Here is a 57,671-nt window from a genome sequence, read left to right on the forward strand (position 1 = left end):
CGCAACGTGAAAAGAACATAACTGCGGTTTGCCGTAAGCAGTTCAAAAAAAGTAAAAAAGAAAGAGAGCATTTTTTCCTTATTGGGATAATTTACATATCCCTTATCCTTGTTTAGAACCAGAATTGTATTCTCATAAAAGGCAACCCATATATGTTCCCGCAACCCTTCAAAGCTTCCAAAGAAGTTATAGAAATCAGCTTCTTCCATTCCATTTTCCTTCGCAAACTTATAGACGCTTTTAGGACGTTCCCCGTTCTCGAGAACATAGTCCATATAAGTAGAAATTATGATTTCTGCTGTAGGCTCTATTTTAGTAGTAGTCTGTGAAGTAACCTGTTTCTTAATTTTAGCTGCCATAACAAATCTGTTGTTCCGTAAAAGTAATTCTGTTTAACGCTAATAAAAAACCCTTGAACAAAATTTTGAGTTAAAGTTCTTTCATGAGAAATGAAAGCTGTTTGCTAGGTCTTTAGCGTGCAAATCCTACGATTCTAATATCAGGGATGATTTCAATATTCGTTTCAGAATTGTCGTGCTTTTTACTATTTACTTACAAACCAATGCCACTTTGTCACGGCATCCTTCACTGGTATTTTTTTTGACATACTTAAAAAAGAGAACACTAATTGTAGAACACATCGCCACCGGGCGATCTTAAATAACATAACGTATGTCAACAGGTAAAATAAATGTTGCTGTAGAAAACATCTTTCCACTTATTAAGAAGTTTTTGTACAGCGATCACGAGATCTTTTTGAGGGAACTTGTGTCTAATGCAACTGATGCAACTTTAAAATTGAAGCATCTTACTAATATAGGGGAAGCCAAAGTAGAATATGGTAGTCCCTATGTTGAAGTTAAGATAGATGAAGAAGGTAAAAAACTTCATATTATAGATCAGGGTGTGGGTATGACCGAAGAGGAAGTACGCAAATACATCAATGACATTGCCTTTTCTGGTGCAGAAGAATTTCTTGATAAGTACAAAGAAGCTGGTAAAGAAAGCGGAATTATAGGTCATTTTGGTCTTGGTTTCTATTCGGCTTTTATGGTTGCTAAAAAAGTGGAGATCATTACAAAATCTGCCATTGATCAGGATGCTCCTGCCATGCACTGGGAATGTGATGGTTCTCCGGAGTTTACCCTTACGGAAACTGAAAAAAACACACATGGTTCTGAAATCATTTTGCACATTGCAGATGATAGCGAAGAATTCTTGAAAAAATCAAGGATTCAGGAACTTTTGAGCAAGTACAACAAGTTCATGCCTATCCCAATTAAATTTGGTACCACAGAGGAGGAAATTCCTTTGCCGGAAGATGCCGCGGAAGACGCAGAACCTGAAACTAAAACCGTTGATAATATAATCAACAATCCCAACCCGGCGTGGACCAAGCAGCCAACAGAACTTGAGGAAAAAGACTATAAAGGTTTTTACCGTGAGCTGTATCCCATGCAATTTGAGGAGCCGCTTTTCCACATTCACCTGAATGTTGATTATCCTTTCAACCTTACAGGGATTCTTTATTTCCCCAGGTTAAACCAGGACATGAATGCACAACGTGACCGCATTCAGTTATATCAAAATCAGGTATTTGTAACGGATAACGTTGAAGGTATCGTTCCAGAATTTTTGACCATGTTACGTGGTGTGATTGATTCTCCTGATATTCCGCTTAACGTTTCCCGTTCCTATTTGCAGGCTGATGGCGCCGTAAAGAAAATAAGCAGCTACATTACCAGAAAAGTTGCTGATAAGCTTAACCAACTCTTTAATGATGATCGTGCCGATTTTGAGAAAAAGTGGAACGATATTAAAATCGTTATTGAATATGGTATGTTGAGCGAAGATAAGTTCTTTGAAAAAGCCCAGAAATTTGCACTTTACCCTACCGTAGATGGAAGCTTCCATACTTTTGATGAATTACAGGAAAAAATAAAGGAAAAGCAAACCGATAAAGATGGCAAACTGGTCGTGCTTTATGCTTCTGAACAGGATAAGCAACACCAATATATTAAAGCTGCAAAAGCAAAAGGTTACGATGTATTGCTTCTTGATTCTCCAATAGTTCCGCACTTGATTCAAAAGATTGAAGGTGAGAAGGAAAATATAAGTTTTGTACGTGTAGATGGTGACCACGTTGACAATCTGATCAAAAAAGATGAAGACCAGATTTCTAAACTTTCTGATGAGGAAAAGGAAACTTTAAAAACAACGCTTGAGGAAACTATCGCAAATAAGTCCTATAATGTGCAATTACAGCCTATGGATAGCGGTTCTGCTCCCTTTATCATCACGCAGCCAGAATTTATGCGTCGTATGAAAGAAATGCAACAGACCGGCGGCGGTGGTGGCATGTTTGGTATGGGCAATATGCCAGATATGTACAACCTTGTGGTAAATACTAACCATGAACTGGTTTCCGAAATTCTAAATACCAAGACCAAGAAAAAGCAGGAACGTTTGATCAAACAATCCCTTGATCTTGCTCGTCTTTCTCAAGGTCTATTAAAAGGCGCAGAGCTTACTGATTTTGTAAAGCGCTCCTATGATATGATCAAATAAATTAGTTTTTATTTATTTCTCAAAGCAGCCCCGAAAATTCGGGGCTGCTTTTTTTTGCCTACTCTCCAAACAAAACAGGTTTTTCAGATTCTAAGATCAGAAAAGTTCTTGTAGCGTTCTCTATTTCATAAAACCTGTGATCATACGTATTATTCCTTTTTTGCATTTTAATTTTAGTAAACTGTAAACGCTATGATGCAAACCATCTTGCCATTTAAATATTCCATAAATATCGATTAAATGGTAAAAATGAGGCAGATTTTAGTTAAAAACGCCTGATTTATGTTCAAATTTCCTTGAAAAATTACCGTGAAATGTGATTTTAATTTACCTGAGATGTTTAATTTTGAGTGGCTTTAGGGGTATTCTGAAAAGAATTGAGACAGTCCCTTTGAACCTGAATCGGTTAAGACCGTCGTAGGGAAAAGTTTATAAACTTCTTTTATCATAAAGAGGTTCCTTCAGCCATTTTTCTAACTAAAAGAAACAATGATGAACGAGAACCTTTGGAACAACATTAAACTTCTCAGAGAAAAGTCCCCGTTGGTGCACAACATCACAAATTATGTGGTGATGAACAACACGGCAAATGCACTTCTTGCAATCGGTGCTTCCCCTATCATGGCGCACGCCCATGAGGAAATGGAAAGTATGGTGAACATCTGCCAGGTGCTGGTGGTCAATATTGGAACCTTAGATGAATACTGGGCAACTTCTATGATACTAGCCGCTAAACACGCAAATACGCTCAAGAAACCGTGGGTTCTGGATCCCGTGGGCGCAGGCGCCACTCCGTATCGCAATCAAGTCCTGACAGATCTACTAAAACTTCAGCCAACGATCATTCGAGGGAATGCCTCTGAAATACTGGCCCTTGCCAAACACAATACCACGAACACAAAAGGCGTGGATAGTTCCGCGGAAAGTAGTGAAGCCATTGAGGCTGCCAAGGTTTTAAATGACAAATATGGTAGCGTGGTCTGCGTCTCTGGCGCAACAGATATTATTCTGGATAACCAACGGGAAATCCACCTCAAAAACGGCCACGAATTGATGTCAAAAATCACCGGAATGGGTTGTAGTGCCACTGCCATTGTTGCGGGGTTTGCCGCGGTCATCCCTAACAAAGTCGATGCAGTGACGACCGCGATGGCAATTCTGGGCGTTGCTGGGCAATTAGCCGCGCAAGACAGCAAGGGTCCAGGGAGTTTGCAAATGCATATTCTTGACAAGCTTTATAATCTCACAGAAGAAGAATTTAATTCCACTTTAAAATTACAAGTTGAACGTAAGCAATAAGCAATTTCCATTTAAGCTCTATTTGGTACTTTCGGAAGAGGCGTGCATTCATAAACACTTTCTCCAAGTTGCAGAAGAAGCGGTCAAGGGAGGAGTTGATGTTGTACAACTACGGGAAAAGAACTGTGACACATTGGTTTTTCAACAAAAGGCGCTTAAGCTCAAAGAACTTTTGGAAACCTATGATGTGCCACTGATCATCAATGACAATTTAGAGGTTGCTATAAATGTAAACGCCTATGGAATCCATGTGGGCACTTCAGACATTCCACCATCCAAAGTAGCCCAATTATGGACAAAAACGCCCTGTATTGGCTATTCTATAGAAGATTTGGATCAGCTGACAACCAGGGAAACGGCGGCAGCGGATTATCTGGGTATAAGTCCGGTTTTCAAAACATCCACAAAAACCGATACCATCATAGAATGGGGCCTGGAGGGAATTAATAAAATAAAGAGTTTGACGGATAAACCTTTAGTGGCCATAGGCAACATGAACGCTAAAAATGTACAGGAGGTCATACAGGCAGGAGCGGATTGTATCGCGGTAGTTTCAGCGATATGTGCCTCAGCACATCCTGTAAAGGCAGCAGAACAACTTAGAAACGAAATCGAAAAGGCATGATTCAAAAAAAATATAAATATCCATCTGTGCTCACCATAGCTGGATTTGATGGCAGCGGTGGTGCCGGTATACAGGCAGATATTAAAACCATATCCGCATTGGGCTGTTATGCAACTTCGGTATTGACCGCGCTTCCAGTCCAAAACACCACGGGGGTAAAATCCATTTTTAATATCCCAGAACATGTTGTGGGTGATCAGATCGATGCAATTCTTGAAGATATTTTTCCTGATGCCGTTAAGATAGGCATGGTGCACACCTCAAAATTGGTCAACATCATTACCGAAAAACTCAAAGATTTTCCAGAATTACCTATCGTTTTTGACCCTGTAATGGTCGCTACCAGCGGTCATAAACTTATTCAGGAAGAAACGATCGAAACCATTATTAAAAAACTTTTCCCTTTAGCGGCAGTACTTACGCCTAATCTGGACGAGGCTGCTATTTTAGCAAAAATGGAAATTCACAATGTGGAAGACATGAAGCTTGCCGGAAGCAAAATAATGAAGTTGGGATGTAAATCGGTTTTGCTGAAAGGCGGCCATTTAAAGTCCGAAAAACTTACTTCCCTCTATTTTTCTGCGGATGGCATGGTTGAAACTTACACGTTCCAGAAATTCGATACGAATAATACACACGGTTCTGGCTGCACGCTATCTTCCGCAATTGCTTCTTATATCGCTCGGGGCGCATCGTTAGAAGAGGCAGTTCGTCAAGGGCAAAACTATATTCATCAGGCGATTTTAGAAGGTAAAGATGTCGCCGTAGGAAAGGGCAACGGACCGGTAAATCACTTTTTTAATCCTCAAAAACTTATAAAAAATGAATTGGACAGATAACGCCTGGTCACAAATTGAAGCTATTTACGAGCAAACCATTACTATGCCATTCATAAAGGAACTACAAAATGGCTCTTTACCTCTGGAAAAATTTCAGTTTTATATGAGTCAGGATTCTTTTTATCTGGAACACTTTGCGCGAAGCCTGGCACTAATCGCAGCAAGGGCACAAAATATTGATCACGCATTGACTTTTACCCGCTTCGCGGAAGGTGCCATTGTGGTAGAAAAAGCACTGCACGATTCATATTTTCAAGAATACGGCCTTGCCCACCGCGGCATCATAGAACCCACCTCCCATCATTACATATGTTTTCTAAAGAGTACCGCGGCCCTGGAGCAGGTAGAAGTAGCTATGGCTGCAGTTTTACCCTGCTTCTGGATCTATAAAAAAGTAGGGGATTATATCTATGAAAATAAAAAAGCCGGGGATAATCCTTATAACAAATGGATTGAAACCTATGCAGGAGAAGAATTTGGTTTACTGGTAGAACAGGCGAAATCCATTTGTGACACTGTAGCAGATAATCTTACTGCATGCAAACAGGAAAATATGACCGAAGCCTTCGTTACGGCGAGCAGGTTAGAGTTTATGTTCTGGGACAGTGCTTATAAAGTACAATCCTGGAAAGTTTAATTTAAAGTATCTAAAAACTGTTGAAATCAACCAAAAAACAGGCATTTCTGGTCATTATTTCGATTAAATATGTCATTCTGAAATCAGTATAATACTTTATGATTTCGTTCTACAGACGGTTAAATTCCTGAATTAACTGCAAAAAAAAAATCCGCTGAGCTTTATAAGAGCCAGCGGATTTTTTATTATTTTAAGAGTGCTTAGTGAGCCACTTCCTCTTCTTCTCTTTCTATTTTGTGCTTCAATGCTTTCTTTTCTACGGTATCAAACATGACCGGAGTCGCAATAAAGATTGAAGAATACGTACCTACCACAACCCCTACTATAAGTGCGAACATAAAGCCCATGATACTTGCACCACCAAAGATAAAAATGGCAAGCAACACAATCAAGGTTGTCATCGAGGTGTTCAACGTACGGCTAATGGTACTGTTTATCGCCTGGTTGATAATGGTTCCCATTTTTCGGGTTGCATCGTGCTCATTAAGATATTCACGGATACGGTCAAACACAACCACGGTATCATTCAGCGAGTAACCAATTACGGTAAGGATCGCCGCGATAAAAGATTGGTCAATTTCCATGTTAAATGGAAGGAACTTATAGGTCAATGAGAAGATCCCAAGCACTATAATTACATCGTGGAATACAGCGACAACTGCACCAAGTGAAAATTGCCATCTGCGGAAACGAAGCAGGATATATAAGAATACAACGATAAGCGAACCTATAACCGCCCAGAGGGAATCTCTTTTTATATCATTTGCAATAGTAGGACCCACTTTGTTATACCCTAGAATACCTATTTTTTCATCATTGGAACCTTTAATAAACTGGTCGTAAGTGATGCTCGCAGGAAGATAGGATTTCAATGCTGTAAACAGTTTTTGCTGAATCTCATTATCAATCTCTGTACCTTCGTCTTCAATCTTATATTTGGTCGTGATTTTTAACTGGTTGGCATCCCCGTAGGTTTTTGCCTGTGCACTACCAAATTCAGCAGTAAGGTTACTTTCTGCATCACTAGCATTGACCGGGTGGTCAAAACGCACGGTATAGTTTCTTCCTCCCACAAAGTCAACACCTTGATCAAGGCCGTTAGTAAAGAAGGAGATGATACTAATGAGAATCAATACACCACTAAATGTATACGCGATTTTACGTTTACTAAGAAAATCAACATTCGTATTCTGGAATAAAGTTCTCGTTGCTGGAGTTGAAAAGGCCAATACTTTTCCATTTTTTCCGTAGCTGTCAATAAATAGACGGGTGATGAAAATTGCAGTAAACAAAGAAGTAGCGATACCTATCATCAACGTGGTCGCAAAACCCTGAATAGGTCCTGTACCGAACAAGAACAAGATCAATGCAGTTAAAAACGTAGTGATGTTTGCATCTAAAATAGAGGACAATGCGTTGTTAAAACCATCTTTAATGGCATCCCGCTGCGATTTGCCTTTAGCCATTTCTTCCTTGATCCTTTCAAAGATAAGTACGTTCGCATCTACAGACATACCTATGGTCAAAACGATACCTGCAATACCCGGCAAGGTAAGAACCGCTCCAAGACCGGCGAGAATTCCAAATATAAATAGAATGTTTACCGCAAGTGCAATATCAGCATACCAGCCGGCTTTGCCATAGTAAAAGATCATCCAGGCAAGAACAAGTAAAAGTGCCAGAAGAAACGAGGTTAAACCACTATTTATCGCTTCCTGACCAAGTGATGGCCCTACCACATCATACGAGATGATTTTAGCGGAAGCAGGAAGTTTACCTGCTTTTAGAACATTCGCAAGATCCTGTGCTTTATTTACGGTAAAATTCCCGGATATTTCAGTGGCACCATTAGGAATTTCCTGTTTTGCAGTTGCTGCAGAATAAACCACATCATCAAGAACAATGGCGATCGCATTCCCCTGCTGTGCTACTTCACGTGTTATTTTTGCCCATTGCGAAGGTCCCTGACCTTCAAAGTCGATACCTACGGAAGGAAGACCCGTCTGCGTATATTGCTGTCTTGAATCCTGTACGATATCACCATCCATAGCGGCAGTACCGGCACGGTCAGATTGTAGAGCGTACAAAGGAACTATATTGGAATCTTCACTTTCGGTAACTCCCCAACGGAATTTAGCGAAACGCAAATTCTGAGGGCGTTCACGTATGATTTCTGGTTTAGAAAGATATCTGTTTATCGTAGCGGTATCCTGTACAGCGGCATAACCCAAAACGGCCGTTTGTGGGTTCTGCTGAATGTAAGGGTTAAACTGAAATATCTCAAATAAAGGATTGTTGCCAGCTGCAGCACTGGTAGTATCTTCTTCACTGGCAAGCAGGTCATTGATCGCATCATCTTCGTCTGATTCGGTAGTATCCTGAGCGACTGCGGCATCGTCTGCCGGTGCTATTAGTTCTTTAAGGGTATTGTTTGCATTAAAAAGATATTCTGCAACATCACCGGCAAAGTAGGTTTTGTAAAACTCTAATTGTGCAGTACTTTCCAATTGAAACTTCACACGCTCAATATCGGTAGCGCCGGGAAGTTCTATAAGGATACGCGAGCGGTTATCTAGACGCTGAATATTGGGCTGAGTAACACCGAATTTATCGATACGGTTGCGCAACACTTCAAAAGCAGAATTTATGGACTCGTCCACTTCCGTACGTAAAACGTCTATCACTTCATCATTGCTCATGTTGAAGTTAACCTTTTCCCCCAGTGTCGTATTTGCAAAAAGATCTGGAGAGGCGAGGCTATTGTCGCCAGGGATATTCTGGTAAGCTTCGTTGAAATCTTCAAGAAAATCCTGCTGACTTGTTTTTTGAGCTTCGGCAGCCTCACTAAGCGCCTGGTTAAATGCCGGGTCCTGGCTGTTGTTGCTCAGGCCTCGTAAAATATCTGCTACAGAAATTTCCAAAATGGCGTTCATACCACCTTTAAGGTCAAGCCCTTTGTTGAGTTCTTTTTCCTTAGCGTCATTATACGTAATACCTACGGCAATAGGATCATTTCCTATGGAATCCAGATATATCTTTTTCACCTCGCCCCTACGCTCCACATAATCGTCAGTGGATGCAGGCACCTTGCTTTCCGCAAAAACCTCTGCCTTATCCTCTACGGAATTGGTAAAATAGGTGAACGAGAGTTGGTATAAACTTACCAGCCCAAATAAAATCGCAAATACCTTGATGAGTCCTTTATTCTGCATTATGATCTACTATTAATTAATTGAGGTAGAAAACCTTCCTCCCCGTCAATTTATAAAACGTGCAAATATAGGGTTTCAATGGAATAATGCCAATAATTATCATTTAGATTTCCTTAACGGAAAAGCTAAAAATAAAATCAAATAATAATATTTACAACTATATGTTTTACAGCTATTTACACAAAAATAACTTTAAAGAATAAATGGAGTCACCACAAGAATGCTTGGTTTTGAAGCACAGGAATACAATCAAAAACCAAATTGCAATGCGCTTCGAGAATTGGATTTTCGATGAAAAATCACCCTTCCGCAGCTGATTATCAATAGATCACAACTTCTTAAAAATTCAACACCAACTTTACAAACAAATTAAATTAATTTGTAAACTATTTGCTGTTAATAAATTAATAATTATCTATATATCAATATTTTACATATATAAATCGGTAAACTTTATGAATCTTCGAAGTGATTTGTTTCTTAAATATACATACTTTTGTGCTTTCCAATTTCGAGAATAAACCGCAAAATATCAGTTTTATGTCTATAAAAGTCTCTCCATCAAATACTCCTGTCTTTACACAGGAAGAAGCCTTTAATGCTGCCCTGGCTTATTTTAAGGGTGACGACCTTGCCGCACGGGTTTGGGTCAATAAATACGCCCTCAAAGATTCTGATGGAAACATTTATGAGAGCACGCCAGACGCCATGCACAAGCGTATCGCCAAAGAAATCGCACGCATAGAATCGCGTTATCCCAACCCCATGGGCGAAGACGAGGTTTTTGATCTTATACGCGACTTTAAATATATCGTGCCTCAGGGAAGTCCCATGGCGGGAATAGGCAACCCGTATCAGGTGGGTTCCCTTTCTAATTGTTTTGTAATAGGCAACAACGGCAATTCTGACTCTTACGGCGGTATCATGAAAATTGATCAGGAACAGGTGCAGCTCATGAAACGTCGTGGTGGCGTGGGGCACGATCTTTCTCATATACGCCCCAAGGGTTCCCCGGTAAAAAATTCGGCATTGACCTCAACCGGATTGGTACCTTTTATGGAGCGCTATTCTAATTCAACCCGGGAAGTCGCCCAGGACGGTCGCCGCGGTGCGTTGATGCTTTCGGTTTCCATCAACCATCCTGATGCAGAAGATTTTATTGATGCGAAGATGGAACAGGGAAAAGTTACCGGTGCCAATGTTTCTGTGCGTATTGACGACGGCTTTATGCAAGCGGTTAAAAATCAGGCGAAATACACTCAAAAATACCCGATTTTCAGTAAAAATCCGGTAAATCAGAAAGAAATTGACGCTGAAAAACTCTGGAAAAAAATCGTCCATAATGCATGGAAATCGGCAGAACCGGGCATTTTATTCTGGGATACCATTATTAATGAATCAGTGCCTGACTGTTATGCAGATCTGGGCTACAAAACGGTCTCCACAAATCCTTGTGGCGAGATTCCGCTTTGCCCCTACGATTCCTGTCGTTTGCTGGCTATTAATCTCTTTTCATACGTAGAAAATCCGTTTACGGATGAGGCGACTTTCAATTTTGAACTGTTCAAGAAACACATTGGCAAGGCGCAGCGCATCATGGATGATATTATTGATCTGGAACTTGAAAAAGTAGATGCCATTTTAGCTAAAATAGATGCAGATCCAGAAGGGGACGAAGTCAAAAATGTAGAGCGCAACCTATGGCTCAATATCAAGCAAAAAGCTGAAGAAGGCAGAAGAACCGGTATAGGCATTACTGCCGAAGGGGATATGCTGGCTGCCCTTGGTATCAAGTACGGAAGTGAAAAAGGAACCGAGTTTTCGGTGGAAATTCATAAAACCATCGCGGTGGAAGCCTATCGCGCTTCGGTTTACGCTGCAAAAGAACGTGGTGCCTTCCCTATTTTTGATTCCGAAAGGGAAAAAGAAAACCCTTTTATACAGCGTCTTAAAAAAGCAGATGAAAAACTGTATTATGACATGCTAGAATATGGACGTAGAAATATCGCCTTGCTTACTATCGCTCCTACAGGTACGACTAGTTTGATGACCCAGACCACCTCCGGTATCGAACCGGTTTTTCTACCGGTCTACAAACGCCGTAGAAAAGTAAATCCAAATGATAAGGATGCGCGGGTAGATTTTGTAGATGAAACGGGCGATTCCTGGGAAGAATATGTCGTTTTCCACCACCGTTTTAAAGAATGGATGAAAATCAACGGTTACGATACAGATAAAAATTACAACCAGGAAGAACTGAATGTTCTAATCAAGAAATCCCCTTATTTTGAAGCAACATCTAATGATGTGGACTGGCTCAATAAAGTTCGCATGCAGGGCGCGGTGCAAAAATGGGTAGATCACAGCATAAGTGTTACCATTAACTTGCCCAATGATGTCGACGAAGCTTTAGTGGGTAATTTATATCTGGAAGCATGGCAGGCTGGCTGTAAAGGCGTAACGGTTTACCGTGATGGTTCCCGTTCTGGCGTTTTAATTTCAAACGAGGAAAAGAAAGAAGAAAAAGATAGCGACCTAACGGCATTCCCCACAAAACGTCCACAAATCTTAGATGCTGATATTGTTCGTTTTCAAAACAATAAGGAAAAATGGATTGCTTTTATTGGGTTGATCGGCGGGAAACCTTACGAGATCTTTACCGGAATGGCAGATGATGAAGATGGAATCTTGTTGCCACGATCTGTAGAAAGCGGTGTTATCATCAAAAACCGGAATGAGGACGGAACTTCACGTTACGATTTTCAGTACAAAAACAAGCGGGGTTATAAAACAACCATTGAAGGGCTTTCCCATAAGTTTGACCCGGAATATTGGAATTATGCAAAACTGATTTCGACCACCTTGCGTTATGGTATGCCCATTGAAAAAGCGGTGGAATTGACAAACAGCCTCCAACTGGACAGCGCCTCTATCAATACCTGGAAAAATGGTGTTGCCCGCGCCTTAAAGCGCTATGTTGAAGATGGAACGGTAGCGCACAAACAAAAATGTGAAAATTGCGGTTCTACCGAATTGATTTATCAGGAGGGATGCCTTACCTGCAAAGATTGCGGCTCTTCTAAATGTGGATAATTCCGCTAAAAACTGCCTATAAAGCACAAAAGAACCGCCTTTTAGGCGGTTTTTTTTGTTTGGGGTTCGCGAGAAATGATTTGAGACAGTGGCTTCGGTACAAATACCGTTGCGCTTTCGCTTCACGGAATTCACTCAGCCACCAGAACTTTCTATAAAAATTTTGTTGTGCTCTCGCTTCACGGAATTCAATCAGCCACCTAGAATTTTCTATATAAATTTTTGTTGCGCTTTCGTTTCACGGAATTCACCCAGCCACCAGAACTTTCTATAAAAATTTTGTTGTGCTCTCGATTCACGCAATTCACTCAGCCACCAGAACTTTCTATAAAAATTTTGTTGTGCTCTCGCTTCACGCAATTCACTCAGCCACCAGAACTTTCGATGTAAATTGTTCTTCTAAAAACTCCTCTTTTCAAATAAAGAAACGACCCAGGCTCTTAAATTTTGAACCTGAAATTCGCTGTAGGTGGTTGAGTGTCCCGATTTTTCATCGGGATGTATCGAAACCACCATAACTTTCTATAAAAATTTTGTTGTGCTCTCGCTTCACGCAATTCACTCAGCCACCAGAACTTTCGATGTAAATTGTTCTTCTAAAAACTCCTCTTTTCAAATAAAGAAATGACCCAGGCTCTTAAATTTTGAACCTGAAATTCGCTGTAGGTGGTTGAGTGTCCCGATTTTTCATCGGGATGTATCGAAACCACCATAACTTTCCATATAAATTTTGTTGCGCTCTCGATTCACGCAATTCACTCAGCCACCAGAACTTTCGATGTAAATTGTTCTTCTAAAAACTCCTCTTTTCAAATAAAGAAATGACCCAGGCTCTTAAATTTTGAACCTGAAATTCGCTGTAGGTGGTTGAGTGTCACGATTTTTCATCGGGATGTATCGAAACCACCGGCAATAGCTTTCAAAGCATCATAAAGCAACAAAAAACGGCCGATTTTAAGGTAAAATCAGCCGTTTTACATAATTATTTAAAACTATCTCGCTTGTGAAATAATTGATTATAGTTCAAGCAGGTCATTGGTTTTCTTGACCGCTTCTGCGCTTTCTTTCATTTTGCTCTTCTCGGCATCGGTAAGATCGATTTCAACGATTTCTTCGATACCATTTTTGCCCAAAATTACGGGAACACCTATAGAGATATCGCTAAGGCCATATTCACCCTCAAGCATAACAGAGCAAGGGAACATTTTTTTCTGGTCACAGGCAATGGCCTGGACCAATCCTGAAACTGCTGCACCCGGAGCATACCATGCAGAAGTTCCCAGCAGTTTAGTAAGGGTTGCACCCCCTACTTTAGTATCTTCCATCACTTGTTCTAAACGATCTTCTTTAATAAATTTAGAAACAGGTACGCTATTGCGTGTTGCAAGTCGCGTAAGTGGGATCATACCCGTATCGCTGTGACCGCCCAAAACCATACCATCCACATCAGAGATAGGACATTCCAGCGCTTCCGCAAGACGGAATTTGAAACGTGCACTATCAAGCGCACCGCCCATACCTATGATTCTGTTTTTAGGCAAATCTGTTGTTTTGTGCACCAGGTAAGCCATCGTATCCATAGGATTACTTACCACAATAATAATTACCTCTGGAGAGTGCTTAATTAAGTTGGAAGCCACCTCTTTAACAATACCTGCATTGATCCCTATAAGTTCTTCACGGGTCATGCCCGGCTTACGCGGAATACCACTTGTGATTACGGCCACATGGCTATCTGCTGTTTTACTATAATCATTGGTGCTTCCAGAGATTCTGGTATCAAAGGCATTTAATGAAGCTGTTTGCATAAGGTCCATCGCTTTTCCTTCGGCCACACCTTCCTTGATATCAAGAAGTACGACTTCTGACGCAAAATTCTTCATTGCGATATATTCGGCACAACTGGCACCTACTGCTCCTGCTCCTACTACGGTAACTTTCATATTTGATTTACTTTTATTGTTATAATTGCTATTAGTATTAAAACGTTCAGAAATCAACTTGAATACGTCGAAAACTGCCCAATTTTATTCAAAAATACTGATTCTTTAACAGTTTTATGTGAACTTAGTTTTAAAGTTGAATAAAAATGAAAAGCTATTTTCAAATTTTACCGAAAGCTAAAAGCGACACCAGCACTTAGATTATTGTACTCCTGAAGCGTATAATCTGCAAAAACCTTAAAAAACCCGAGGCTCAAACGCGCGCCAATAGAAGACCTGAAACTTGACGGTTTGAGGGCAATAGCGATGGGATCTGTAAATGTGGTACTTTGTATTCCCCCTGTATAATCTACGGTATAGGTGCCCAGGACATCCAGTTCAGATTTGCCACCTGTGTAGCCCAGGCTACCGTAAACACTTATAAATGGAAAATCCAAAGAAGCAAGACCCTGGACTGTATAAGACTTCAAATTAAATTCCGCTTTTTGATTATCGCCTTCTATAGAAGAATTATTTGCCAAATCATAATCCACATCCATACTGGAAAAAGCCCCCAAAAGGGAAACATTGAGCGGAAGATTATCCAACGGACCAAAATACTGCATTAGATTGTGTTTTAAACCAACACCAAAAAGACTGCCTTTCACATCATTACTGCCCACCTTTGGTGTATATCGCAGCATAAGATCTGTATCGTACAAAAGACCAACACCTGCCTGCAGCACGGGAGCGGGCATTGCATTGAGCGGAAGATCATCCTTTACGCCTTCGGGCATGGTAAAAGTAGCGCTGCCACCACGGGTGACAACAGTAACCTCAGCAGGCGTTGCATCACCGCCCACTGTGGGCGTAACACCCGGGGAAGCGGTAATTGTATTTTCAAATTGCAAATCAGAAAAGGAGAAAAGTTCCTTTTTTGAAGGAATAAAAGCGGTATTTGCCGCAATGGTAATATCAAAACCTAATTTATTGTGGGTTTTGGCCGTATGGTACCAGCCGCCGCTCATGGAGTAAACCATACCTTCCATCGCGGGAGCGATATAGGCTTCCATCAATGTGCTGGCGTCAGTTTTTCCGGCGGTAATCACACCATCAAAACCACTATAATTTTGTGATCTTAAAGTAAAGATCACAAAAAACAACACAGTTGTAATAACAAGTTTTTTCATAATTCTATAGATAAGGGGTTAATTTTTAGAACACTAAAAATAAGATAAATGGATTTACACCTGCCTTTTAAGCATAAAAAAACCCGTTTTTAGATAAAAACGGGCTTTTTACTATGAATATTGACCTATTTATACGTCAATATTCGCATAAACGGCATTCTTTTCAATAAACTCACGCCTTGGCGGAACTTCATCCCCCATAAGCATTGAGAAAATACGGTCTGCTTCGGTGCCGCTATCAATGGCAACCTGTCGCAGGGTTCTAAATTCCGGATTCATTGTGGTATCCCACAATTGTTCGGCATTCATCTCCCCGAGACCTTTATAACGCTGTACCGCGGCACTTCCGCCCATTTCAGCATTGTATTCATCCCGCTCTTTATCACTCCACGCATAACGCATTTTTTTACCTTTTTTAACGAGGTAAAGCGGTGGCGTGGCGATATAAATATGACCGTTTTCAAGAAGTTCACGCATATAGCGGAAAAAGAACGTCAGGATCAAGGTCGCAATGTGACTACCATCCACATCCGCATCACACATGATCACTACTTTATGATAGCGCAATTTTGAAAGGTTGAGCGCCTTACTATCTTCTTCAGTACCTATGGTTACCCCAAGGGCGGTAAATATATTTTTTATCTCTTCATTATCAAAAACGCGGTGACGCATCGCTTTCTCCACGTTCAGGATTTTTCCGCGTAGTGGAAGTATCGCCTGAAAGTTACGGTCACGACCTTGTTTTGCCGTACCACCTGCCGAATCACCCTCCACAAGAAACACTTCACAAACCGAAGGATCTGTTTCAGAACAATCTGATAATTTTCCAGGTAAGCCGCCAATGCTCATCACGGTCTTACGCTGCACCATCTCACGGGCTTTTTTTGCAGCATGGCGCGCCTGAGCTGCAAGGATCACTTTTTGCACAATCGTCTTGGCGTCATCGGGATGCTCTTCCAGATAAATTTCAAGCATTTCTGAAACCGCCTGGGAAACTGCTGCGGTTACCTCCCGGTTACCCAGTTTGGTTTTGGTCTGACCTTCAAACTGAGGTTCGGCCACCTTTACTGAAATTATCGCGGTCAATCCCTCACGGAAATCATCACCGGTAATATCAAATTTCAGCTTATCAAGCATGCCAGAAGCATCTGCGTATTTTTTTAGCGAACCGGTAAGTCCACGGCGGAAACCGGCTAAATGTGTACCTCCTTCATGCGTGTTGATATTGTTTACGTAAGAATGCAGGTTTTCAGCATAGCTGTCATTATAGATCATGGCAACCTCAACCGGAATATCGTTCTTTTCACCTTCCATGGAAATAACTTCACCGATGATGGGCTGGCGGTTTCCATCAAGAAAACGTACAAACTCTTTTAATCCTTCTTCAGAATGGAAGGTTTCGGTAACGATCTCTCCTTTTTCGTCAGGAAAACGTTTATCGGTAAGTGTAATTGTAATCCCTTTATTCAGGTATGCCAATTCACGCATACGACTGGCAAGCGTATCATAATTATATTCTACGCTCTGCTGAAAAATACTGTCATCTGGTGAAAACGTAACCACCGTACCCTTTTTATCAGTCTCTCCGATTGATTTTACGGGATACATGGCCTTACCCTTCTCATATTCCTGCTCCCAGATAACGCCATCCCTATATACGGTAGCACGCAAATGATTGGAGAGCGCATTTACAACACTTACCCCTACCCCGTGAAGTCCACCGGAAACTTTATAGGAATCTTTGTCAAATTTACCCCCGGCACCAATTTTTGTCATAACCACCTCAAGGGCGGAAACGCCTTCTTTTTTATGCAGGTCTACGGGAATACCACGACCATTGTCCTCTACACTTATACTGTTATTCTCATTGATAATAACCTTGATCGAGTCGCAATACCCGCCCATGGCCTCATCAATGGAGTTGTCTACCACCTCATAAACCAGGTGATGAAGACCACGTACACCTACGTCACCAATGTACATGGATGGTCGCATGCGTACATGCTCCATACCCTCAAGGGCCTGAATGCTATCTGCCGAATATTGTTTCTTATTTACTTCTTCGCTCATGATTTGTTATTAGGTTGTGCCATTTTTAATATTCCTGAAAACATAAAATTTTGATTGAAATTGAGTTTCTGGGAATAGATTTTTGGCTAGCAAACAAATATAAGGCATCATACGCCTTTAGCTAAGGAAAAGCCCCTTTAAACGTCTTAAGTTATCAACAGGTAATCAAAAAAACACTCGTGTTCCCTAAGCAATGACATAAAAAAATCAGTACTGAGAATCCTTGAAGGTAAAGGATGATCAGCATTATTAAATCCTTTTAGGCTTATTCGTGAAATGAATTAAATAAGTTATACAGATTGACTATTTTTAAAACTGCCGATGTCCACGCTAAAAATTAAAAAATTACCCATGAATTTGAAAAACGTACGTATTAAAAGGAAGTATGAAGCCTGCATTATCATGCTCGCAGTGTTACTGTTTATGGGCTCTTGTGGTAGTACAAAAGAAGACCCGGCAGACTGGCAAGACCTTTTTAACGGAAAAAATCTGGAGGGCTGGACTCCAAAAATCTATCATCATGAATTGGGCGACAATTACGCCAATACTTTTCGGGTTAAGGATGGAACCATAGAAGTAAATTATGACGAATATGAGCAGTTTAATGAACGCTATGGGCATTTATTCTACAAGCAGCCTTTTTCAAGTTTTCATCTAAAGTTCCGTTATAAATTCACGCAACAGTGGATGGAAGATGCGCCCGTTTATACCTACAGGAACAGCGGCGTTATGTTTCACTCACAAGATCCAAAAACCATATTGAAAGAGCAGGATTGGCCTATTTCCGTGGAATATCAAATGCTCGCTGATGCCGAAGATGGAAATCCTCGGCCTACGGGAAATATGTGTTCCCCGGGAACTGAAGTGATTTTTGAAGGGGAGATGGACCCCCGGCATTGTATTGAATCCACTTCTCCCACCATTCCCTGGAACGAATGGGTGGAGGCAGACCTTATCGTTTATGGCGACTCACTCGTCATCCACAAAGTCAATGGAAAAACGGTTCTTCAATACACCAAACCGCAAATAGGTGGTGAGGTTGCCAACGGCTTTGACCCTGAAATGAAAAAAGATGGCCAACTGCTTAATAGCGGTTATATCGGCCTGCAGGCCGAAGGACAGGGCGTTATTTTTAAGAATATAAAAATCAAGGATTTATCGAATAAGGAATAAAATGCCACAAAGTGGAAATGAGCTAAAATGTAGTTCTTAAGAACAAAAAACCTCCAAAAATCATCGATTTTCGATGATTTTTGGAGGTTTTTCAGTAAAAATAGGTTGTTTACCTACCCTTTCACATAAGCATCTGTATGTACGTTTGCAATGGCGCGACCACTGGGATCGTTCATGTTTTTAAAGGCTTCGTCCCACTCTAAAGCAATCTTGGTACTACAGGCGACCGAGGCTTCCTGTGGTACGCAAAGTGCAGCGGCATCACTGGGAAAGTGCTCTTCAAAAATGCTTCGGTAGTAAAATTCCTCTTTGTTCTGTGGGGTTTGTATGGGGAATTTGTAACGTGCGTTTGCAAGTTGCTCATCGCTTACGCTTTCGTTAACTGTTCTTTTTAACGTATCTATCCAGCTGTAGCCCACGCCGTCAGAAAACTGTTCTTTCTGGCGCCATGCGACTTCTTTTGGCAAATAATCCTCAAAAGCTTTACGAATCACCCATTTTTCCATGCGCTCCCCGTTGATCATTTTATCCTGTGGGTTGATGCTCATGGCTACATCCATAAATTCTTTGTCTAAAAACGGTACACGACCTTCAATCCCCCACGCGGCAAGTGATTTGTTTGCCCGTAAACAATCGTACATGTGCAATTTGCTCAATTTACGTACGGTCTCTTCATGAAATTCCTTTGCATTTGGTGCTTTGTGGAAATATAAATAACCGCCAAAAAGTTCATCTGCCCCCTCACCGGAAAGTACCATTTTTACGCCCATGGATTTGATCACACGCGCCATTAAATACATGGGCGTAGAAGCACGAATTGTGGTGATATCATAAGTTTCCAGATTATAGATTACATCGCGAATGGCGTCAAGTCCTTCCTGAATGGTAAATTTTATCTCATGGTGCACCGTACCAATGTGGTCTGCTACTTTTTGCGCAGCGGCCAAATCTGGCGAACCTTCAAGCCCTACGGAAAAAGAGTGCAATGTGGGCCACCATGCGGCAGAAGTATCATCTGATTCTATGCGCTTATCCGCATATTTTTTAGCCACCGCAGAAGTTATTGACGAATCAAGACCTCCGGAAAGCAGCACACCATAAGGCACGTCAGACATCAATTGTCTGTGAACGGCAGCTTCCAGCGCATCCTTGATCTTTTGGATATCGGTCTCATTGTCTTTGACCGCATCATATTCCATCCAGTCCCGCTTGTACCATTGTTTAAGTTCGCCATCGCGGCTATGCAGGTAATGACCCGGAGGAAACAATTCTATTTTTGTACAGGTTCCCTCAAGTGCTTTCAATTCTGAAGCCACATAGAAAGTACCATTTTTATCCCATCCCATATACAATGGGATAATCCCCATGTGGTCACGGGCTATAAAGTATTCATCCTTTTCAGTATCATAAAGGGAAAAAGCGAAAATACCGTTCATTTCATCCAGAAAATCGGGGCCTTTTTCCTGGTATAATGCCAATATAACTTCACAATCTGATTCTGTTTGAAAGTCGTATGTGTTCTTTAAAGTTTTGCGTAGTGCGCGGTGATTATAGATTTCTCCATTTGCGGCAAGAACCAGTTTTCCATCAGGGCTCAATAAAGGCTGTTTTCCAGAGGCAGGATCTACAATGGAGAGACGCTCGTGCGCCATGATGGTTTTTTCATCACTGTACACACCATTCCAGTCAGGACCGCGGTGACGTACTTTTTTAGACATTTCCAATAATTGTGGTCGCAAGTCTTCAGACTTTTGCTTGAGGTCGTAAGCGCAAACTATTCCGCACATAATCTAATTTTTTATAATGTTTATAAAGCCAAAGATGCATTTATACTTCTAATTCCTAAAGCAAAATCATCAATTTAGTTTCAATTTAAAACATATTCTATAATTTCAATTTTAATATGAAACATAATCGCAATCTTTTTCTAGCTTGAATTTAAAAATTGCAAGTTCTTATTTTATAGAGAAGTTAACAAGCCTTCAAGCGCCACATTGTATATTTGATTACTAATAAATTTAAATCTAAATACAATGAAATCATTTTTTATAACAAGCTTGATGCTGACTCTTTTATTTGCGGCGCCCCTTCAAGCTCAGGAATTCCCGGAAGCTGACAAAAGCCCTATGGATATTGCTATGTTCCGTGCACAGGATAAGAGTCCGCTCATACGTGTAATTTACAGCAGACCTTCTAAAAATGACCGTGTGGTTTTTGGTGAATTACAGCCTTATGGGGAAGTATGGAGAACGGGAGCTAATGAATCTACCGAAATCAAACTTTACCAGGATATGATGATAGGTGATAAAAAGGTAAAAGCGGGAACATACACATTGTTTACCATTCCGGGAGAAAAAGAATGGACCGTGATCCTTAATAAGGATAATGATACCTGGGGAGCTTATGGTTATAAAAAAGAACGTGATATGGTACGTATTACCACACCAGTTCGTAAGGCAGATAAAATCATCGAGTCTTTCTCAATGGCCTTTCAGCCAAGCGAGGGTGGTGCAGATATGTTAATGGGATGGGATAATACCTATGTACAGGTTCCATTTACCACTACAATGTAAGATTGAAAACCTTATAAAATTTAAAAAACCCCTCTCACGAGGGGTTTTTTATTACGGTATATTCAAGTATTTATGGGTCTGAAGACTGATTTTCCATTTGGGATTGTTCATCACATACTCAACAATGTGCGGAGTCATTTTCTCGCGCACGCTCCATTCTGGCTGTAAATAAAGTTCGCAATGAGGCGCCACTTTTGCGGCATGTTCCTCGGCAAAAGCAAAGTCAGATTTATTATAAACAATTACCTTGAGTTCGTGTGCTGCGGGATAAATTTCCGCGGTGGGCAGCATTCGTTTTTTGGGAGAAAGACAGATCCAGTCCCAATCCCCTGTAAATTTGTAGGCTCCGGACGTTTCTATATGCACCTGCATTCCCTCTTTTTTCAACCGTTCCGTCAAGCGGCTCATATCCCACATTAGGGGTTCGCCGCCGGTAACTACAACGGTGTTACTATATTTTGAAGCATTGGCCACAATTTGTGAAGCCTCTGTGGGCGGGTGAATCGCTGCATCCCAACTTTCTTTTACATCGCACCAGTGACAGCCTACGTCGCAACCACCCAGTCTAATAAAATAGGCCGCTTTGCCGGTATGATGCCCTTCCCCCTGTATGGTATAAAACTCTTCCATCAAGGGCAGGAGCTCGCCCAGCTTTACCCTATCCTCCATGTTATCAATCGCCATTTTTGTCATAAGGGGGCAAAGGTACGCAAATCTCAGATTTAAAGGATTGTGATCTTTATAGAAAAATAAGGATGTGGCCATACGAATGAATTTTTAAACCGATATAAAAAGACAGGTTCAAAAAGTGCGTATAGGAGCAATTTTCTTTCTGTAATACTTACTTTTGACGAAAATTGGTGCAAACTATGTCAAACGCAAAAAATTTTAGGGCAACCCTTGAAGCAGGTAATTCCTTTGAAGGTGATTTTATCACACTGGGTGCTGCTATGTTTGAGGGGGAAGTACTTACACATGCACACATAAACGTACCGCTAAAAACCCTCAACCGCCATGGTCTCATTGCCGGGGCTACCGGTACGGGAAAAACCAAGACGCTACAGGTATTAGCCGAAAATCTATCCCTAAAAGGTATTCCCGTTCTACTTATGGACATCAAGGGGGACCTCAGCGGACTCGCAAAACCTGGTGTAAACCACCCAAAAATAACGGAAAGACAGGATAAAATAGGATTATCTTATGAACCAACCGGCTTTCCGGTCGAATTATTGAGCCTTTCTGAACAGGGCGGTGTACGTTTGCGCGCCACCGTGACTGAGTTTGGTCCCATACTTTTTTCACAGATCCTGGACGCAAGTGATGTACAGGCCGGTATAATTTCGGTATTGTTCAAATATTGTGATGATCATGACTTACCACTGCTAGATCTTAAAGACTTTAAAAAAGTGTTGCTTTACGCCAATAACGAGGGCAATAAGGAAATCGAAAAAGAATACGGCAGTATTTCCACTGCTTCCACGGGCGCAATCCTAAGAAAAATCGTAGCCCTTGAACAACAGGGTGCTGCGCTTTTCTTCGGTGAGAAATCCTTTGATGTTCAGGATATAAAAAGGCTGGATACCAAGGGTCACGGCGCAATTAATATCGTACGCCTAACAGACATTCAGGACCGGCCCAAGCTGTTTTCAACATTTATGCTGAGTTTATTGGCTGAAATCTACAGCACATTCCCAGAACAAGGCGATAGCGGGCAACCTGAACTGGTCATTTTTATTGACGAAGCGCACCTTATTTTTGATCAGGCCTCTAAAGCACTTCATGATCAGATTGAAAACATGGTAAAGCTTATCCGTTCTAAAGGGGTGGGACTTTATTTTATTACTCAAAACCCCACGGATGTGCCCGAAGGTGTTTTAAGTCAGTTGGGCTTAAAAATACAACACGCCTTGCGCGCCTTTACGGCAAAAGACCGAAAGGCGATAAAGCTTACCGCGCAGAATTACCCCATTTCAGAATTTTATGATACGGAAAGCGTACTGACTTCCCTGGGTATAGGGGAAGCCCTGGTTTCTGCACTTGATGAAAAAGGCCGGCCTACCCCACTGGCTGCCACATTGATGCGCGCACCGGTATCCAGGATGGATATTCTTAGCCCAGAAGAGCTTGAAGAAGTATACCGAAAATCAGAACTTACTGCCAAATACAATGAAACCATAGACAGGGAGAGCGCCTATGAACTCCTTACCAAAAAATTAGAAGAGGCAAAAACCGAAGAAATCAAGCAGAAAACACAGGAAGAACGAAAAAAAATGAGTTCGTCTTCCTCATCTGATATGGGTCAAGCCACTCAAAAAGCAATTCTCAAAGTATTGACCAGCACCACCGTTATACGGAGCGTTCTGGGCATTCTGGGAAAAATGATCAAATAACAATAACCTCAAAATTAAAGAACACGTGCAACATTTCAAAACGCTGGCTGCCAGCTTTATGCTTTCCATTTTACTCATTTCCTGTAAAGGGGACGATCCATTTACCATTACCCCTACCAGTGTGGGGCCGCTTACGCAGAAAACACAGGTAAGTGAAGTCAGTACTTTATTTGCTAATGACAGTATTATTGATAAAAATTCCACGGAAAACCGCCAGAATGACTCTGGGATAATTACTATTTATGAAAAAGGCGGAGAAAAATTGTTGAGCCTGATCACTGCTACAAAAGCAGATACCGCAACCATCAAAACCATTCAGATTTTTGATTCCCGCTACAAAACGGAAAAAGGGATTTCCACATTGAGTACTTTTAAAGAGTTACAGGACGCCTACACGATAAACAAAGTAGAATCTTTGCTAAGTACTATTATCGTATTTGTAGATGAGATCAATGCCTATTTCACAATAGACAAAAAAGAACTTTCCGGCGAACTGCAATTTGGTCCTGGTACTAAAGTAGAACCAGCTCAAATACCGGATAAGGCCAAAATCAAATATTTTATGCTGGGCTGGTAATATCGTTCAATTGAATCAATCACTTAGTGATTTTTGAGTAACAACCGGTTAACGTATTCATTTCAGTATTGCTTTTAACTGAAAAATAATTTTTATAAGCAATGATCAACTTCGGTAAACATATCAAATGGCTGAGGTGCTTTGCCCTTCTTTTAATTGCTTCGTGCGCCGGGAGAAAAGATTATTACACGGTTCCCACGTTCTCGGCTACGCACCTCAATGCGGTTATTGAAATTCCGGCAGGTACTAATAAGAAGATTGAATATGATCATAACACAAGGAATTTTTTACCGGACCAGCGCCAGGGTAAGGACCGGTATATAGCATTTCTAGGGTACCCTGGCAGTTATGGTTTTATTCCGTCTACCTATAGTGATCCCGCACGGGGAGGCGACGGCGATGCCCTCGATATTCTCATACTGGGCGCATCAATGTCCACCGGGAGTGTACAACAGGTAATCCCCCTTGGGGTACTAAAGTTAGTGGATGATGGGGAACTTGACTATAAGGTCATTGCTATCCCCACAGATCAAAGACTACAGCATATATATGCGGCAAACTGGGAAGCATTCAACAAAAACTATCCCGCTGCGCGCGAAATTATAGGACTTTGGTTCACTAATTATGACTCGCAAAATGAAACAACCATCCAAAGCTGGGGCGATGAAAAAGAAGCACTAGCTGAAATCAAAAAATGGCAGATAAAATCACGACAATAGCCGATTATGGCCATTATTGATCACTTCTGAATTAAAATCGCGTTAATTACCTGTACGTCAACACTTGTTTTTGATACTTTTACGGCTCAAAATTATACTGATAATGATCAAAACACTCGCCCTTATCCTTACCCTTGCCGGAGCTATCGCTTTGGTAATAGGTGTCATGGGCATTTTTGGAAGTCTCAACGTGGGTCTAAGCCCCTGGGCGCTTGGTATTCTTGGTATTATTTTTTTCTTCGCCGGTATTTCCCTGCTCAAGTATGCTAATCAATCTGGTAAAGGCTGATTTTTTTGCCCTTAAATCCCTTCAATAACCCTTACCTTTGAAATCTTTAAAAGATTGCTTTTTATGCGTAGCAGTTTTAAAAAAATAATTGCCAAGTTACTGGGTGGCTACATAAACCTACTCGCTTATATTGCACCAGATAAGGCGGCAGGCAAGGTATTTTCGTTGTTCAGTACCCCCAGACAAGGTAAAATCAGAACCCACCATACAGATTTTTTAAACCCTGCACGTCATGAAAGGATTCCATTTAAAAATATGGAGTTGCAGGTATATATCTGGCCGGGTGAGGGTGAAACCGTCCTTCTCGTACATGGCTGGGAAAGTAACACCCACAGGTACAAGATGCTGATAAAAGAGTTGCAGCAAAAAAACTATAGAATCATTGCCTTTGATGCCCCTGGACATGGCTATAGTGAAGGGTTCAGTTTATATGTCCCACTTTACGATGAAGCCATGCAGCTTATAAAAGAAAAATATGAGCCCACGTATATTGTGGGTCATTCTATAGGGGCGATGACCGCTATTCACAACCAGAGCAAACATCCAGATACGCATGTAAAACGCATGGTCATTCTGGGTGCCCCAGACAAACTTGAAGATATGCTTGCGGACTCTGAAAAATTATTGGGACTCAGTAACAGGACTACTCAAGTGATGGATGCCTATTTCAAAAAACGCTTTGGATTTATCAAAAAAGAATTTTCAAGTGCGGCATTGGCTAAAAAAATACAAATTCCCGGTCTTATCATTCATGATAAGGATGACAGCATTACCCCCTCCTATGGATCTAAAGCCATTCATAATAATTGGCCGAAATCAACACTCGTTTACACCACCGGTCTCAACCACTCGCTGTATGGTGAGGCCGTAGATAAGGTGATTTTAAAATTTTTACAAGGAGAAAAAATTCCTTCTGAAGACATTGTCGTACAATCGGCATCGCTCGCTTAATCCCATATTAAACCTTACTTCATGACGCAGGACAAACTCACCCGCTTAAATAAATACCTCAGCGAGATAGGTTTCTGTTCCCGCAGAAAAGCTGACAAACTAATAGAAGAAGGCCGCATCACAATTAATGGGGAACTTCCAGAAATGGGCATCAAGGTAACCGGGAATGAAGAAATCAGGGTAAATGGTAAAAAAATAGAGAACCAGCAGGATAAACCTGTGTATCTCGCCTTTAATAAACCTGTTGGGATTGTTTGCACGACAGATACCCGGGTAGAGAAGGATAATATCATTGACTTTATAAACTATCCTACGCGCATCTTCCCCGTGGGACGACTTGACAAAGCTAGCGAGGGTCTTATATTTTTAACTAACGATGGTGATATCGTAAATAAGATTTTACGTGCCCGAAATCAGCATGACAAAGAATATATTGTTGAGGTAGACAAGCCCATCACCCAGCGTTTTATTGACGAGATGGCCTCAGGAGTACCCATTCTGGAAACCGTAACCCGTAAGTGTGAGGTGACGCAAATGGGGAAAAAACGCTTTAAGATCATTCTTACACAAGGGCTCAACCGCCAGATACGCAGAATGTGTGAATACTTAAATTATAATGTGACCCGGCTAAAAAGAGTTCGCATTATGAACATTCAACTTGATATAGCTGTAGGTAGCTACAGGGAATTCACCGCAAAAGAATTGGAAACCATTCAGGAATTAGTAAGTGAAAGCAAGGGAATCCCAAGTCAGGATGAGCTCAAAAATTCTGACTTAAAGACAGAAAATGAAATTCCGCGAGGCAAAAGAAGACGCAGCAAACCATTATAAATTTTGTTTATCACCGGTAATAAACATCTGTTAAGAAAAAACATAAGATCAAAGTTTCTTATTACTTTTAGCAGTCTAAAATTATTTGAATTATGGCTAAAAATACCCGCCCCAGCATCAAAAATGAAGAGCAGTATGATGCGCTTTTAGAAAAAGGGTATAGCCAGCAAAAGGCCGCGCGTATCGCTAATTCCCCTAATGCGGGTAAAAAAGGTGGCAAAGCCGAGGATTATGAACAGCGCACCAAACAGGAACTTTACGATCAGGCAAAAAAAGTGGGTATTTCCGGTAGATCTAAAATGACCAAGAAAGAACTTATTGATGCCCTTAGGAATAATTAAATTTTACCAATAAACATAATCAATACAAAATAGCCACTTACTTTATGCCAGCACCCTTTCATCTTGCAATACCCGTAGATAATGTTGCCAAAGCCCGTGCTTTTTATCGCGATACACTCGCCTTGGAAGAAGGCCGAAGCAGCGAAGATTGGGTTGATTTTGATTTCTTCGGCCATCAGCTGGTGATTCATTATAAACCTAAAGAAGAAAATGCATCTACGCATCACAATGCCGTAGATGGTAAAGCTGTTCCCGTGCCTCATTTTGGCGTAGTGCTCGAGTGGGAGCAATTTCACGGGTTTGCCGAAGATCTCAAACAAAAAAATATAGATTTTGTTATAGCGCCCTACATCCGTTTTGAAGGGCAGGTAGGTGAACAGGCAACCATGTTTTTCTACGATCCCTGTGGTAATGCACTTGAATTTAAAAGTTTTAAGGATATGAGTCAACTTTTTGCTTCATGAGTACAAATAAACTCAAACCTCAACTCGTACGTCAGTTATTTTTACTGCTCGTTATACTCTTTCTTACCGTACTTATTTTCAAAGAGATTACACCTTACCTCTCTGGATTTTTAGGCGCAATAACATTATATGTGCTTTTACGTAAATGGATGAAGGCATTGGTCAAAAAGAAATGGGGAAGGCCCTGGGCTGCTGGCTTCCTTATGATGATGTCATTTTTGGTAATCCTTGTCCCCATCAGTCTTATCGTGATGATGCTTACATCAAAAATAAGCAAGGCGGTTAAAAATTCTGAACGCGTAACACAAGCCATCAAATCACAGATAAACACATGGGAATCTGATCTGGGCTACAATCTAAGTGACTCTATAGACACCAACTCCATAACAGAATGGGTATCTACAAATCTAAAGGCACTGGCAGGAAGCACTTTTAACGTCGCCATAGCCATAGGTATCATGTATTTTTTACTTTATTATATGCTTGTTTATAGCAAGCAGATGAAAGAAAGTATTTATGACTATATACCACTGGGCAATAACAATCTAAAGGTAATAGGCAAGGAAAGTATTGCCATGGTACGATCTAATGCACTGGGGATTCCGTTAGTCGCTGTTGCCCAGGGTATTGTCGCGTTAATAGGCTATTTGATATTTGGTGTTCCAGATCCTTTTTTCTGGTTTGTGATCACGGCCATAGGATCAATGATCCCTTTTGTGGGTACGCTTATAGGTATCGTACCTGTCGTAATCCTTATGGTTTCCTCTGGTGATACGGCACAGGCCATAGGTATTGCTATTTACGGGATTGTTGTCGTAGGTTCTACAGATAATGTCATAAGGCTTTATGTTCTGGAACGTCTCGCCAATGTTCACCCCCTTGTTACGCTCATAGGTGTGCTTGTGGGCGTACCTTTATTTGGCTTTATCGGTTTGATTTTTGGACCTTTACTTATCAGTTTATTTCTGTTGATTTTGAAGATCTACAAAAATGAATATGGTGAATCAACACTAGCAAAAGCGCAGGGTGAACAACTTTAATGTCGGCAGGGTTCTTTCGGTAACAGTATATAACATCACAGAAAGGAAATTTTACTAGAAAATAGGATTTTTCGGTATCGTCCATAAAAATTGTATAAAATACCAAAAAACGGTTGGGGATCTATTTGATTTCCAACCGTTTTAACATATAGGATTTCCAATAAATTCATGCAAATTCGCTGTTTCTGCGGAATCTATGCTGAAAACCTTTTCTACACCTATTGCTTTAAATATATAATTAGTTGGCAAAAGCATCTAAAACATTAAATTTGTCATCCGCAATGCGGAAAAAAATAAGTTTAGGTCTTCCGAAGTAATATTCCGGTAAGGCTTCCAGTAAATAAAAATTATGGAATTATTAGGTATTGATGTAGGTGGTTCAGGTATAAAAGGTGCTCCGGTAGATCTGATCAATGAAGATTTTTTAGGAGAACGTTTTAGGCTGGACACCCCTATTCCACGTAAGCCTAAGGCGATGATTGAAACAATAGGTCAGGTTGTAAAAGAATGGGACTGGAAGGGACCGGTAGGCATAGGCTTTCCTACTGTAATTCATAATGGCAAAGCATTACAACATGGCAATCTTGATCCAGAATGGTTAGGGCTGCAGGTAGATGACATGATCGCTCAGCATATAGGCCTGCCCGTTGCGGTAATTAATGACGCAGATGCCGCCGGCCTGGCAGAAGTGACTTTTGGCGTAGGAAAAGATGTTGAAGGTTTAGTGATGACGGTTACCATAGGTACGGGTATAGGCACCGGACTTTTTTACAACGGTCAGCTCATCCCTAATTTTGAACTTGGACAAATGCGCTACAAGAAGAAAAAAACCATTGAGGAATACGCATCCCGAAAGGTACGTCGCGACAATGATATGAGCTTCAAAAAGTGGGGCAAGCGCTTCAATAAATTTCTGCAGATGGCAACTACGGTGACCAGTCCTGACCTTATCATTATAGGCGGCGGTGCCAGTAAAAATATTGATGAATACAGGAAATATCTGGATGTTCAGGTTCCCATACGGGCAGCTAAAACCGAAAATCACGCGGGTATAATAGGCGCGGCCCTTTGTGCAAAACATTTTCTGGTAGAAAAAAAGGATTCTGAAATCTAAATTTCAGGGAAGACAGTCTATTTCATACTAAAAACGGTCATTTTCTTATCGAAAATGACCGTTTTTTATTGAAAAAATCAATTTAATATTTTTCTCCACGGTGCCTTTCCCTGGCCAATAAAGTATTTTTAAGCAACATCGCAATGGTCATAGGCCCCACTCCCCCAGGCACGGGAGTAATGAAACTTGCACGTTTACTTACATTTTCAAAGTCTACATCTCCTGCCAAATAATAACCCCGTTCTTCATTTTCATCAGGAACCCGGGTTATACCTACATCAATAACTACTGCGTCATCCTTAATCATCTCCACTTTGAGGAAATTCGGGATACCTACGGCAATAATTACAATATCAGCCTGGGACGTGATCTGGGTGATATTTTTTGTGAATTCATGGGTAAGGGTTACGGTAGAATTACCGGGAAAACCACTTCTACCCATTAAAATACTCATGGGACGTCCCACAATATGACTTCGGCCTATAACTACGGTATGTTTCCCTTTTGTAGGTATATCATAGCGCTCCAAAAGCTCCAGTATTCCAAAAGGTGTCGCCGGGATAAAAGTGCTCATATCAAGGGACATTTTACCAAAATTGGTAGGATGAAATCCGTCAACATCTTTGTCAGGATTGACTGCGAGCAATACTTTCTGCGTATCTATCTGGGGCGGAAGCGGCAACTGCACGATAAAGCCGTCTATATTGTCGTCTTCATTCAGTTCTTTGATCTTTTTCAAAAGTTCAAGTTCACTGCTGGTACTGGGCATGCGGACTAATGTAGATTCAAATCCTATGCGTTTGCAGGCTCGTACCTTACTGTTTACGTACGTCATGCTGGCACCATCATTACCTACGATAATTGCGGCAAGATGCGGGACTTTTTCTCCCCGTTCTTTCATTTGTGTAACCTGGCCGGTTATCTCTTCCTTAATATCATTGCTGATTTTTTTGCCGTCTAGGATCGTCATTCTAAAAATTGTAAGTTAAAAGTTCAAGGTTAGAAGTTGTAATGTTTCAAAATTAATGAGCAACCTGAAACATAAAATCTCAAACTGAACAAAATGAGGTAATAGCTGATCAGCTCTTACCTCATTTTGTTCATCATCTGCATCATCTGGCGACCACCGCCTCCCTGCATCATTTTCATCATCTTACCCATTTGATTGAACTGTTTCAGCAATTGGTTTACTTCTTGTACGGTAGTACCAGAACCTTTACTAATACGTTTTTTACGGCTACTATTGATGATTGTAGGCTCTGTGCGTTCTGCCGGGGTCATACTGTGAATGATGGCTTCAATACCTTTAAAGGCGTCGTCATCAATATCAAGACCTTTTAAGGCTTTACCGGCCCCGGGTATCATCCCGATCAGATCTTTCATGTTACCCATTTTTTTGATCTGCTGAATCTGCTTTAGGAAGTCATCAAAACCGAACTGATTTTTGGCTATTTTCTTCTGTAACTTACGAGCTTCATCTTCGTCAAACTGTTCCTGGGCGCGCTCCACGAGGGATACAACATCACCCATTCCCAGGATACGATCTGCCATTCGGGAAGGATAGAAAACATCAAGCGCTTCCATTTTCTCACCTGTACCTATGAATTTTATAGGTTTGTTTACCACAGATTTAATGGAAAGTGCCGCACCACCACGGGTATCACCATCTAATTTAGTCAGTACAACCCCGTCAAAATTGAGACGCTCGTTAAAGGCTTTTGCGGTGTTTACCGCATCCTGTCCTGTCATAGAATCCACTACAAACAGGGTTTCCTGAGGTTTAACGGCAGCGTGAACATTGGCGATTTCGGTCATCATGGCCTCATCTACGGCAAGACGGCCGGCAGTATCAATAATCACTACGTTGTGACCATTTTGTTTCGCGTGCGCAATCGCCGCCAGAGAAATCTTAACCGGATCTTTTTCTTCCCTATTGGAAAAAACCTCAACACCCACCTGCTCTCCTACTACGTGAAGCTGGTCTATTGCCGCCGGGCGGTATACGTCACAGGCAACAAGCAATGGTTTTTTGGTTTTCTTGGTTTTTAGGTAATTGGCAAGTTTACCGGAAAAAGTGGTCTTACCAGAACCCTGAAGACCAGACATCAATATGATACTGGGGTTTCCGGAAAGATCAATACCCTCGGCATCGCCACCCATAAGTGTGGTAAGCTCATCCTTGACCAGTTTGACCATGAGTTGGCCAGGCTTCAGTGAAGTCAATACATCCTGACCCATCGCACGTTCTTTTACCGTAGTGGTAAAATCTTTTGCAATTTTATAGTTCACATCGGCGTCTACTAAAGCGCGGCGCACTTCTTTAAGGGTTTCGGCAACATTTACTTCCGTAATCTGGCCGTGCCCTTTAAGCACGTGCATCGCTTTGTCCAGCTTATCACTTAAATTATCAAACATAGGTTTTGATTCAAAATTTAGAGCACAAATTTAAGGATTCCCACGTGAATGCTAAAGTTTATTTGACAGGGAACAAAGAGGACATTCTACGACGCTACCAGGCTTTAAAACTTGCTTTTTTCCGTATCAAAAAAAGCTAAATAGAGTTGAATATTCCATCAAAAAATGACAATAATCAAGCGGAAATCAGCTCAAATAAGCCGGTTTTAAGCAAAAATCAGCGGTATTTGTGCATTCTCGAAATAACCAGTACATGAGGAAATGTAATTGCGGCCAGAAACGAAAAAAAGATTGCGAGCAAAAGGTACTCATCGCCCCAAAAGAAATAAAGAACCACTCCAAGACCCAATAATGCGGCTGCCCAATACTTCCAGGCGTATCCCAGGTAACCTGTTACGGTACTTTTAGAAACGCCACCATAGAGGTATTCAATTTGCTCTTTGATGGAAGGAATGGAATGCCATATCACAAAATACACGGCAAAAGCCCATAAAAGTGTTGCCGTATTAAAAATTACAACAAATACGATTGTAAAAAACAGCTCCTGAAGCCATGACGTTTTCAACCTTTTTTTCCAGGCCAAAAAAGCGATGGTTACAAGTGTAAGAGCAGCAAGACAAAATAAAGATTTATCAAAAAATGCCGAAGTAAGGGTTAAGCCTGACATTTTAATAATAACCTGTTGAACTTCTTCAGGATGTGCGGCAAATAAAAGCGCGAAAATAAAAAGTCCGTAAATTATGTAGAATAATCCATTTAATAAATTACCTTTTTGAAGTTTGATTTCCCAGTGCTGCTCCCCAAAATGATAGGCGCTAAAAAGCACAAAAACAGGTAGCGCCCAATGAGGCAAAAGAATGAACAATGCCGCAATTAAACCAACGGCCGCTATGTAGTAAAAAAGGTTTTTTAAGGAGATTGTATTCTCGTCGCCCTTGGATTTCTTGAGTAAAATCAGATCATTTGCGCCATGCATGATCCCAATGGTCAAAATAAGGACCACGGCGATCATATCTTCCACCCAGGAAGGAAAGCAGACACTTATTCCCAGGGCTATAAACGAACTAACAAGCATGAAATTCCGCATGCTTCAAAAATACCTGCTTTGGGAAAAATAGGTTATTTATTAACTTAAGTATATAATTTGAAGCAGTGTATAACCGAAACCAATTGTAAAAGATCAGCCTTAAAGAAACCGGAAGCAAAAATTTATCAGCATTTATCAGTATCTAAAATGGCGTATTCATAAGTATCTGACCACCCTTCTTTTAAAGGCAATACTTTTCTTTTCCGTCCCTCCCTAATCATTCCTGCTTTTTCCAGAACCCTGATGCTGCCTGTATTGTTCACGGCACAACCTGCTTCTATGCGATGAAGGCCCAGGGCGCCAAACCCTAAATCGAGAATTGTCTTCACCGCTTCGGTAGCATAGCCTTTTCCCCAGTAATCCACATGGAGTTTATACCAGAGTTCAGCTTTTTTGAATTTTTTCTTACCGGGATTTAAAGCGATAAGCCCAATAAATTCTTCTTTTTCCCGAAGTATAATTTTAAAAACATGATTATGAGGATCTGGCAACGCTTTTCCTCCTATCCATTCTTTGATTATTTTTTCTGTTTCTGCTAAATCCTTCGGAATTCCCAGTGTATTGTAGCGGTCAGTTTCCGGGAGTGTATGTAATTTATGAATTTCTGATACGTCTTCTAAAGTTATCGGTTTTAAAATCAGGCGTGTGCCAGCAAGCGAATCTGATGACATAATTATATAAGATTGTAAAATAAGAAAGGATTTATAGAAATCGGTTTTTATTCTAAAAGTTGGTTTAAATTATTTAAAACACGCTTAAACTTTTGAATATCATTTATCAGGGTTTTTCTGATTTTGATTTTCATTTGCCGAATATCTTCATGAGCAGCAAGCATATCATTTACCATAATACCCACTTTGTTGGCACGCTGATTTTCAGTGATAAATGGCAAAATATTCTCTGCTAAATCATGGAGTTTTATATTGACGTTTTCTTTCGTATCAGAAAGAGTTGGCTGATTTTCCTTCCAGAAGTTATTTTGAATATTAGCACCATTCAAATCTGCAACCCATTGGATATAAAAATCTTTATGTTTTTTATCTTCAGCACCTGAATCCCAACTAAAATAGTGTGGGGAACGCAACAATTTCCACTGAGAATAAATTGCTTTTTTCTTCTGGTAATTAGTTCTGAAATAATCAATTTCATTGGTGATATAGGTGTGATAATCCCCGAAAAAGTTAGAATCCACCAGAAATTGAAGAAATAAGGTCAAATATGATCATTATATTTGGCTGCTATTTCTAAATGCTGTTTGTATTTTCCAGCTTTGAAATCTGCTTCTGATTGATCAATCCGCCTATTCAACTCTTCTTCAGTCATGCGCTGAAAATTACCGTTTTCAGCCAATTTTCGCTGCTTTTTGAGCAGTTTTTCAAGCTTTGATAGCGTATCTTCGCTGTGAATATCTAAAAATTCCTGTATAAACTTGATTTTTCTTGATTGGAAATCCATAGTATTTGTGCTTACTCAAATATATTTAATATTTTCGAGTGGCTTATCCTTTATACCACAAGAAGTTACAGCACTACATTTGCTCCGGAACCTGAATACCAAGAAGCGCAAATGCCGATGCGATCACCTCGCCCACTTTGCGCGATAGCGCTACGCGGAAACTTATTTCCTCTGCCGTATCTGCGCCCAGAATGGAAACCTGCTGATAGAACGAATTAAATTCCTTAACCAGATCATAAGTGTAGTTCGCCAGCAATGCCGGACTCAAATTTGCCGCTGCCAGCTGAATGGTTGCGGGATATGCGGAAATGAGTTTCAGCAGCTCTTTTTCTTTGGGATGCAATTGCGTTCGTTCAATTTCCTGTTTTACCCCGGTTTCTTCCGCGGTACGCAAAATGGACTGAATGCGCGCGTAGGTATATTGAATAAACGGCCCGGTATTTCCCTGAAAATCCACAGATTCTTCCGGATTGAAGAGAATACGTTTTTTAGGATCTACTTTCAGGATATAATATTTCAACGCCCCAAGGCCTATAACTTTGTATAAATCTTCTTTTTGGGTATCAGTAAAGCCTTCGAGCTTGCCCAGTTCCGTTGAGATTGTTTTTGCGGTGGAAGACATCTCAACGATAAGATCATCAGCATCAACTACCGTCCCTTCACGGCTTTTCATCTTTCCACTGGGAAGATCTACCATACCATAACTAAGATGTGATAAATGCTCTGCCCAGCTAAAACCTAACTTTTGAAGGATGAGAAAAAGCACTTTGAAGTGATAATCCTGCTCGTTGCCCACAGTGTAGATCATACCGCCCACATCTGGATGGTCTTTTACACGTTGTATCGCGGTACCTATATCCTGCGTCATATACACGGCCGTGCCGTCGCTGCGCAACACAAGTTTTTCATCAAGGCCGTCTTCGGTGAGATCGCACCATACAGAACCATCTTCTTTCTCATAGAAAACACCTCTTTTGAGTCCGTCTTCTATATTGTCCTTACCCAGTAAATACGTGTTGCTTTCATAATAATAAGAGTCAAAATCAACGCCCAGATTTTCATAAGTCTGTTCAAAACCGGCATAAACCCACGCGTTCATTTTCTCCCAGAGCGCAACGGTTTCTGGATCACCGGCCTCCCATTTGCGCAGCATTTCCTGCGCTTCAAGAATCAATGGCGCTTGCTTTTCAGCCTCTTCTTTTGTTTTTCCCTGCGCGATTAAATCGGCTTGTTCTTCTTTATAAACCTTATCAAATTTCACATAATAATTACCTGCCAGCTTATCTCCCTTAAGACCTGAACTTTGCGGCGTTTCTTCGTTACCAAATTTCTTATAGGCGACCATACTTTTACAAATATGGATACCGCGATCATTGATAATCTGGGTTTTATAGACTTTTGTGCCGGAAGCTTTTAAGATTTCAGCAACCGAATAGCCTAACAGATTATTACGGATATGCCCCAGGTGCAAGGGTTTATTGGTATTGGGCGAAGAATATTCCACCATGACCGCTTTTCCGCTTTCAGGCGTGCGGCCAAAATCTTTTTGAACTTCGATTTCCTTAAAGAAATCAAGATAATAGGCATCTGTGATCACCAGGTTCAAAAACCCCTTAACCACATTAAAATCGGCTATTTCCGGGGTGTTTTCGACCAGATATTGCCCTATTTTAGTACCTATTTCCACCGGGTTTCCCTTGATACTGCGCAACAGCGAAAACACCACCACGGTAACATCTCCCTCAAAATCCTTACGGGTAGGTTGCGTTTCTACTTCTGCTATACCTTTTTCAAATATTGCCTGTACTGCTTTTTTGACCTCGGCCGCTATTTTATCCTGAATCTGCATCATTTTTTTTCTAAGCGGCAAAGATATGTAAAGCCACCGCCCCATTCAACCTGTATGGCAGCTTCCTTTGTTTTTGTTTATAATTTATTTGGCAAATACTTTAAGGGATTTTGAATATTTTTACTGGAAAAGAAACCAATTTTAGGAGAAAATCTGCCGATTTCTATATAAAAACCCGGCATTTTTCTTCGATACCAACGCTATTTATCATGAATACTGAGAAAGAATATCCCGTACAAAAAACCGAAGCTGAATGGAAGGAACAACTGGGCGAAGAACGCTACCATGTACTTCGCAAAGCGGGCACAGAGCGCGCCCATACCGGTAAATACAACCTGCACTTTGAAGATGGCACCTATAAATGTGGCGCCTGTAATGCAAAACTATTTGAAAGCGACAGCAAATTTGAAAGCAGCTGTGGCTGGCCCAGTTTTAGTGACTCTATAGACGGTGCGATAGAATATGTAAAAGATAAATCCTTTGGTATGATTCGTACCGAAATTCTTTGTGCCAACTGTGGCAGCCATCTGGGCCACGTATTCAACGACGGTCCCACGCCTAGCGGAGAACGCTATTGTGTGAACTCGGCCTCTGTTGATTTTGAATAAGTAATCCCCCTAGTATGTCTTCCTTTCGTCGTGCCTCCTCATCGGAGACAAGAGGGGGAACCTCTGACTCGAACATCAAACTAAAAATTGTTTGAACCACTGAAAATGCCAATTTGAAAAATTGGAACGGTAGTTGCTTCAAACTAATTGAACTTTAAACAAACACTATGAAAAAGATATTTGGACTAATAGGAATTTTTGCGCTTGTGCTCACAGGATGTTCTGGAGAAGATGGACGGGATGGTTTGGACGGATTAGATGCTCCCCTTCCTAACGTATTTGAGGAGAATATAACTTATGAATACAATGCAACAGACAACAATTGGGTTTCTGAAATACTGGGATATGAAGGCACTGTGAACGGTGATATATTTTTGGTTTATTTGAATGTGGGTGATAATGTTTATTCCCCGATGCCCATAAGTTTCTTTGACGAAGAAGGAACTTTTCAATATGAATTTAACCATAATGCATCATCAGTTCAATTAACTATTGAGGGCGACAATGATTTAAGCAATCTTTCGGCAGACAGGACAAATAATAAATTAATTAGGGTTGCTATTATTCCAGCAGCCTTATCTGAGGATTTTTCTACTGAGGAGTTATCTGATTTTAATGCTGTTTTGAGTAAATTAAATCTTTCTGAAACCGATATCAAACACTTCAATTAAGAATTATCGTTGATAAATTATCCATGAAAGGCTTACTTAAGGAAATACGAGCATGTTCCTTATGTGAGCCTTTTTTGTCTTTAGGGGCAAATCCTATACTTTCCGCTTCTGCAAAATCAAAAATCCTATTGATAAGTCAGGCGCCGGGGCGCATTGCGCACGAGAAAACCCATGCCTGGGATGATCCCAGTGGTAAACGGCTCAAAGAGTGGCTGGGCGTAGATGATGAGACGTTTTACAATCCTGATAATTTTGCCATTCTGCCCCTGGGTTTTTGTTTCCCTGGGAAGGCTAAAACTGGTGATCTTCCCCCGCGGCCGGAATGTGCACCGCTATGGCAAAATAAGGTTCTTAACAAAATAAAAGGTGATCCCTTAAAAATTCTGATAGGTAATTATTCCCAGAATTATTACCTCAACGACGGTCTAAAACTCACGCAGCGGGTCAAAAACTTTACAGAATATCTGCCCGATTACGCTGTAATTCCACATCCCTCTCCTGTAAACAGGTTCTGGACTATTAAAAACCCCTGGTTTGTAGAGGAAATCCTTCCTATTCTCAAGGAAGTCATCCAGGATCGTTTAAATGGTAGCAAGTAACTTTAGTTTCAGGCATTTTATGTGTAATTTTGCACCTTAATTCTGAGAAAAATAAATCATGAGCAAATACGATATTATTGTTTTAGGAAGTGGCCCGGGAGGCTATGTAACTGCCATTCGCGCTTCACAACTGGGTTTTCAGACCGCAATTGTAGAGAAGGAAAGCCTGGGCGGCGTTTGTTTAAACTGGGGGTGTATCCCCACAAAAGCATTGCTAAAAAGCGCACAGGTTTTTGAATACCTTAAACATGCAGAAGATTATGGCCTCACCTTAGAAAATCCCGATAAGGATTTTGGCGCAGTGGTAAAACGCAGCCGTGACGTTGCCAATGGCATGAGCAAGGGGGTTCAATTTCTCATGAAAAAGAACAAAATAGACGTCATTGAAGGCTACGGAAAATTAAAACCAGGCAAGAAAATTGACGTTGATGGCACAGAATATAGCGCAGATCATATAATTATCGCCACCGGTGCACATTCCCGTGAATTGCCAAATCTTAAACAAGATGGCAAAAAAGTAATAGGATACCGCCAGGCAATGACCCTGGACAAGCAGCCTAAAAAAATGATCGTAGTTGGTTCAGGAGCAATAGGTGTTGAGTTCGCCAGCTTCTACAATACCATGGGCACAGAGGTTACCATCGTAGAATATTTACCAAATGTTGTTCCGGTAGAAGATGAAGAAGTTTCCAAGCAATTTGAGCGTTCTTTAAAAAAGGCGGGTATCAAGGTGATGACAGATTCTTCGGTAGAAAGTGTTGATACTTCTGGAGAAGGGGTTGTTGCTACCGTAAAAACCAAAAAAGGTGAAGAAAAATTGGAAGCCGATATCGTACTTTCTGCAGTAGGTATCAAAACCAATATTGAAAATATAGGCCTGGAAGATGTGGGCATCATTACAGATAAAGACAAAATTACCGTAAACGACTGGTACCAGACCAATATGCCTGGTTATTACGCGATAGGTGACGTAACCCACGGCCCTGCACTTGCGCATGTCGCTTCCGCGGAAGGTATTCTTTGCGTTGAAAAGATCAAAGGCATGCACGTGGCAAAACTGGATTATGGCAACATTCCCGGTTGTACCTACGCCAGCCCTGAAATTGCTTCTGTAGGGCTAACCGAAAAACAAGCCAAAGAAGCCGGTTACGAACTTAAAATAGGGAAATTTCCATTTTCGGCTTCCGGTAAGGCCAGCGCTTCCGGTAACAAAGAAGGTTTTGTGAAAGTTATTTTTGACGCCAAATATGGCGAATGGTTGGGATGCCACATGATAGGCGCCGGCGTAACTGATATGATTGCCGAAGCTGTCTTAGGACGCAGACTTGAAACTACAGGTCATGAAGTTCTTAAAGCGATTCACCCTCACCCTACCATGAGTGAGGCGGTGATGGAAGCTACCGCGGCCGCTTATGACGAAGTGATCCATCTATAACAGTTGCAGGTTAAAAATTATTAAGTGGCTCGATAATTCAATCGAAATTTTATTAAAAAACCGCTCTTTAGACCCGAAAACTGGGTTATAAGAGCGGTTTTTTAATTGATTATTGTCTGTAATCTTATATAAAATCTATTGTTCGTCATACTAAACTTGTTTCAGCGTCGCACTGGCATCTCCTGATTGTTATAAAACTTTAAAATAAAGATACTTGAGTAAATTACGCAACCCTGAAAATTTAGGATAGCTATCCGAAGAGGATAACGGTCGATTGTGCAAAAGCAATTGGAAAGTTACATGTTGCAGATTAAAAATTGAATATTTCGACTAAAAACCGCTCTCTTTACCCGAAAAATGGCCAAAAAGAGCGGTTTTTTTTGTTTCTAGATGCTCTGAAAATTGTAAACGTGATAGGATAACAATCCTAATGAAGCGCTTTATGTGATCCTGGAATACATTTAGGTTGACTTTATTTACTAAGAATTGAGTATTTATCAATTCGCTACTTCACTAAAAAATTTAATACGGTACAACCTTAGTTCGTCATCATCGTAATCACCATCAAACTCTTCCATAGCAGCTTCTATATCATCCGTTTCGGCATCCATAAAATAGTCGTGAAGTTCTTCTAACTGGTCTTCGTCAAGAATTTCATCGATCCAGTAATTGATATTCAGTTTTGTACCACTAAATACGATAACTTCCATTTCCTTCACAAAATCTGGCATTGAAAGGCCTTTAGCGGAAGCGATATCCGTTAACGGTAATTTACGGTCAACGTTTTGAATGATATATAGTTTTAAAGCACTGTTGGATCCGGTAGATTTAACGACAAGCTCATCTGGTTTTATAATATCGTTCTCCTCAACATACTTTTGAATGAAGTCAATAAACTCCCTTCCGTATTTTTTTGCCTTTCCTTCGCCTACGCCAAAAACATTGGACATTTCTTCTATAGTGGTAGGATATTTTATCGCCATATCTTCAAGGGAAGGATCCTGAAAAACAACATAAGGCGGAACTCCTTTTTTCTTACCTACTTTTTTGCGGAGGTCACGCAGCATGGAAACCAGCTTATCATCAAACCCGCCAGAAGCTTTAGTTGGTACCTGCGCATTAGCGGAAGCTTCCGTATCAAAAACATGATCTTCTGTCATAAGGAAAGAATGCGGTTTCTTTAAAAAAGCCTTTCCTTTATCTGTAATTTTGATCACCCCATAAGTCTCAATGTCCTTTTTAAGATAGCCTCCTACGAGCACCTGACGCAATAGTGCATTCCAGTAATGTGAATTTTTATCGCTCCCAATCCCGAAGTAACCCTCTTCATCGGTCTTGTGCGAACTGATGATGGCATTTGATTTTCCCATTAGGGTAAAGACAAGTTCTTTACTCTTATATATCGCATCCGTTTTGCTAACCACCTGCAACAACTGTAAAACCTGTTCTCTAGCTTCCTGCTGTTTTTTAGGGTTGCGCATATTATCATCAAGGTCACCACCCGACATGGTTTTATTGTCAAATTCTTCACCAAAATAATGCAGGATGAACTTACGACGCGACATGGATGTCTCGGCATAGGCAACAACTTCCTGAAGTAGGGCATGACCTATTTCCTGCTCTGCCACGGGTTTGCCGCTCATAAATTTTTCAAGCTTTTCTATATCTTTGTATGCATAGTAGGCAAGGCAATGCCCCTCACCGCCATCACGACCAGCACGACCCGTTTCCTGGTAATAACTTTCTATACTCTTGGGAATATCGTGATGAATTACAAAACGCACGTCTGGTTTATCTATTCCCATTCCAAAAGCGATCGTCGCAACCACCACATCAGTATCTTCCATCAGGAACATATCCTGATGTTTTGCCCTGGTCTTAGCATCAAGTCCGGCATGATAGGGCACCGCAGACACCCCATTCACCTGAAGCACCTGAGCGAGCTCTTCCACCCTTTTTCTGCTCAAACAATAGATGATTCCACTCTTACCATCATTCTGTTTTACGAAGCGAATGATATCTGCATCTACATTTTTTGTCTTGGGACGTATTTCATAATAAAGGTTGGGCCTGTTAAAAGACGCCTTAAAGGTATTGGCACTACTTATACCCAGGTTTTTAAGAATATCTTCCTGGACCTTAGGTGTAGCCGTAGCGGTAACCGCAATAATGGGTATGTTGTCACCCAGCCTTTTGATAATATGCCGCAAATTTCTATATTCTGGTCTAAAATCATGGCCCCACTCGCTGATGCAATGCGCTTCATCAATAGCAACAAAGGAAATTTCCTGTTCTTTTAAAAAATCGACATATTCCTCTTTGGTAAGTGATTCTGGCGCAACATAGAGCAGTTTTGTGATGCCATTGCAAATATCTTCCTTGACCTGTTTTACTTCAGATTTGTTGAGCGAAGAATTTAAGACATGGGCAATACCATGTTCTTTACTTATACCACGTAAGACATCTACCTGGTTTTTCATCAGGGCAATCAAGGGTGAGACCACAATTGCGGTACCCCCTTCAATGAGCGCAGGCAACTGGTAGGTCAGTGATTTACCACCTCCTGTAGGCATGATAACAAAGGTATTTTCTTTGTTAACTATACTGGTAATAACCTCTTCCTGCAGGCCTTTAAATTCGCTAAATCCAAAATATTTCTTTAGCTCGGCGTGTAAATCTATTTCTTTTAAACTCATCAATGCTTGGGTTAATCTTAGGCAATTTTGCATACATTTGCATTTTAAATATACTAAAATCTTTAGGACAAACAAACGGCAAAAAAACATATCTTTTGAATATTCATGAGCAGATTTTGGCCAGTGCCAGGCATACAATTGAGACAGAGCGCGACGCCGTAGCCGATCTCGCCCCTTTATTAGACCATGAATTTACTGATGCCGTTAATCTAATATTTAACAGTGTAGGTAGGGTTATACTTACAGGAATTGGAAAAAGTGCTATAATTGCGCAGAAAATCGTCGCTACTTTGAATTCTACCGGAACCCCATCTATTTTTATGCATGCTGCTGATGCCATTCATGGTGATCTGGGAACAATTGTTAAAAACGACATCGTCATCTGCATTTCAAAAAGTGGAAATAGTCCAGAGATCAAAGTATTGGTTCCGCTTATAAAAAAAATGGGTAATTCCCTTATTGCACTTACCGGTTCCAGAAATTCCTTTTTGGGTTTACAGGCAGATTTTGTCATTCATGCAAAAGCGGAAAATGAGGCTTGCCCACACAATTTGGCACCCACTACAAGCACTACCACACAGCTCGTGATGGGGGATGCAATTGCCATAGCCCTTCTTGAACTGCATGGTTTTACGACTAAGGATTTTGCAAAATACCATCCCGGTGGCACTCTGGGCAAAAAATTATATTTACAGGTAAAGGATATTGTAAAATTACACGACAGACCTGTAATATCACCCGGCGCATCTGTAAAGGATGTGATCATAGAAATTTCAAAGAAAATGCTTGGCGTTACCGCTGTGGTAGACAATAATAGGTTACTGGGCGTAGTTACTGATGGTGATATACGTCGTATGCTTGAAAAAAATGATATATTGACCGGCTTAACAGCCCGGGACATAATGAATACAAATCCCAAGGTTGTCAATGAAAATGAAATGGCAGTTACTGCTATGGATATTCTTGAAAATAATAGTATATCTCAATTACTCGCGATTGATGATGATGGCAGGTATACTGGCGTCATTCATTTGCATGACTTAATAAAAGAAGGAATTATATAATGGCAACAAAAACCAATAAGCCAGAGGGGGAAATGTCTTTTCTGGATCATCTTGAAGAATTACGCTGGCACCTGATAAGGGCCACGCTTGCGGTAGTGATCATAGGCGTGCTGGCATTTATCTTTAGGGACTTCATCTTTAACCAGATCATATTTGCACCATCGTATCCCGATTTTATATCCTACGAATACTTATGCAAAATATCGCAGGTTTTTGGTTCTTCAAACGGCTGCGATACAGAAATGAATTTTATCATTCAAAACCGTACGATGGCAGGGCAATTTAGTGCAGCTATATGGACGTCGATAATGACTGGCTTTATTTTGGGATTTCCATATATTATTTATGAGTTCTGGCGTTTTGTGGCTCCGGGACTTCACCCTAACGAACGTAAAAATTCGCGTGGCTTTATCTTTGTTTCTTCCTTTTTGTTCTTTTTAGGCGTTCTTTTTGGTTTTTACCTTATTGCGCCTTTATCAATAAATTTCCTGGCAACATTTACCGTTGGCGATCAGGTTAAGAATGAATTTGATATTAGCTCTTATATAGGTCTGGTTCGAATGAGTGCCCTGTCAGCAGGCCTTATTTTTGAACTGCCTATAATTATTTATTTCTTTACCAAAATAGGACTGGTAACACCCGAATTTTTACGGAAATATAGAAAATATGCACTGGTTATCGTCCTCATTGTTTCCGCAGTGATTACACCGCCAGACATCTCCACACAGGTTATTGTTTCTATCCCAATTTTAATTTTATACGAGGTAAGTATTTTTATATCTGCTTTCGTGGTCAAACAAGAAAAACGCAGGTTGAAAAAAGAAAAACACCTACGTACGGGAGCATAGTATAACCTTTTATCCTTAATAATTTATATGTCAACAAAAACTGGTCAAGTACAGGAATTCAATGATTACCGTTCAAAAATGAACGATAAGATTCTTGGCGATAAGAACAAAATCATCAACAGAATATTCAATCTGGATACCAATGCATTTATGCCCGGCGCCCTTGATGTCAAGACTAAAGAACTCCTGGGCCTCGTTGCCTCTACTGTATTGCGCTGCGATGATTGTGTGCGTTACCATCTGGAAAGCTGCCATAAAGCGGGCGTTACCAAAGAAGAAATCATGGAAACGCTGGGAATAGGCACCTTAGTAGGTGGTACCATTGTTATACCGCACCTGCGTAGGGCCTATGAATTTTGGGAAGAGCTTGAACAAAGTCAAACAAATTAAATTGCTTGCCATTGCGGCTTGATCCTTGCTAAAACTTAGTCATGATATTACGCGCAGAAAATTTAGTCAAATCATATAAGGGCCGTGAGGTTGTAAAAGGTATTACCGTAGAGGTTAAGCAAGGGGAAATCGTAGGATTACTGGGGCCTAACGGTGCCGGTAAAACCACTTCCTTCTACATGATCGTGGGGCTGATAAAGCCAAACGGAGGTACGATACACATGGATAAAACCAATATCACTAAATTTCCCATGTACAAACGGGCGCAAATTGGCATAGGTTACCTTGCCCAGGAAGCTTCGGTTTTTAGAAAATTGAGCATTGAAGATAATATTCTCAGTGTATTGCAAATGACCAAGCTGAGCAAAAAAGAGCAGCGCGCCAAGATGGAAGAACTGATAGAAGAGTTTAGTCTGGGCCATATACGCAAAAGCCGGGGAGACCTGCTTTCTGGCGGGGAACGCCGCCGTACCGAAATTGCACGTGCACTTGCGACCAACCCTAATTTTATACTTCTTGATGAGCCTTTTGCCGGGGTAGATCCCGTGGCCGTAGAAGATATACAGCGCATTATCGCCCAGCTGAAAGATAAGGACATAGGCATTCTTATTACAGACCACAATGTTCAGGAAACCCTCGCGATCACAGATCATACCTACCTAATGTTTGAAGGCAGCATATTAAAACATGGCGTGCCCGAAGAACTTGCTAGTGATGAGATGGTACGCAAAGTCTATCTGGGTCAAAACTTTGAACTGCGGAAGAAAAAAATATTTGATTAATCAGCTAATTAAGTATAAAAACACCCCCTTTAGATCCCAAAATGTGGCATTTTTATATTAAATCGATGTTATTTATATGTTTGATTATCATGATGTTAATCAAAATAAACATCCCCTCCTTTTTCTTCTAAATCAATCAGTAATTTTAGTTGGCTTTCTACTATTCTATCGGTAGAAAGTTCGGGAAGCTCATTGAGCGCATACCATCCTACTTCTTGAATATCAAAATTGGGAGCTACCTCCCCATCTTCTATCTCGCAATAAAATATAATTTTGTAGAGATAATATGCCTCTGGCGGGTGTGGGTGGCATTTTTTATCAAATACTGCCAGCAAGCGTGTGGGCTTAACAATAAAGCCAGTTTCTTCCTTTACTTCTTTTATTATAGATTCTGAAGCGGTCAGGCCAATTTCTGACCATCCCCCGGGAATGGTCCATTTGCCATCAACTTGCTCCTTTACCATTAAAATTTCTCTTTTCCCGTTTAAAATCAGCGCCCGAACGTCAACTTTTGGTGTGGGATAATCGTTTACGGGAAGAAAAAAACTTTCCAGAACTTCTACCTCCTTCTGGCTTATTACACTCATCATTTCAAGGGAAATACGTCGCAGTTCCTCATAACGTTCGGTGTCATAATTATTATCATTATACACTAACCCTGCTTCCGCAAGGGATTTGACTTGTTTGATCATATTCAGTAAAAAGGTGCTGGCCATTATAATTGCTTTGAGAGTATGTGTCTGCTATTTAAAATAATAAGGAAACTTTATTTAGTTAATTAAATGAACCGTTCATAAAACGATAATAACACTTGACTGGAATTATGGCTATAGGCTGATAAAATTTTAAGAACAGTGATCTATTGAGCCTCTGAAACCGAAAGACATTAAACGTTGAAGCCTATCAAAATCTTTACGGTCTCTTAAAATATGTTGGGTTTTTATTTTTGTTAGTATATTGCGTGCTCATTTGCAAACAAATTACGTTGACTACGAGATAGTCCCGTTATATTTCCCCTTAAATTAAAGATACAAAAAACTCCTTCTGGAGCATCTGTTCTTAACCCCACATATCATGATTAAAAAATTAAATTTGAAAATAATTCCACGCACTTTTCTGGCCTTTTTGGTGATTTCCTGTGCTACCTACAAACCTCAGCTCAAAGAGGGTGAACAAGCTCTGGGGAAAAGTATTGAAAAGCAGCCCACCTATACATTTTTTATTGCTGGCGGTTTTGGAAACCAGAAAAATGCAAGTCAAGGCAACGCAACACTTTCTTTGCTAAAAACAACACTTGATAATGCTCCCGAAGAGAGCACGATGCTCTTTACCGGTGACTATATTAGTCCAGATAAAAAGAACTGGAAAAAAGATACGCTTCTTCTCAACCGCCAACTCGAGGTCCTGGAGAATTTTAAGGGCAAAACATACTTTATTCCCGGGATCAATGAATGGAAAAGCAAAAATGCCAAGCAAATCGAGGAGGTAGAAGATTATCTAAAAGACAAAGGTCTCGAAGACAAAACAGAAGTAAGACCGAACAATGTTTGCCCACTAGAATACTATACCATCAATGAAAATCTTGATCTTTTGCTCATAGACTCCAACTGGTTGCTGAATGGGTGGAACGGTGTGGAGTACATCAATCAAAAATGTGGAAATATTGATACGCCACGGCGCTTTTCAGAAGAATTACAAGGGTATATAAGCGACGCACAAGATAAAAACCTGGTTATCGCCATGCATCACCCCATTTTTGGAAATGGTGAATATGCTGGTAAAATCACCTTTAAAGATGCATTACTTCCCATTCCTGGAATTAGTACGATAATAGAGGGAGTAGGTATTCTGGGATCCTTCTCGCCTAAAATGCTAAATTCAAGACCTTATGGCTATTACCGTGTCCTTATGGCTGCAATGGCACAGCGTTCTGATAGGATAACTTTTGTTTCTGGACATGAAGAAAACCTCCAATTATTACAGGCAAAAACTACCCCGCAGATCATAAGTGGTTCTCTGGGAAGTGTACAGGCCACCCGCAGGGCTGATGAGACCTTAACGGCTATAGGTGGCAGATTGCCCTTTGAAGGTATTTACACACATGGCGCGAGCGGTTTTGCAAGACTGGATTATTTTGAAGATGGTTCTTCTGAAGTGACTTTTATAACCCCAGAAGACAAAATCGAAGACGTACGACTTCCGGTTTTACCTGCTTTTTCTGAATATAACGGAGATTATACAGATACGCTAAAAGGACAGGACACTATACAGGTGGGGATGTTTGACAATCCAGACGATTTTAAACGTTCTGGCTTCTACAAATTTTTGTGGGGCGACCGTTATAGGGATTATTACACTAAGCCGGTAACTGCACCCATAGTAAAGCTAGATACGTTGTATGGCGGTATGAAAATCGTCAAAAAGGGCGGTGGACAACAATCAAGTTCCCTGCGTATGGCAGATTCCCAGGACAGACAGTTTAATATGCGTTCCCTACGCAAAAACCCTATACAGGCATTAGGGGCACAGTTACCTGGGATCACTTTTGAGGCAGAAGCTTATGAAAATACCATAGCAGATGATATATTTTCTGACTTTTTTACCACCTCATCGCAATATATGCAACTTCCCATTTACACGCTCGCTACGGCCGCCGGGGTGAATCATTCGCGACCCCGACTGTTTTACGTACCAAAACAGGAGTTTTTGGGTAGTTTTAATCAGTTTTATGGCGATGAATTATACTTTATAGAAGAACGCCCTTCTGAAGAACAAAAAGATTTTGAAGGCTATAGCATTGCAAATCCAAAAGTGGAAGGGACCGTGGGCGATTTTGAGAGCACCACAGATATGCTTGAAGCGCTTCATGAGGATGAAAAGTATAAAGTAGATCAGCAAACTTTCATACGTACACGATTGTTCAACATGCTCCTGGGTGACTGGGACCGGCATCAGGATCAATTTAGATGGGTAGAATATACCATCAGCGATGATGAGGTTCTTTTTGTGCCCGTGCCCCGCGACCGGGACAATGCATTCCCAAAATTTGGTGGTGTGGCACTTCCCATCCTACAATGGTTTATGCCCATTACAAGATCCTGGGTATCCTACGGGCCAGAAATCAATAGCGTAAAATGGTTCAACAACCGTGGCTATAGCCTTGATCAGGCACTTATTACTAATTATAGTGCTGAAGAGTGGGTTAAACAGGCAAAAAGTATTCAGAATGATCTCACAGAAGCAGATATTGAAACCGCTTTTGATGAGCTTCCGCCAGAGTTACGCAACGACAGTACTTTTACATTTATAAAATCAAGTTTTAGGCAACGTCTTAAGGATTTACCACAATATGCCGAAGAATACGGAAGTTATCTAAACAAGAAAATTGTACTTCACGGAACGGAAAAAGACGATGTTTTTGATATAGAAAGGCTGGAGAATGGTAAGACCCGTGTCGTTATTAAAAGGGATAAAAGCGATAATAAGAATCCATTGATTTATGATCGTACCTTTAACAAAGAGGACACAAAAGAAATCTGGATCTACGGTCTTAATGATGATGACCAGTTCAACGTTTTTGGTGAAGGTAGCGGCAGCATTTTTGTTCGTATTGCCGGTGGTTATGGTGAAGATACATATAATGTCACAAACAAGAAAGGCTTAAAAATATACGATCTGCCTTATGAAAAGAGCACATACGAAGCCAAGAAACCGCGCAAGCAGCTTACGAATCTATATACTACCAATAATTACAACTGGCGCTATATAGAAGCCAGCGCAAATACATTTGTGCCCGCTGCCGGTTACCGACTGGATGATGGCGTTTTTATAGGTGGAAAAGACACATATACCCTTAATGGTTTTAATGGAAATCCATTTAGACAGCAACATTCGCTAGCGGCTAAATATTACTTTACATTCAATGCCATTGAGCTTAAATATAAGGGTGTATGGGCCAATGCCATTCCCCGCTGGAATTTTGAAACACAGGCCTATTACACAAGCAATCAGTTTGCTACCAACTTTTTTGGTTACGGAAATGAAAGCGTAAACCGTGAGGAGGAATTGGGTCGTAATTATTTCAGGGCCCGTATGGAACAGTTTAAGGTACGTGCCGGTTTGACTTTTCTGTCGCTCAAAGCGTACGCATTGTTTGAGAATTATCGCGTCAATGAAAGCTTAAACAGGCTTTTTAACTCAAATAACCTTGATCCCAATGTTTTTGACAGTCAGTCGTACGTAGGCGCGGAAACTACCGCATATTATAACATTGATGATGCTGATGATTTCCCTACGCAGTCCTTATACATAGGGGTTACGGCAGGTTATAAATTCAACACTTCTGTAGCTGACAATAATTTTGGTTACGTTATGGCAAATATTGAGTTTTCACAAAAATTAATTGAATCCGGTAAATTGGTATTTGGGACTACCCTCGAGGGTAAAACCAACTATGGCGGGGATTATTTCTTTTATCATGCACCTTCCCTGGGCGGTGACAATGGGTTGCGCGGTTTTAGGGATCAGCGCTTTACCGGTGATGCCTACTTTTATCAAAGCTCAGACCTGCGGTTAAGACTCCAGGAATATAAAACCGGCGTCCTGCCAGTAGCTATCGGTATTTTTGGTGGATTTGATTATGGCCGTACCTGGTTGTCTGGCGATCCTTCAAGTAAATGGCATACCTCGCAAGGAGGTGGCATCTGGATCAGCGGACTCAGTTCTTTTGGGTTAAGTTTCGGTTATTTCAATTCTGTGGAAACAAATATCTTTCAGGTTGGTTTTGGATTTGGTTTCTAAAAAATTATTTAGAAAGCAATCCTAAAAAATATTGCAAACTGAAGCATCCTTCAATTAGTACCATTTCGCAAAGAACAGGTAATTAGTTGAAGGATGTTTTTTTGTACCCTATTTTGCGGAACACTTAGCGTTTAAATACTTCGGAAGGATTTTTTCCCTTATTTAGGATTTTTTCCTATTTTGGGTTATCTTTGAGCTTCATCCCTAAATTTATTGAATGGCTCCCCAGCGCTATAGCATTATTGATGTGGAAACTACCGGAAAAGGTTTAAATGGAAACCGCATCACCGAAATTTGCATCGTCCTTATTGAAGATGATACGGAGATCGAGAAATTTACCTCTCTTGTAAATCCTGAAAGTATAATTCCGCCTTTTATCACTGGGCTTACGGGAATTGACAATGCAATGGTCAAAAACGCCCCAAAATTTGATGAAATAGCTGATGAAATAGAACGCATGACCAGAGGTTCTATTTTTGTCGCGCACAATGTGAATTTTGATTACAATGTGATCCGAAGTGAATTTAGGGCTATAGGTAGGGATTTTAACCGAAAAAAGTTATGCACTGTTCGACTTTCGCGCAAGCTCATCCCGAAGTTATATTCTTACAGCCTAGGGAAACTTTGTACCTCATTGGGAATACCGCTCAATAACCGGCACCGGGCAGAAGGCGACACAGATGCAACCGTACTTTTGTTCAAAAGGATTTTAAGCCTGGACCCAGAAAAGGAAGTAATACGTACTTTTCTGCATGCGCGCAGTAAAGAAGCCACGCTCCCACCCCACATCAATAAAGAAAACATAGAAAATCTCCCGGAAAAGTCCGGTATTTACCTGTTTTTAGACCAAAAAGGGAAGATTATTTATGTGGGAAAAGCAAAAAATATAAGGCAGCGGGTCACCAGCCACTTTTACAGTAAAAAGAATAGTGAATACTTACTGGCACAAGAAACCTATCGCATTGATTTTGAAGAGACCGGCAACGAACTAATAGCGCTCTTGCTTGAAGCAGAACAAATAGCCAAACACTATCCCAAATACAACCGCGCGCAGAAAAAAACGCAAAACCCTTTTTGTATTGTTGCTTATAAAAACAGAGCGGGCGCGAAACAGCTTACACTTATCCGTTCTAAATACAAGGATAGCGCGCTTGATTATTTTTTTACACGTGCAAAGGGAATAGAAAGGCTGGAACAGCTTTGTGAAGAGTTTGAACTTTGCCCCAGATTTTGCGGTCTTCAGGATACAAACGGTCGTTGTTCGCACTATAAAATAAATTCCTGCAACGGTGTTTGTGTAAAAGAAGAAGCGGTTGCAGATTATAATGTGCGCGTAGACAAAGCGATAAGGGCATTAACACGTAGAAACCAGGATTTTGTTATTTCCTGCACAGGGCGCAATCTAGAAGAAAAAGCCATTGTTCTTGTAAGGGAAGGGATTTATCGCGGCTATGGTTATATAGGCAACAATGAGCAGATAACAGATTTTGATGCCTTGGAAAAATCCATTATTCCGCAAAAAAATACGTATCACACAGAGCGCATTTTAAAAAGTCATATTCGCGAATTTGGAGATAGCTGTATACTCACTACGGAAGAAATTATGGAAAAAATTGCCATTTAGATTAAAACACTAAAATCTCCTTAAGACTAGGCTTAATCATTGTTAAAGAGCGTTAATCGTTTTCTGTCTTGACAGACTTTTACTAGATTAAATAAATAAATAAAAAAAATTTATGAGTCAAGTAGAAACTGCTGAAAAAGCAACAGATAATAAAAATAATACACAAGTTAAAGCATACGGTGCAAAGGCTGCTGATGCAGACTTGAAAGAAATGCAGATCGAAAGGCGTAAGCCCACTAAAGATGATGTGCATATTAAAATTACTTATTGCGGTGTTTGTCATAGTGATATTCATCAAGTGCGCAATGATTGGAAGAATTCAGTCTATCCTGTAGTTCCCGGTCATGAGATCGTAGGTGAAATTACCGCTGTAGGTGAAAATGTCAAAAATTTTAAAGAAGGAGATCTTGTAGGTGTTGGGTGTATGGTTGATTCTTGCCAGACATGCGATTCTTGCAAAGAGGATCTGGAGCAATTTTGTGAGAATGGGGCAACAATGACCTATAATTCTAAAGATAAGCACTTAGAAAACCGACATACTTTTGGTGGATATTCAGAAAGTATCGTAGTGAACAAAGAATTTGTTCTTAGCGTACCCAAAAGTTTAGACACGAAAGCTGTCGCACCTTTATTATGTGCTGGTATTACCACCTATTCCCCATTACGTACCTGGAATATTAAAAAAGGTGATAAAGTAGGTGTAATAGGCCTTGGCGGTTTAGGTCATATGGGTATTAAATTTGCTCACGCCATGGGCGCACACACCGTTATGATTACAACATCTCCTGAAAAAGCAGAAGATGCCAAACGCTTAGGGGCTGACGAAGTCTTGATTTCGAAAGATGAAAAAGCTATGAAGGAGCAAGCGGGAAGTTTTGATTTCCTTTTAAATACTGTTCCGGTAGGTCATGATACAAATCCATATATAAACATTCTCAAAAGAGATGGTACCATGGTAATGGTGGGAGCAATTGAACCTATTGAAGTGAACGGGGCCGGCCTTATCATGGGAAGAAAACGTATAGCAGGTTCTATTATAGGTGGAATCAAAGAAACTCAGGAAATGCTTGACTTTTGTGGGGAGCATGACATTGTTTCTGATGTAGAAATGATTGATATGAAAAATATAAACGACGCTTATGAACGCGTCGTGGATGGCGATGTAAAATACAGATTCGTTATTGATATGAAGTCATTGAACTAAACTTCTTAGAATAATAAATTTTTAAAAGGCCAACGTCCATAAGGATGTTGGCCTTTTTTTTTAGTTTGTTACAATTTGACCAACACCTTAATTTTATCACAAAAGACCTCATTTGTTTATCTAAAAACACAGTTTATTAAACAAAAAATGTAAATTTGAGATACTAAACTTCAGTAAAAGAGCTTAAATTAATGAATGCCGTCAAAACCAAATTCAGCATAAAAGATCTAGAGAATTTGGCCGGGGTTAAAGCTCACACCATACGCATCTGGGAAAAACGCTACAACCTCCTTGAACCCGATAGAACCCCAACCAATATACGCACATATACCTTAAAAGACCTTCAGAAATTGCTGAACGTTACTTTTTTACTGGAACACAATTACAAGATTTCTAAAATTGCCCAGAATGACAATAAGGCAATTATAAAAATGGTAAAACAAATTGTGGAGCAGAAAGAAAAACCTAAAAATCATCAGGCGCTTAATTCTTTCAAGATTGCAATGATGAACTTTGATCAGCAATTGTTTGCTAAAACATTTGATTCCCTTTCAGATAAACTACAGTTTAGAGATATATTTTATCAGGTTTTGATACCATTACTGGAAGAAATAGGGCTTTTATGGCAGACGAATACCATAGATCCCTCCCATGAACATTTTATTACAAACCTCATAAAGCAAAAAATTCTGCTTAAGATCGAAGAATACCAGATTGAACATATACCTGATAAATCAAAGGTATTTGTACTTTTTTTACCTGAAAATGAAATCCACGATCTGGGGCTATTATTTTTAAATTATGAGATCGTAAGCCATGGTTATAAATGTATTTATTTAGGCCAAAGTATCATGATCGAAAATTTGAAATATTTGAACCAGAACCAACCTAACGTACATTTTGTATCTTATTTTACGGTTAAGCCAGAAGACACTTCGGTTTCTGATTATGTAAAAATCTTTAATAAAGAGATGGAAAATGACCATATTCCCCTTTATATTTTCGGCAGGAAAGCGCTGCGTGAAAACATAAAGAACCTGCCCTCAAATGCGCAGGTAATCAAATCTATTGACTCTTTTATTGAAGATTTATAAATGAAAAAGAAAATTAGCATCATAGGTTCCGGTTTTTCATCGCTTTCCGCAGCGTGTTACCTGGCACAACAGGGACATGAAGTACATCTATATGAAAAAAATCGAACCATAGGTGGTCGTGCGAGACAATTAAAGCGGGACGGATTTACTTTTGATATGGGGCCTTCCTGGTTCTGGATGCCTGATGTTTTTGATCGTTTTTTTGCCGATTTTGGTAAAAAACAATCAGATTATTATACTCTAGAAAAACTGGATCCTGCGTATCGGGTTTATTTTGGGAAGGATGACTACATCACTATTGAAGACACTTTAGATAAAATAAAAAAGGTTTTTGAAGCAGAAGAACCGGGAAGTGCAAAAAAACTACAGCACTTTATAGATAAGGCCAGGGACAATTATGACGTCGCCATTAAAGATATTGTCTATCGCCCTGGAGTTTCACCACTTGAGCTTGTCACACCAAAAACGATCGTTAAAATAGGTCGCTTTTTTAGTACGATTAGTAAAGATGTACGTAGTGCATTTACCAACCCAAAACTGATTCAAATTCTTGAATTCCCGGTTCTTTTTCTGGGAGCAAAACCTTCTGATACACCCGCTTTTTATAGTTTTATGAACTATGCAGACTTCGGCTTGGGAACTTTTCATCCTAAAAACGGTATGTATTCAGTCATTGAAGGTATTGAATCCCTTGCCCGGCAATTGGGCGTGAATATACATACAGATAGTGTCGTCAATCGCATACGTACCGAAGGAAACACGGCAGTGGGTTTAGAAATTAACGGAAAAAGTATATTATCTGATATCGTTTTGAGTGGTGCAGATTATCATCATACCGAAACGCTATTGCCGGAATCTTTGCGACAATATTCAGAGAAGTATTGGGACAGTAGGGTTTTTGCGCCCTCTTCCCTCCTCTTTTATATAGGTTTTGATAAGAAGATTGAAAACGTAAACCACCACAACCTCTTTTTTGATACTGATTTTACAAGGCACGCCAGAGAAATCTATGACGAGCCAGAATGGCCCACAGATCCGCTTTTTTATGCCAATTTCCCATCAAAAACTGATAAATCAATGGCTCCAGAAGGTAAAGATGGCGGCTTTTTTCTTATTCCCATTGCGCCAGGCCTTTATGATTCTCAAGAGCTGAGAATAGAATATTTTGATAAGATCATAGATCGTTTTGAGCACTTAACCAATCAAAAAGTGCGAAAAAATATTATATTTAAGGAATCTTTCTGTGTAAAAGACTTTCGGCAAGATTACAATTCCTACAAGGGCAACGCTTATGGGATGGCAAATACATTGTTGCAAACAGCCTTTCTACGACCAAACCTGAAAAGCATGAAAGTGAAGAACCTGTTTTTTACAGGTCAATTAACGGTTCCCGGCCCTGGCGTTCCGCCTGCGCTAATTTCTGGCAAACTGGCTGCGGGACTTATTGAAAAACAGTAGAAGTACATGAAAGAAATTTTTGACAGCGTATCATTAAAGTGTTCGCAAATGGTTACAAGGTCGTACAGCACTTCATTTTCGACGGCGACGCAAATGCTTGCTCCCAGTATTAGACAGGACATCCACAACATTTATGGATTTGTACGTTTTGCAGATGAAATCGTAGATAGTTTTCACGATTATGATAAAAAACAACTTTTTGAAAGGTTCAACACAGATCTTGAAAATGCCCTTATTGAAAAGATTAGTTTAAATCCCATACTCAATTCTTTTCAGCATACCTATCACCGCTTTGGGATTCAAAAAGAACTCGTGGATTCTTTTATGAAAAGTATGCGCCTGGACCTTACAAAAAGTGATTACCTCACAGAAGCAGATTATAAAGAATATATTTATGGTTCTGCTGATGTTGTGGGACTTATGTGCCTAAAGGTATTTGTGAACGGAAATCAGGAAAAATATGAAGAGCTTCGCGAAAGTGCGATGCGACTGGGATCTGCATTTCAAAAAGTGAATTTCTTACGGGATCTCAAAGCTGATTACGAAGAACTTAGCCGCAGTTATTTTCCCAACGCTAACTTGGAAGAACTCGATGAACCCAGCAAACAAAAGATAATTGATGAAATTGAAGCTGATTTTGCCCTTGGTTTAGCAGGTATTCATATGCTACCGGTAGAAGCAAAATTTGGTGTATATACCGCATACCGTTATTATAGAAAACTACTTAGTAAATTAAAAAGTACGCCTTCCATTGAAATAAAAAATACACGTATACGTGTACCCAACTATGTAAAAGCTTCACTATTGGCCCGTAGTTATGTAAAATACAGATTAAACCTTATTTAAAATGCAGACGCTTATCTGGATACTTGTTTTTTTGACCACATTTTGTCTAATGGAATTTATGGCATGGTTTACCCATAAATATGTTATGCATGGTTTTTTATGGTCGTTACATCGTGACCATCACCATAAAGACCATGGCTCATGGTGGGAGCGTAATGACTTTTTCTTTATTTTTTACGCCCTGGTAAGTATAGGTTGCTTTCTATTGTGGCGTTATGAAGATGTCTGGATAGGATTACCCATTGGGTTGGGGATATTTGCTTACGGTATGACTTATTTTATGGTTCACGATATTTTTATACATCAGCGCTTTAAAATCTTCCGTGACGCCAATAATTGGTATTCTAAAGGATTGCGCCGTGCGCATAAAATTCACCATAAACATTTGGAAAAAGAAGAAGGTGAGTGCTTCGGCATGTTGTTGCCACCTATCAAATTCTTTAAGACCAAATGAGTTTCCTCACCGCCGAATGGCGAAAATTGTGTTTTGCCAACTATCAAATAGATCCCGAGATCTTAAAACCTTATGTTCCCTTGGGAACAGAACTTGATTTTTTTGAAGGTAAATGTTATGTAAGCCTGGTAGGGTTTCTTTTTGATAAAGTCAAATTAAAAGGGATTTCCGTTCCGTTTCATACCCGCTTTGAAGAAATCAATTTACGCTTTTATGTTACCCGAATGATTGATGGAAAAAAGCGTCGAGGTACTGTTTTCATTTCTGAAATTGTAGCAAAACCAGCAATTGTACTTGTTGCAAATCTACTCTACAATGAAAAGTACAGCCTAAAGAAAATGCATTACAACCACCATATTACTACCACAGAAAATA

Annotated in this window: 50 protein-coding genes and 1 riboswitch (2 of these 51 running past the window's edge); of the genes, 34 read left to right on the forward strand and 16 right to left on the reverse strand. The window is 40.4% G+C overall.

The window, feature by feature from the left end:
* Positions 1-359 carry the 5' portion of a TetR family transcriptional regulator C-terminal domain-containing protein gene (locus P162_RS04515; protein ID WP_031426044.1) on the reverse strand. It extends 334 nt beyond the left edge of the window, so 359 of the gene's 693 nt are visible here — the first part of the coding sequence; its start codon is at positions 357-359; its stop codon lies beyond the left edge, outside the window.
* A 313-nt stretch (positions 360-672) separates the two neighbouring features.
* Here P162_RS04515 and htpG point away from each other — a divergent pair, with 313 nt between their 5' ends.
* The 5 genes from htpG to tenA all read left to right on the forward strand — a co-directional run bounded on the left by htpG (position 673) and on the right by tenA (position 5,968).
* Complete coding sequence (gene htpG / locus P162_RS04520) at positions 673-2,568, forward strand: molecular chaperone HtpG (protein WP_031426045.1); 1,896 nt, start codon at positions 673-675, stop codon at positions 2,566-2,568.
* A 348-nt stretch (positions 2,569-2,916) separates the two neighbouring features.
* A riboswitch (TPP riboswitch) is annotated at positions 2,917-3,009 on the forward strand.
* Between the two features lie 51 nt (positions 3,010-3,060).
* Positions 3,061-3,867 carry a hydroxyethylthiazole kinase gene (gene thiM / locus P162_RS04525; RefSeq protein ID WP_031426046.1) on the forward strand — a complete coding sequence of 269 codons (807 nt, stop codon included), beginning with the start codon at positions 3,061-3,063 and terminating at the stop codon, positions 3,865-3,867.
* A complete protein-coding gene (gene thiE / locus P162_RS04530; RefSeq protein ID WP_031426047.1) occupies positions 3,851-4,492 on the forward strand; it encodes a thiamine phosphate synthase in 642 nt (213 codons plus the stop codon). Before thiM ends, thiE begins: the two co-directional genes overlap by 17 nt.
* Complete coding sequence (gene thiD / locus P162_RS04535; RefSeq protein ID WP_031426048.1) at positions 4,489-5,331, forward strand: bifunctional hydroxymethylpyrimidine kinase/phosphomethylpyrimidine kinase; 843 nt, start codon at positions 4,489-4,491, stop codon at positions 5,329-5,331. The genes thiE and thiD overlap by 4 nt, the downstream gene beginning before the upstream one ends.
* Complete coding sequence (gene tenA / locus P162_RS04540; protein ID WP_031426049.1) at positions 5,315-5,968, forward strand: thiaminase II; 654 nt, start codon at positions 5,315-5,317, stop codon at positions 5,966-5,968. Before thiD ends, tenA begins: the two co-directional genes overlap by 17 nt.
* 200 nt (positions 5,969-6,168) lie before the next feature.
* On the opposite strand, the gene secDF is transcribed toward tenA, so the two are convergent.
* Positions 6,169-9,180: a protein translocase subunit SecDF gene (gene secDF, locus P162_RS04545; RefSeq protein ID WP_031426050.1), complete on the reverse strand. Its 3,012-nt coding sequence runs from the start codon at positions 9,178-9,180 to the stop codon at positions 6,169-6,171.
* A 540-nt stretch (positions 9,181-9,720) separates the two neighbouring features.
* Here secDF and P162_RS04550 point away from each other — a divergent pair.
* The gene (locus P162_RS04550; protein ID WP_031426051.1) at positions 9,721-12,273 is read left to right on the forward strand and encodes an adenosylcobalamin-dependent ribonucleoside-diphosphate reductase; all 2,553 of its coding nucleotides are present in this window, start codon (positions 9,721-9,723) and stop codon (positions 12,271-12,273) included.
* A gap of 1,016 nt (positions 12,274-13,289) precedes the next feature.
* Here P162_RS04550 and mdh read toward each other — a convergent pair.
* The 3 genes from mdh to gyrB all read right to left on the reverse strand — a co-directional run bounded on the left by mdh (position 13,290) and on the right by gyrB (position 17,455).
* The gene (mdh, locus tag P162_RS04555; protein ID WP_031426052.1) at positions 13,290-14,216 is read right to left on the reverse strand and encodes a malate dehydrogenase; all 927 of its coding nucleotides are present in this window, start codon (positions 14,214-14,216) and stop codon (positions 13,290-13,292) included.
* A 167-nt stretch (positions 14,217-14,383) separates the two neighbouring features.
* On the reverse strand, positions 14,384-15,385 hold the full coding sequence (locus P162_RS04560; protein WP_031426053.1) for a DUF6588 family protein: 1,002 nt from the start codon (positions 15,383-15,385) through the stop codon (positions 14,384-14,386).
* A 129-nt stretch (positions 15,386-15,514) separates the two neighbouring features.
* Positions 15,515-17,455 carry a DNA topoisomerase (ATP-hydrolyzing) subunit B gene (gene gyrB / locus P162_RS04565; protein ID WP_031426054.1) on the reverse strand — a complete coding sequence of 647 codons (1,941 nt, stop codon included), beginning with the start codon at positions 17,453-17,455 and terminating at the stop codon, positions 15,515-15,517.
* 351 nt (positions 17,456-17,806) lie between these two features.
* On the opposite strand from gyrB, the gene P162_RS04570 reads away from it, so the two are divergent.
* Positions 17,807-18,628, forward strand: a complete 822-nt coding sequence (locus tag P162_RS04570) for a DUF1080 domain-containing protein (protein ID WP_081868459.1) — start codon at positions 17,807-17,809, stop codon at positions 18,626-18,628.
* 113 nt (positions 18,629-18,741) lie between these two features.
* On the opposite strand, the gene asnB is transcribed toward P162_RS04570, so the two are convergent.
* The gene (gene asnB, locus P162_RS04575; RefSeq protein WP_031426056.1) at positions 18,742-20,415 is read right to left on the reverse strand and encodes an asparagine synthase B; all 1,674 of its coding nucleotides are present in this window, start codon (positions 20,413-20,415) and stop codon (positions 18,742-18,744) included.
* Positions 20,416-20,661: 246 nt separating this feature from the next.
* Between asnB and P162_RS04580 the strand changes: the two genes are divergently transcribed.
* Positions 20,662-21,201, forward strand: coding sequence for a DUF2911 domain-containing protein (locus tag P162_RS04580; protein ID WP_031426057.1), 540 nt, complete (start codon positions 20,662-20,664; stop codon positions 21,199-21,201).
* 51 nt (positions 21,202-21,252) lie between these two features.
* Here P162_RS04580 and P162_RS04585 read toward each other — a convergent pair whose 3' ends face one another.
* Positions 21,253-21,885 (reverse strand): 7-carboxy-7-deazaguanine synthase QueE, encoded by a 633-nt coding sequence (locus tag P162_RS04585; protein WP_031426058.1) that lies wholly within the window; start codon positions 21,883-21,885, stop codon positions 21,253-21,255.
* Positions 21,886-22,070: 185 nt separating this feature from the next.
* On the opposite strand from P162_RS04585, the gene P162_RS04590 reads away from it, so the two are divergent.
* The 10 genes from P162_RS04590 to ppgK all read left to right on the forward strand — a co-directional run bounded on the left by P162_RS04590 (position 22,071) and on the right by ppgK (position 29,917).
* Complete coding sequence (locus P162_RS04590; RefSeq protein WP_031426059.1) at positions 22,071-23,591, forward strand: helicase HerA-like domain-containing protein; 1,521 nt, start codon at positions 22,071-22,073, stop codon at positions 23,589-23,591.
* Between the two features lie 25 nt (positions 23,592-23,616).
* Entirely contained in the window at positions 23,617-24,168 is a 552-nt protein-coding gene (locus P162_RS04595) for a hypothetical protein (RefSeq protein ID WP_051907777.1), read from the forward strand.
* Positions 24,169-24,269: 101 nt separating this feature from the next.
* Complete coding sequence (locus P162_RS04600) at positions 24,270-24,887, forward strand: inorganic diphosphatase (RefSeq protein ID WP_051907778.1); 618 nt, start codon at positions 24,270-24,272, stop codon at positions 24,885-24,887.
* A 103-nt stretch (positions 24,888-24,990) separates the two neighbouring features.
* A complete protein-coding gene (locus P162_RS04605) occupies positions 24,991-25,176 on the forward strand; it encodes a hypothetical protein (protein WP_031426062.1) in 186 nt (61 codons plus the stop codon).
* A gap of 63 nt (positions 25,177-25,239) precedes the next feature.
* Complete coding sequence (locus P162_RS04610; RefSeq protein WP_051907779.1) at positions 25,240-26,127, forward strand: alpha/beta hydrolase; 888 nt, start codon at positions 25,240-25,242, stop codon at positions 26,125-26,127.
* A 21-nt stretch (positions 26,128-26,148) separates the two neighbouring features.
* On the forward strand, positions 26,149-26,958 hold the full coding sequence (gene rluF, locus P162_RS04615) for a 23S rRNA pseudouridine(2604) synthase RluF (RefSeq protein ID WP_031426064.1): 810 nt from the start codon (positions 26,149-26,151) through the stop codon (positions 26,956-26,958).
* A 92-nt stretch (positions 26,959-27,050) separates the two neighbouring features.
* A complete protein-coding gene (locus P162_RS04620; RefSeq protein ID WP_031426065.1) occupies positions 27,051-27,299 on the forward strand; it encodes a Rho termination factor N-terminal domain-containing protein in 249 nt (82 codons plus the stop codon).
* Positions 27,300-27,343: 44 nt separating this feature from the next.
* Positions 27,344-27,763, forward strand: a complete 420-nt coding sequence (locus tag P162_RS04625) for a VOC family protein (protein WP_031426066.1) — start codon at positions 27,344-27,346, stop codon at positions 27,761-27,763.
* A complete protein-coding gene (locus tag P162_RS04630; protein WP_031426067.1) occupies positions 27,760-28,803 on the forward strand; it encodes an AI-2E family transporter in 1,044 nt (347 codons plus the stop codon). Before P162_RS04625 ends, P162_RS04630 begins: the two co-directional genes overlap by 4 nt.
* A gap of 349 nt (positions 28,804-29,152) precedes the next feature.
* Positions 29,153-29,917, forward strand: coding sequence for a polyphosphate--glucose phosphotransferase (gene ppgK, locus P162_RS04635; RefSeq protein ID WP_031426068.1), 765 nt, complete (start codon positions 29,153-29,155; stop codon positions 29,915-29,917).
* Between the two features lie 82 nt (positions 29,918-29,999).
* Here the strand turns inward: ppgK and P162_RS04640 are convergent, their stop codons facing one another.
* The 7 genes from P162_RS04640 to argS form a co-directional block, all read right to left on the reverse strand.
* On the reverse strand, positions 30,000-30,887 hold the full coding sequence (locus P162_RS04640) for a bifunctional 5,10-methylenetetrahydrofolate dehydrogenase/5,10-methenyltetrahydrofolate cyclohydrolase (RefSeq protein ID WP_031426069.1): 888 nt from the start codon (positions 30,885-30,887) through the stop codon (positions 30,000-30,002).
* 116 nt (positions 30,888-31,003) lie between these two features.
* Complete coding sequence (gene ffh / locus P162_RS04645; protein WP_031426070.1) at positions 31,004-32,332, reverse strand: signal recognition particle protein; 1,329 nt, start codon at positions 32,330-32,332, stop codon at positions 31,004-31,006.
* Between the two features lie 217 nt (positions 32,333-32,549).
* A complete protein-coding gene (locus P162_RS04650; protein ID WP_081868376.1) occupies positions 32,550-33,419 on the reverse strand; it encodes a Brp/Blh family beta-carotene 15,15'-dioxygenase in 870 nt (289 codons plus the stop codon).
* A gap of 125 nt (positions 33,420-33,544) precedes the next feature.
* Positions 33,545-34,090, reverse strand: coding sequence for a GNAT family N-acetyltransferase (locus tag P162_RS04655; protein WP_031426072.1), 546 nt, complete (start codon positions 34,088-34,090; stop codon positions 33,545-33,547).
* A 47-nt stretch (positions 34,091-34,137) separates the two neighbouring features.
* Positions 34,138-34,635, reverse strand: a complete 498-nt coding sequence (locus P162_RS04660; RefSeq protein WP_031426073.1) for a hypothetical protein — start codon at positions 34,633-34,635, stop codon at positions 34,138-34,140.
* Complete coding sequence (locus P162_RS04665; RefSeq protein ID WP_031426074.1) at positions 34,632-34,874, reverse strand: hypothetical protein; 243 nt, start codon at positions 34,872-34,874, stop codon at positions 34,632-34,634. The genes P162_RS04660 and P162_RS04665 overlap by 4 nt, the downstream gene beginning before the upstream one ends.
* Before the next feature lie 73 nt (positions 34,875-34,947).
* Positions 34,948-36,723, reverse strand: a complete 1,776-nt coding sequence (argS, locus tag P162_RS04670; protein ID WP_031426075.1) for an arginine--tRNA ligase — start codon at positions 36,721-36,723, stop codon at positions 34,948-34,950.
* A 209-nt stretch (positions 36,724-36,932) separates the two neighbouring features.
* Between argS and msrB the strand changes: the two genes are divergently transcribed.
* The 4 genes from msrB (at position 36,933) to lpdA (ending at position 40,036) form a co-directional block, all read left to right on the forward strand.
* Entirely contained in the window at positions 36,933-37,331 is a 399-nt protein-coding gene (gene msrB, locus P162_RS04675; RefSeq protein WP_031426076.1) for a peptide-methionine (R)-S-oxide reductase MsrB, read from the forward strand.
* 167 nt (positions 37,332-37,498) lie between these two features.
* Entirely contained in the window at positions 37,499-38,002 is a 504-nt protein-coding gene (locus P162_RS04680) for a hypothetical protein (protein WP_031426077.1), read from the forward strand.
* A 23-nt stretch (positions 38,003-38,025) separates the two neighbouring features.
* Positions 38,026-38,601, forward strand: a complete 576-nt coding sequence (locus tag P162_RS04685) for a uracil-DNA glycosylase family protein (protein ID WP_031426078.1) — start codon at positions 38,026-38,028, stop codon at positions 38,599-38,601.
* Positions 38,602-38,659: 58 nt separating this feature from the next.
* Positions 38,660-40,036, forward strand: coding sequence for a dihydrolipoyl dehydrogenase (gene lpdA, locus P162_RS04690; RefSeq protein WP_031426079.1), 1,377 nt, complete (start codon positions 38,660-38,662; stop codon positions 40,034-40,036).
* A 497-nt stretch (positions 40,037-40,533) separates the two neighbouring features.
* Here lpdA and P162_RS04695 read toward each other — a convergent pair whose 3' ends face one another.
* The gene (locus P162_RS04695; RefSeq protein ID WP_031426080.1) at positions 40,534-42,732 is read right to left on the reverse strand and encodes a RecQ family ATP-dependent DNA helicase; all 2,199 of its coding nucleotides are present in this window, start codon (positions 42,730-42,732) and stop codon (positions 40,534-40,536) included.
* A gap of 95 nt (positions 42,733-42,827) precedes the next feature.
* On the opposite strand from P162_RS04695, the gene P162_RS04700 reads away from it, so the two are divergent.
* The 4 genes from P162_RS04700 to lptB are packed head-to-tail and all read left to right on the forward strand — an operon-like array spanning position 42,828 to position 45,816.
* Complete coding sequence (locus tag P162_RS04700; protein WP_031426081.1) at positions 42,828-43,796, forward strand: SIS domain-containing protein; 969 nt, start codon at positions 42,828-42,830, stop codon at positions 43,794-43,796.
* Positions 43,796-44,644 carry a twin-arginine translocase subunit TatC gene (tatC, locus tag P162_RS04705; RefSeq protein ID WP_031426082.1) on the forward strand — a complete coding sequence of 283 codons (849 nt, stop codon included), beginning with the start codon at positions 43,796-43,798 and terminating at the stop codon, positions 44,642-44,644. Before P162_RS04700 ends, tatC begins: the two co-directional genes overlap by 1 nt.
* Positions 44,645-44,671: 27 nt before the next feature.
* A complete protein-coding gene (locus P162_RS04710; protein WP_031426083.1) occupies positions 44,672-45,034 on the forward strand; it encodes a carboxymuconolactone decarboxylase family protein in 363 nt (120 codons plus the stop codon).
* Between the two features lie 41 nt (positions 45,035-45,075).
* Positions 45,076-45,816 carry an LPS export ABC transporter ATP-binding protein gene (lptB, locus tag P162_RS04715; RefSeq protein ID WP_031426084.1) on the forward strand — a complete coding sequence of 247 codons (741 nt, stop codon included), beginning with the start codon at positions 45,076-45,078 and terminating at the stop codon, positions 45,814-45,816.
* 95 nt (positions 45,817-45,911) lie between these two features.
* Here the strand turns inward: lptB and P162_RS04720 are convergent, their stop codons facing one another.
* Positions 45,912-46,532 (reverse strand): NUDIX hydrolase, encoded by a 621-nt coding sequence (locus tag P162_RS04720; protein WP_031426085.1) that lies wholly within the window; start codon positions 46,530-46,532, stop codon positions 45,912-45,914.
* Between the two features lie 376 nt (positions 46,533-46,908).
* Between P162_RS04720 and P162_RS04725 the strand changes: the two genes are divergently transcribed.
* The 8 genes from P162_RS04725 to P162_RS04760 all read left to right on the forward strand — a co-directional run.
* On the forward strand, positions 46,909-50,616 hold the full coding sequence (locus P162_RS04725) for a hypothetical protein (protein WP_164076210.1): 3,708 nt from the start codon (positions 46,909-46,911) through the stop codon (positions 50,614-50,616).
* Positions 50,617-50,833: 217 nt separating this feature from the next.
* Positions 50,834-52,240, forward strand: a complete 1,407-nt coding sequence (locus P162_RS04730; RefSeq protein ID WP_031426087.1) for an exonuclease domain-containing protein — start codon at positions 50,834-50,836, stop codon at positions 52,238-52,240.
* 112 nt (positions 52,241-52,352) lie between these two features.
* The gene (locus P162_RS04735) at positions 52,353-53,444 is read left to right on the forward strand and encodes an NAD(P)-dependent alcohol dehydrogenase (protein WP_051907780.1); all 1,092 of its coding nucleotides are present in this window, start codon (positions 52,353-52,355) and stop codon (positions 53,442-53,444) included.
* Positions 53,445-53,635: 191 nt separating this feature from the next.
* A complete protein-coding gene (locus tag P162_RS04740) occupies positions 53,636-54,538 on the forward strand; it encodes a MerR family transcriptional regulator (protein WP_031426089.1) in 903 nt (300 codons plus the stop codon).
* Positions 54,539-55,996, forward strand: coding sequence for a phytoene desaturase family protein (locus P162_RS04745; protein ID WP_031426090.1), 1,458 nt, complete (start codon positions 54,539-54,541; stop codon positions 55,994-55,996).
* 6 nt (positions 55,997-56,002) lie between these two features.
* Positions 56,003-56,842 (forward strand): phytoene/squalene synthase family protein, encoded by an 840-nt coding sequence (locus P162_RS04750; RefSeq protein WP_031426091.1) that lies wholly within the window; start codon positions 56,003-56,005, stop codon positions 56,840-56,842.
* Position 56,843: 1 nt separating this feature from the next.
* Positions 56,844-57,296: a sterol desaturase family protein gene (locus tag P162_RS04755; RefSeq protein ID WP_031426092.1), complete on the forward strand. Its 453-nt coding sequence runs from the start codon at positions 56,844-56,846 to the stop codon at positions 57,294-57,296.
* Positions 57,293-57,671, forward strand: the 5' portion of a protein-coding gene (locus tag P162_RS04760) for a YqjF family protein (protein ID WP_031426093.1). The gene runs 329 nt beyond the window's last position; the window shows 379 of its 708 coding nt (coding positions 1-379); it begins with the start codon at positions 57,293-57,295; the stop codon falls past the right edge of the window. The genes P162_RS04755 and P162_RS04760 overlap by 4 nt, the downstream gene beginning before the upstream one ends.

Origin of the sequence: Flavimarina sp. Hel_I_48, assembly GCF_000733945.1 — a bacterium.
Lineage (GTDB): Bacteria > Bacteroidota > Bacteroidia > Flavobacteriales > Flavobacteriaceae > Leeuwenhoekiella.

Coding starts and splice junctions, on each gene's coding strand:
- P162_RS04665 (WP_031426074.1), bottom strand. CDS start 34,874: ATGGATTTCCAATCAAGAAAAATCAAGTTTATACAGGAATTTTTAGAT.
- secDF (WP_031426050.1), bottom strand. CDS start 9,180: ATGCAGAATAAAGGACTCATCAAGGTATTTGCGATTTTATTTGGGCTG.
- lptB (WP_031426084.1), top strand. CDS start 45,076: ATGATATTACGCGCAGAAAATTTAGTCAAATCATATAAGGGCCGTGAG.
- P162_RS04640 (WP_031426069.1), bottom strand. CDS start 30,887: ATGACGATCCTAGACGGCAAAAAAATCAGCAATGATATTAAGGAAGAG.
- P162_RS04720 (WP_031426085.1), bottom strand. CDS start 46,532: ATGGCCAGCACCTTTTTACTGAATATGATCAAACAAGTCAAATCCCTT.
- ffh (WP_031426070.1), bottom strand. CDS start 32,332: ATGTTTGATAATTTAAGTGATAAGCTGGACAAAGCGATGCACGTGCTT.
- P162_RS04680 (WP_031426077.1), top strand. CDS start 37,499: ATGAAAAAGATATTTGGACTAATAGGAATTTTTGCGCTTGTGCTCACA.
- P162_RS04655 (WP_031426072.1), bottom strand. CDS start 34,090: ATGTCATCAGATTCGCTTGCTGGCACACGCCTGATTTTAAAACCGATA.
- P162_RS04745 (WP_031426090.1), top strand. CDS start 54,539: ATGAAAAAGAAAATTAGCATCATAGGTTCCGGTTTTTCATCGCTTTCC.
- mdh (WP_031426052.1), bottom strand. CDS start 14,216: ATGAAAGTTACCGTAGTAGGAGCAGGAGCAGTAGGTGCCAGTTGTGCC.
- htpG (WP_031426045.1), top strand. CDS start 673: ATGTCAACAGGTAAAATAAATGTTGCTGTAGAAAACATCTTTCCACTT.
- P162_RS04755 (WP_031426092.1), top strand. CDS start 56,844: ATGCAGACGCTTATCTGGATACTTGTTTTTTTGACCACATTTTGTCTA.
- P162_RS04710 (WP_031426083.1), top strand. CDS start 44,672: ATGTCAACAAAAACTGGTCAAGTACAGGAATTCAATGATTACCGTTCA.
- P162_RS04695 (WP_031426080.1), bottom strand. CDS start 42,732: ATGAGTTTAAAAGAAATAGATTTACACGCCGAGCTAAAGAAATATTTT.
- P162_RS04605 (WP_031426062.1), top strand. CDS start 24,991: ATGATCAAAACACTCGCCCTTATCCTTACCCTTGCCGGAGCTATCGCT.
- P162_RS04630 (WP_031426067.1), top strand. CDS start 27,760: ATGAGTACAAATAAACTCAAACCTCAACTCGTACGTCAGTTATTTTTA.
- P162_RS04730 (WP_031426087.1), top strand. CDS start 50,834: ATGGCTCCCCAGCGCTATAGCATTATTGATGTGGAAACTACCGGAAAA.
- P162_RS04650 (WP_081868376.1), bottom strand. CDS start 33,419: ATGCGGAATTTCATGCTTGTTAGTTCGTTTATAGCCCTGGGAATAAGT.
- P162_RS04625 (WP_031426066.1), top strand. CDS start 27,344: ATGCCAGCACCCTTTCATCTTGCAATACCCGTAGATAATGTTGCCAAA.
- P162_RS04740 (WP_031426089.1), top strand. CDS start 53,636: ATGAATGCCGTCAAAACCAAATTCAGCATAAAAGATCTAGAGAATTTG.
- P162_RS04585 (WP_031426058.1), bottom strand. CDS start 21,885: ATGGCGATTGATAACATGGAGGATAGGGTAAAGCTGGGCGAGCTCCTG.
- thiM (WP_031426046.1), top strand. CDS start 3,061: ATGAACGAGAACCTTTGGAACAACATTAAACTTCTCAGAGAAAAGTCC.
- ppgK (WP_031426068.1), top strand. CDS start 29,153: ATGGAATTATTAGGTATTGATGTAGGTGGTTCAGGTATAAAAGGTGCT.
- tatC (WP_031426082.1), top strand. CDS start 43,796: ATGGCAACAAAAACCAATAAGCCAGAGGGGGAAATGTCTTTTCTGGAT.
- asnB (WP_031426056.1), bottom strand. CDS start 20,415: ATGTGCGGAATAGTTTGCGCTTACGACCTCAAGCAAAAGTCTGAAGAC.
- lpdA (WP_031426079.1), top strand. CDS start 38,660: ATGAGCAAATACGATATTATTGTTTTAGGAAGTGGCCCGGGAGGCTAT.
- P162_RS04580 (WP_031426057.1), top strand. CDS start 20,662: ATGAAATCATTTTTTATAACAAGCTTGATGCTGACTCTTTTATTTGCG.
- P162_RS04685 (WP_031426078.1), top strand. CDS start 38,026: ATGAAAGGCTTACTTAAGGAAATACGAGCATGTTCCTTATGTGAGCCT.
- P162_RS04735 (WP_051907780.1), top strand. CDS start 52,353: ATGAGTCAAGTAGAAACTGCTGAAAAAGCAACAGATAATAAAAATAAT.
- P162_RS04560 (WP_031426053.1), bottom strand. CDS start 15,385: ATGAAAAAACTTGTTATTACAACTGTGTTGTTTTTTGTGATCTTTACT.
- P162_RS04570 (WP_081868459.1), top strand. CDS start 17,807: ATGAATTTGAAAAACGTACGTATTAAAAGGAAGTATGAAGCCTGCATT.
- rluF (WP_031426064.1), top strand. CDS start 26,149: ATGACGCAGGACAAACTCACCCGCTTAAATAAATACCTCAGCGAGATA.
- P162_RS04620 (WP_031426065.1), top strand. CDS start 27,051: ATGGCTAAAAATACCCGCCCCAGCATCAAAAATGAAGAGCAGTATGAT.
- gyrB (WP_031426054.1), bottom strand. CDS start 17,455: ATGAGCGAAGAAGTAAATAAGAAACAATATTCGGCAGATAGCATTCAG.
- P162_RS04750 (WP_031426091.1), top strand. CDS start 56,003: ATGAAAGAAATTTTTGACAGCGTATCATTAAAGTGTTCGCAAATGGTT.
- thiD (WP_031426048.1), top strand. CDS start 4,489: ATGATTCAAAAAAAATATAAATATCCATCTGTGCTCACCATAGCTGGA.
- P162_RS04550 (WP_031426051.1), top strand. CDS start 9,721: ATGTCTATAAAAGTCTCTCCATCAAATACTCCTGTCTTTACACAGGAA.
- P162_RS04610 (WP_051907779.1), top strand. CDS start 25,240: ATGCGTAGCAGTTTTAAAAAAATAATTGCCAAGTTACTGGGTGGCTAC.
- P162_RS04590 (WP_031426059.1), top strand. CDS start 22,071: ATGTCAAACGCAAAAAATTTTAGGGCAACCCTTGAAGCAGGTAATTCC.
- msrB (WP_031426076.1), top strand. CDS start 36,933: ATGAATACTGAGAAAGAATATCCCGTACAAAAAACCGAAGCTGAATGG.
- tenA (WP_031426049.1), top strand. CDS start 5,315: ATGAATTGGACAGATAACGCCTGGTCACAAATTGAAGCTATTTACGAG.
- argS (WP_031426075.1), bottom strand. CDS start 36,723: ATGCAGATTCAGGATAAAATAGCGGCCGAGGTCAAAAAAGCAGTACAG.
- P162_RS04600 (WP_051907778.1), top strand. CDS start 24,270: ATGATCAACTTCGGTAAACATATCAAATGGCTGAGGTGCTTTGCCCTT.